Genomic DNA, 56,667 nt, shown 5'->3' with positions numbered 1-56,667 from the left:
AGGCGCGGGTCCATGGGTTGCAGCAGCGCGCGCACCGGGGCGACGACGGCGCGCAGCCCTCCTTCGGGCTTGCGCAGGCGGTCGAGGACCCGCAGGCGCTGACCAACGGTGGCGGGCTGGGGGGACAGGCGCTCGTGAGGCAGGGTCTCCCATGCCGGGAAGTGGGCGACCTGGCGCTGCCCGAGAAATGCGGCCAGGTCGTCGCCGGCGCCCTCGGCGTCGCGTTCGGTCGGGACCACCACCAGCAGCGGCCCGGCACGCTCGGCCAGCAGGGCGAGCGTGTAGGCGCGCAGCGGCGGCCCGACGTGCAGCTGTCCGGGATGCTCGAGGAGCTCGGCCAACTGGGTGCGTCCGGGCGCGAGGAGGGCGGCGAGCGCCGCCGGCCGGGTGTCGGACATGGTCGAGGCCATGGTGACGTGGGTGGGCCCCGGGGGCAAGACGCCCGCTCGCCCGCCACACCGGGTGCTGTGTCGTCCGGGTGGCGGAAACCGCGACCCGGACTACGCAGGCCGGCTCAGCTCGGTCCCAAGAGGGCTGGGAAAGCGGGGGAAGGCGACCGTGCCGTCGCACCACGCGGTGAGGGCGGCGGCCTCTGCGGCCACACGGTCGGCAGCGTCCGAGCCGACGTCCTCGAGCAGGCGGGTCACGACCTCGCCGTCGGGTCGCTGCCCCCAGCCGCCGACGACGCGACCCTCCACCCAGACCGTCGGGCCGGCGTTGCCGTTGCGGTCGAACAGCGGGCCGGCGTGGTCGCCGAGGTACCAGTCGCGCTCCTTCCACCCCATGACCGTGGGATCGAGCCCCGGCAGCAGCGCGACGCCGGCACTGGCAGGCGTGGGGGCGTCGACGTCGTCGGGCAGCACCCAGCCGGATGACTGGTGGTCGAGGTCGACTTCGACCGCGCCGATGGCCGCCAGGGCAGCCCGGGTGGCGCGCACGGTCCAACCCGTCCACCACTTCAGGTCGGTCAGGGTCGCCGGCCCGTGGGCGCCCAGCCACCAGCGGCTGAGGATCGCGGCGGCATCCGCAGAATCTGACCCGACGGTGGGATCGTCGGGCAGCCGGGCGTCGAACCATGACCCGGCATCCGACCACTGGTACTGGCTGGACCGCCACGTCCCGGCCGGGCGTGCCCGCACGACGTCACCGTCGATGGCCAGCAGTGGCAGCAGGCGCGACGCCAGAGAGACCTCGCTCGCCCACCGCCCCGATCCCACACGGACGCGCAGCGACAGCTCCTCGACCGCGGCCGTGAGCTCCCGGGTGTCACGGGCGACGCCGTCGGCCAGCACCGCCGCAGTGGCCTCCTCGACCGCGCGCAGCCAGGGCTGCGTGTCGTCCCCACCACGCGCCTGAGCGACCCAGGCTTCGAGCCTGCGTCGCTCCCCGCGCGCGATCTCCCGGCCGCACGCCGCCTGGAACACCGGGGCGCGGTCGGTGGGCACGACGAATAGCGTGCGGCGCATGGCGTGCAGGCGCCACAGTGAGCGCGCCTCGTAGAGCGCACGGTCGAGGTCGGCGACCGTGAACGCCGGCACGCGTGCCCACAGCGCGAGGTAGGGGGTCGCCGGGTCGCTGGAGTGCACCGCCACCAGGTCGCGCACGGCCGTGGCGACGTCGGTGGCGGTCCTGGCGAGGTGGTGGCGGGCGACGAGCCGCGCCCGGCGCTCGTCCCTGGTGACGTGCCGGCGGGCGCGCATCGTGCTGACGCTACACCGCCACCGCCCGTGCGTGTCGATGGCCTCGCCGCTGCGGGCGCCGCCGACTCTGCTGACCTGTCGCGGAGCTCGGGGATCCGGGGCTGCCCGCACGCCTGCTCACGGCCCCGATCTCGGAGACCTTCGGGTCCACCCCCGGGTTACCGGCCGGTAGATGGGGTCTCGGCGACATATCTGTCCCTCCCACCCCATCTACCGCCGGGTAACCTGCGTGCTGGCGCTGGGTTGGCGGATGCGGAAGCCGTCCGAGTTCCGCCGCACCTCCAGGGTTGCCACGTGTCGCCGCCGTCCTGCGGGAAGGTCGGCCGCGGACTTGTCCTTGAATGTTGGGGGGCTCGACCTGCGGATCGGGGGATGGGTGATCTGGGTCGTGCGTTGGCGTTGATGCTGTCAGCGCACCGCCGCTATCGGACGCTGCAGGCGTCGGGCCATCGCCGGTATGACCCGCGCGCCCGCTACCGCATGTACGAGCGGGCGGTAGCCGATGATGACCATCCGCGTGCTCGTCGCCGACGACCAGGACATCGTCCGGGCCGGCCTCACCATGATCCTCGACGCCCAGCCCGGCATCGCCGTCGTCGGTCAGGCCGCCGACGGCCGCCGCACCGGACCGAGGCCCGCGCAGCCCATCGAGCCCCTCACCGCCCGGGAGAAGGAGGTCCTGATCGCCAGCCTCATGCGCAAGCTCCACGCCAGGAACCGGGTCGAGATCGCGATGTGGGTATACGAAACCGGCCGCATCAAGACCTGATCACGCCCGAAGCCGCTCGCCGGGTCGACCCGCCGTCTGCGCCCGGTGCGCGCAGATGCTGCGGCAGTGGTCAGGATTCGGGATCGCCGAGCTGGTCACCGCGCAGCAGTCGGCGAACGTCCGAGGCGCGGTAGCGGCGGTGACCGCCGAGCGTGCGGATCGCCGGTAGCTTGCCCGCCTTCGCCCACCGGGTGACCGTCTTCGGGTCCACGCCGAACATCTTCGCGACCTCCGCAGGCGTGAGCAGCTCATCATCGTTGTCGTTCATCCGATTCCTCGTCCCTTCGAGCCAGCATGGCTGAGGCGTCGTGCCCTCGCTTTTTGTGCGAGATGCCCTATGCGTCGGCTGTTCGGGGCGCGGCCTGAAGTGCAACCGGGGTGTGCGGGCGGGTCAGCGCGCCGCGTGACGGGGTGGGCGGTGTGGCTCGGCCGTGGGCGCCACCGTGGCGCGACCGACCGGGGACAGTGCGACCGGGGTGTGCTTGACCGCCGCGATGCCGCTGACGGGGTCCAGCGCGTCACTGGTCAGCTCGTTGATCCCCGGCCAGTGGTAGGGCACGAACAGGGTGTCGGGCCGGAGTGCGGGGTTCGGGGCCCAGGCGAGCTCCGCCCGACCCTGGCGTGAGACCAGGCGGGCTCGCGAGCCCTCGACCAGGCCAGCCGTCACCGCGGCGTCGGGGTGCACCTCCACGACTGGTTCGGGCGCCCGGCGGTTCAGGTCGGCGATGCGCCGGGTCTGGTTGCCCGACAGGTACTGGTCGCGGTGGCGCCCGGTCGCCAGCACCAGCGGGTACGCGGCGTCGGGGACCACGACCGGGCCGACGGGCACCACCGGCGTGAAGCGCGCCCGTCCATCGGGGTGGGCGAAGCGGTCGAGGTGCAGCCGCGGGGTGCCCGCGGGTCGGCTGTGCGGCGCCGGCCAGAAGATGCCCCCACGGTCCCGGAGCGCCTGCCAGTCCAGCCCCGCGTAGTCGGCGGGGCCACCCTCGCTGACCCGGCACAGCTCCGCGAACACCTCCCGGCCCGCGTGGAAGTCGAACTGGCGGCGCACGCCGAAGCGGTGGGCGAGCCCGCGCAGCACGTCGAGGTCACCGCGCAGCGCCGGCGGCGCCACCGCCTGGTCGATGCGCACGACCCCGCCGTCGGTGGTCGTGACGGTGCCTTCGTCCTCGGCGAACGTCGAGCCGGGCAGGACGACACTGGCGTAGCGGCAGGTCTCGGAGAGGAACGGGTCGACCACCACGAGGTGGTCGAGCGCGTCCAGGCTCGCGCGCACCCCAGCGGAGTTCGGGCCGGACACGGCGGGATTGGTGGAGATCACCAGCGCGCCGGCGATCTCGCCCCGCCCCGCGGCGGCGAGGATCTCCATGTAGGTCAGGCCGCGTCCGGGCAGCGTTGCGGGGTCCACACCCCAGCGCTCGGCCACGACCCCCCGGTCGGCAGGGTCGTCGATGCGTCGGTAGCCCGGCAGCTGGTCGGCGCGCTGCCCGTGCTCGCGCGCACCTTGACCGTTGCGCTGCCCGGTCAGCGTGACGATCCCCGACCCGCGTCGGCCGGCGTGGCCCGCGGCCAGGGCCACGTTGATCCAGGCCAGGACGTTGTCGGTTCCGGTGACCTGCTGCTCGGCTCCGCGGGCGTGCAGCAGCAACGCCCGGCGGCTCTGGCCGAGCAGGCGCGCCAGCGCGGTGACGCTGGTACCGGCCACCCCGGTCACCATGGCGGTGCGTGCCAGGGTCCACGGCTCGGCCGCACGGCGCGCCGCGTCGTACCCGACGGTGCGCTCGGCCACGAACGCGGCGTCGACCAGGCCCAGCACGTCCAGCTCGCGCAGCAGCCCGGCAGCCAGCGCTGCGTCCGAGCCGGGACGCAGCGCCAGGTGGAGGTCGCCGGTGCGCACCAGCTTGCCCCCACGCGGGTCCACGACGGCGACCTGCGCGCCGCGGCGGCGCCGGCCGAGGACATGCACAGCCGCCCGTTCGGGTCGACGTGGGTATGCGCAGGGCCAGCCGGGCGAACTTGCCGGCCAGGTAGGCCTTCTCGTTGGTCAGGGACGCCCCGGTCAGGACCGCGTTGGCGGCGGCGCCGGCACGCTCGCGGATGCGCAGGAAGCCGTCGGCGGCGACGTCGAGCGCCTCGTCCCAGCCCACCTCCACGAAGCGCTCTGCCCGTCGCACCAACGGAGCTCGCAACCGGTCCGGGTGGTGGACCTGCTGCTCGCCGCGGTTGGGCGCACGTGTCCAGCGTGTGAACGCTTCGTCGCCCACCCCGTCGACGCAAACGTCTCCTGCCGGACACACCCACGTCGCCGTGCCGGCACACGCCGCGCGCATCGTGTGCCCGCCTCCCGCCCGAACCGCATCCGACGAGTGGAGACGCCCCCATGCGCCGTACCGCCGCCGCCACCAGCAGGCTCAGAGCGCTGTGCTCGTTCTCGGGCCGCTTCCGCATCCTGCACCTGACCTGGTTCGCGTTCTTCCTGTCCTTCGTCGTGTGGTTCAACTTCGCGCCGTTTGCCTCCACGATCGGGCGTGAGCTGGGACTGGACCGCGACCAGCTCATGACGCTGGCGCTGTGCAACGTGGCGCTGACGGTGCCGGCCCGCGTCCTGATCGGCATGGCGCTGGACCGGTGGGGCCCGCGCCGCGTGTACGCGGCGATCCTGATCTACGCGTTCCTGCCCTGCACCGTCTTCGCCCTGGCCACCACCTTCGAGCTCATGGTGGCTGCACGGCTCGCCCTGTCCGTCGTCGGGGCCGGCTTCGTGGTCGGCATCCGCATGGTCGCCGAGTGGTTCCCGCCCCGGGAGGTGGGCATGGCCGAGGGCATCTACGGGGGATGGGGCAACTTCGGGTCGGCTGCTGCAGCCTTCACGCTGCCGGCGGTCGCCGCGGTCCTCGGGGGCGCCGACGGGTGGCGGTGGTCCATCGGGCTCACCGGCCTGATGGCGCTGGCGTACGGGCTGTACTATCTGCGGGCGGTGCGCGACACCCCCGACGGCAGCGCCTACCTCACGCCGGCGCGTCAGGGCGCCCTGGAGGTGACCAGTCGCGCCGGGGTCATCGGTCTCGTCGCCCTGCAGGTGCCGATGGCCGGCGTGCTGGCGCTGCTCGCCTGGCGCTTGCGGTGGATCGGCCTGCTGAGCGACCCGGCGCTGTGGGCGGTCGTGGCCGTGCTCGCGCTCGCGTTGGTCGTGCAGGTCCGCGGCATCTGGCGCGTCAACCGTCCCGCGCTTGACGGCGCCTACGCCGACGACGACACGTACCCGTTTCGATCGGTGGCGGTCCTGTCGTTGGCGTACGCGGTCACGTTCGGCTCGGAGCTCGCCGTCGTGTCGATGCTGCCGACGTTCTTCGGGGAGACGTTCGGGCTCGGGGTGGTGGCGGCCGGCGCGACCGGGAGCGCGTTCGCGTTCATGAACCTCGGCTCCCGCCCCGCCGGCGGGTTGTGCAGCGACCTGCTGGGCAGCCGCCGTCGCACCCTGCTCGTGCTGCTGGTGTGCCTCGCCGCGGGTTACGGGATGGTCGCCACCATCGGCCCCGGGTGGCCGGTGGCCCTGGCGGTCGGTGCCGTGATGGCCTGCTCGTTCTTCGTCCAGGCCGGCGAAGGGGCGACCTACGCCATCGTACCCCTGGTCAAGAGGCGGGTCGGTGGCCAGATCTCGGGGCTGGTCGGGGCGTACGGCAACGTGGGCGCCCTGGCCTACCTCACGCTGCTGCTCTTCACCGGGCCGACGGTCTTCTTCTCGGTGATGGCGGTGTCCGCCCTGCTCGCCGCGGTCGCCTGCCGCTGGCTGCCCGAACCCTCGGACAGCTTCGGCGCCGAGCACCGTTCCACCGGTCGCGGCCCCGCGCGACCAAGGGTTCACGCTGTGGAAACACCCGTGTAGCGCGGTGCTCATCCCCCCCGGTGACCATGGTCCTCCCGTTGCACAACGCAAAGGAGTACCCACTGTGGATGGCGTGCGCGTCGGGATCACCGCCCAGCGCAAGGGCGGGGAGCTCGTGGATGCGCTCCGACGACGCGGGGCGCAGGTCACGCACGGGCCGACGCTCGACACGGTGCCCCCCGCGTCGGACCGTCGGCTGCACATCGAGACGGTGGCCATCCTGCGGGCCGAGCCCGCGTGGCTCGTGGCGTCCACAGGGGTGGGGATGCGCGCGTGGGGGGAAGCCGCCGAGGCCTCCGGCCTGGGTGGGGCGCTCCGCCTGCTGGTGGCGTCCACGCCCGCGGTCGCGCGCGGCCCCAAGGCGCTCGCGGGGCTGCGCAGCCTCGGCGGCGATGCGCAGTTCGTCTCCCCACAGGAGACCGACGCCGACGTCGCCGGGTGGCTGGCCGCCAGGACCACACCCGCGACCGCCGTCGCGGTGCAGGTGCACGGCGCGGACACCGGCGCCTCCTACGCCGCCCTGGTGGCGAACGGGGTCGACGTCATGACGGCCGCGGCCTACCGGTGCGTGCTGCCCGCCGACCCGGGTCCGGCGCACCGGCTCGTCCGCGCGGCGGTGGACGGCGAGCTCGACGTGGTCGTGGCGACCAGCTCGCCGGCCGTGGCGAACCTCTTCGCCATCGCCGAGCAGGCGGGGTTGCGACACGCCCTGGTCGACGCCCTGCACGGGCGTGTCGCCGTCGCGGCGGTGGGTCCGGTGACGGCACGGGCGTTCGAGGACGCGGGCGCGCCCGTGGCGGTCATGCCCACCCGCTACCGCACGGCAGACCTCATCCGCGCGCTCGAAGGCTGGGCCGGCCGCCGGATCCACGTCGGCGTCGGCGGCGGCGACGCCATCGAGCTGTGCCCGGCGACCGCGATCGCCCGGTCAGGCCCGCGCTCGGTCGCGCTCGGTGCGCTCGAGTTCGCCGTGCTGAGCGCGCTCGTCCGTCGTCCGCAGGTCGTGTGCTCCCCCGCGCACATCGCCCGCGAGGCGTGGGGGCACGCGCAGTCCGGCGACCCCGCCCAGGTCAAGCACCAGATCAGCCGGCTACGGCGCAAGCTCGGCCCCGCCGGCCGCTTCCTGGAGACCGTGCGCGGGGTCGGCTACCGCTACCGCCCACCCGGCACCGACGACAGGAGCGCCCCATGACCCGTCCCGACATCGCCGCCGCCAAACGTGCCGGGTTGCCAGTTGACCTCGACCGGCTCACCGCCGAGGGTGACGACTGGCTGTCCGCCGACGAGCGCTACGCCCTGAAGATGCACGGTGTCTGCGCCCAAGCTCAGCCCGGCGTGTTCATGGTGCGCGTGCGCATCCCCGGCGGCCGCCTGGATGCCGTCACCGCCCGCGGCGTGGCCGACATCGCCGACGGCTTCGGCCGCGGCTGGGTGCACCTGACCACCCGCCAGCAGATCGAGCTGCACCACGTCGAGGCCCGGCACGTGACCACGGTGCTGGGCGCGGTCACCGCCCTCGGCCTGACCACCGGATCCACGTGCGGCCACACGTTGCGCAACGTGATGGCCTGCCCGGACGCCGGGGTGAGCCTCGACGAGCCGTTCGACTGCCACCCGGACGCGCAGGCGGTGTCCGCCGCGATCCTCGCCCGTGCGCCCGGGCTGAACTGCCGTCTGCCCTCACGGGTGAACGTGGCCTTCGGCGGCTGTCCCGCGTGCCGCGACCACGCCCGCGTCAACGACATCGGGTTCGTCTCCACCGTCCGCGACGACGACGAACTCGGCTACGAGCTCTTCGCCGGTGGGAGCGCCGGCAAGGCGCCGTTCCTCGCGATCCCGCTCGCCGCCTTCGTGCCCCGCACCGAGGTCGTCGCCGCTGCCGAGGCCGTCATCGAGGTGTTCGCCACCCACGGCGACCTCGACCGCCCGGCGAAGGGGCGGATGAAGTTCCTCGTCCAGAAGCTGGGCGAGCAGGCCTTCGCCACCCTGTTCACGTCGGCCTTCGCCAAGGTGAAGGCCCGGCCCCGCCCCGCCCCTGTCCCCGTCGCCGCACCCGACCCCACGTCGGTCGCCGCGGTGCTGGCCTTGGGGCCGCCGGGCGGCTGGGGCAGCAGCGTGCGCCCCCAGCGCGTCCCAGGCCGCGCGCTGGTGACCGTGCCGGTGCCGCTGGGCGACCTGGACGGCGCCGACCTGCGACTGCTGGCGGCGCTGGCCGAGGCCCACGCCGACGCGACCCTGTACCTCACCCGCAACCAGAACGTCGGGTTGCGCGACGTCGCGCTGGCGCAGGTGCCGGCTGTCCGCGACGGCCTGGCGCCCAGCAACCTGGGCCTGGACGGCGCCGACCAAGCGGTTGACGTGCGGGCGTGCACCGGCGGACCGGTCTGCGCGCTGGCGATCACACCAGCCCAGACGCTCGGCGCGGCGCTGGCCGGCCACCCCGCCCTGGCGCGCAGCACGGGCCTGCGCGTGCACGTATCGGGGTGCCCGAACTCGTGCGCGCAGCACCAGATCGCCGACCTCGGCTTCTCCGGGGGCAAGGTGACGCTTAGCGGGACGACGATGCTCGGCTACCAGGTGTGGCTCGGCGGCGACGTGCCGGCCGGCGCCTTCGCCCGCATCGTGGGACGGGTCTCAGAACCCGACGTCCCGGCGGTCACCGAGGCGATCATTGGCATCTGGGAGGCGCTGCGCGACCGCGGGGAGACGCTGAGCCAGACGGTCAACCGGCTGGGGCTCGACGCCTTCAAGGCGCACATCGACGCGGTGTGCGCCGGGCGGTGGGCGCCGGGCCCGGAGCCCGAGGAGCCGGACCTGCGGGGGCTGCCGCTGGTGGGTGTCGCCTGATGGCCAGGCCCGTGGCGGTCGTCGAGGCCGCCGACCTGCCTCCCGGGGCCGTGCTGACCGTCACGGTCGGGGGCCGACCGGTGGTCGTCGCCAACCTCGCTGGGACGCTGGTGGCGGTGGACGGGGCGTGTTCGCACGCGGCCGGACCGCTCGGCGACGGGGAGCTGGTGGACGGCTGCCAGCTGCGGTGTCCCTGGCACGGCGCCACATTCGATCTGCGCACCGGCGCGGTCCGCAGCGGCCCTGCGCGCAAGGGGCTGCGCCGCTATGACGTCGCCGTGGAGGCAGGCACGGTCCTGCTCACCGGCATCGACCGATGACCTCGCGCCCCACTGGTCGATTCCCCGCTTGTGGCCGCACCGCCGCGCGCATACCTTCACGGACCCGCCACGGGGATCTCCGCCTCGATCAGCTCACCCTGGCTGCCGATCGGCAGGACAACCGTGCCGCCGAGCCCCACGTCCTCGAACACGAGCAGCAGCACGACGGTGGTGTCCGCCGCGACCTCGGTCATGCCGGTGACGCTGTGCAGAACCTGGGCGTCACCATCCGCGGTCCGATAGGTGGTCGTGGCCCCGCCGTCGGGAGCGTCGCCGGGGGCGGTCACCAGCGATCGGTCCTCGGCGTTGAGCCGCAGCGGCTGATCCCCGCTGCGCACCTCGAGGACGATCCCGAGCTGCGGTGACCACGCGGGCTTGCGGGCGCTGAGCAAGCTCACGGTGGCGTCGAACACCGACACGGTCGCCCCGTCGCCGCCGCTGAGGGTGTCGGCGACCGGGACCCGTCGCTCGGCGCCGGCCGGAAGGCTCTCGGAGAAGGAGCGCAACCGTCCGGTCTGCTCGTCGACCGCGAAGTCGGCGTGCCCGCGGGTCTGGTCGCGATCGGGTCCGTACGCGATCCTGACCATGTCCCCCACGACCTCCATCGTGCCGGGGCGGACCTCCGTCGGACGATCGGGGTCAGCGGCCCTGGCCATGGCCACGTTGGCGTGGTGTGCCGCGAACCGATGAGCCGGTGAGCCTTCCTGGGCGGCTTCGAGCATCTCGGGGTGGCGGTCCGGATCGTTGGAGGCGTACGCCTCGAAGTAGGCGGTCACGGTCTCCGACGACGCGAGATCGTCGCCGCAGCCACCGACCAGCGCGAGGGTGAGCAGCACGGCGATGGCGGGGCGGACCGCCCGCCGCCCGCTGCCAGGTCCCGCATCCATGAGGCCTCCGATCGACCGCCGCTCGGCGCCGGACGAGGTCGAGCCCACCCCGCACGAGCACGATACGCCTGCGCCGCCCGCCTGGCGAGGTCCGAGCGGGCCCGGCCTAGTATCACGAGCGGTGACAGCCGACGGGCTCGCCGGCACGGTGCCGACACGACCGATCGAGAGGGCACGGACGCGTGGCCGGAGGCATGACGCGATGGGGGCGTACCGGTTCCTGACGACCTGGCGCCTCGAGGCGCCGGTCGACGAGGTCTGGGCGGCACTGCACGACGCGGCGACCTACCCGCGGTGGTGGCCGGGGTTCGAGGACGTGGACGTCCTGCGGCCCGGGACTGCCGACGGGGTCGGCCGGCGGGTCCGCATCACGATGCGCGGGCGGTTGCCGTATCGCCTGCGGTTCGAGGTCGTCGGTCGCGCGGCGCACAAGCCCGACCGCGCCGTCCTGGACGCGACCGGCTCCCTGCAGGGCACGGGGCGCTGGGAGCTGCGCCACGACGACGGGGTGACGACGATGACCTACTCCTGGGAGGTCGCCACGACGACGGCGTGGATGAACGTGGTCGAGCCGTTCGCGCGTCCGGCGTTCATCGTCAACCACCACGCGGCCATGCGCCGGGGAGCGGAGGGCCTCGCCCGCCACCTCGGCAGTCGACTGCTCTCCGCGACGAGCGTCCCCGCCGCGCGGGGCCGGGACTGGGTGCCGCTCGCGGGCCTCCTGCTGGGGATGGCGGGCGTGGGCACACGGCTGCAGCAGCGGCTACGGCACCGGTGGTCCCGGGCGACCGTCAGCCGGCCAGCAGCAGCACCCAGAGCCCGTCGGCGAGGAGGGCCGCCAGAAGGCCGACGCCGCCCCACATGGCCATCCGGGGCCCGACTGCCATCGCGTCGGGGCTGAGGACCTCGAACCGGCGCCCCAGCACGGCGCCGAGGCCCGCCGTGAGGACCAGCTGCACGACGATGACCCAGTTCTCCGCAGTGTCCGCTATGGCTTCGACGACGAGGGCCGAGAGGGGTAGCAGCACCGACGCCACCCCGGCGAGCATCAAGAAGGTGCCCAGCCGGGCCCAATGGCGGGAGGCGGGTGGAGCGGTGGTGCCCATGAGCGGCATGGTAACCCGACTGGGGCGTCCTAGCTCGCGTCGCCGCCCGGCCACGTGTGCAGGCCGATCAGGCTGCGCAGGTACACCGAGACGTGGGCGGCGTCAAGAACCAGGCGGGCCGCGCGCTCGTCCGGTGGGCGCTCCAGGGCGGTGAGGGCGCGCGAGAGCTCGTAGACCATGGCGTCCACGGCCGCGGCCGCCTGCCGGCAGCTCGCCCCCATCGGCGAGTCGACGCCGACCGCCCCAGGGGTTCCGGCCACGCCCTTGCCGAGGCCCTCCACGAGCCGGGCCTGCAGCTCGTCGGCGGCTCCCAGCACGCTGGCGAGCGCGTCGAGGTGGGCGTCCAGGCAGCGGTTCGCGAGGTCGGGGGCAACCGCCCGGACGAGCCGGTGCAGGACGGTCCGGTACTCCTCGCCGCCCCGGGCGAGGCGCCAGTGCATCCCCCCGAGCAGGCTCGCCGGGTCGTTCCAGCACAGCTGGACGCTGTCGTCGGGCACCGCCTGGGTCATCGTCCCGGGCCCCCGGCGTGGTGGCGGTTCTGCGCGGTCTCGAGATCGCCGGTGACCAGGTCGCTGACGGCGTCGGCCGCCCGCTCGATCGCGATGTCCGCCTCGTCGCGCTCCCTGGTCGCGAACCGCCGCAGCACGTGGTCCGCGGCGCTCTGGCGACCGGGGGGGCGGCCCACGCCGATGCGCACCCGGAGGAAGTCCGGACCACCGACGCGCTGCTGGATGTCGGCCAGTCCCTTGTTGCCTGCGGTGCCGCCACCCTGCTTGAGCCGGATCGTGCCGAGCTCCAGGTCGATGTCGTCGTGGACGACGATCAACCGCTCGCGGGGGATCTTGTAGAAGGCCATGGCGGCCTGCACCGGGCCGCCCGAGGTGTTGTAGTAGCCGAAGGCGAGGCACAACGTCAGCGGGGTGCCACCCGCCTCGACGAAGGTGTCCGCGATCTGGGCCTTGACCTTGTGCGGCTTGAACGCCGCCCCGAGGCGGTCCGCGAGCAGACGCACCGTGTCCGCGCCGACGTTGTGCCGGGTGCCCCCGTACTCCGCCTGGGGATTGCCGAGACCGACCACCAGGAACCGGTCGTCGCTCACGGGGGGACCCGATCGGCGGAAACGGTCGAGCACTCCCCTTCGCGGCGCCATGCTGCTGCCCCCAGCAGGCAGGTCGGTGGGTTAGCCCTCGCCCGACGCGGAGTCGCCGGACTCCTCGGGGCTGTCGGCGGCTCCCTCGACGGCAGCCTCCGCACCCTCGACGGGCTCCAGCGGCGCACCCTCCTCGGGCTCCGGCACCTCGAGTGCCGGCACGACGACGGTGACCACCGTGCGCTCGGGGTCCTCGAGCGACACGACGCCCTCCGGCAGGGTCAGGTCCCCGACGCGCTTCACGTCGCCGATCTGCATGTCGCTGATGTCCAGGATGATGTGGTCGGGCACCTCCAGCGGCAGGACCTCCACCGGGATGGTGTACAGCTGCTGCTCGGCGACGCCGCCCTCGTCCTCGCCGGCTGCCTCGCCCTCGGTGATGACCGGCACGTCGACCTCGATGCGCACCAGGCGCGAGATCGTGACGAAGTCGGCGTGCAGCAGATGGCGCTTCACGGGGTGGCGCTGGAGCTCCCGGGCGATCACGAGCTGCTCGTCGTCGCCGACCTTGAGGTTGATGATCGCGTTGAGCCCGGCATCGGTGTGCAGTGCGTGGAAAAGCTCCAAGGCGTCGACCGAGATCGAGCGCGGTGCATCAAGGTCGGCACCGTAGGCGACCGCGGGCACCCGGCCCTCGCGGCGCAAGGCCCGGGCCTCACCCTTCCCCGAGCCCACCCGCGGGCGGGCGCTGAGGGCGACCTGGTCGGCCATGATCTGCACACTCCTGGTACCGAAGGAAAATTGGAAGATCGCGGCGCCGGCGCGCACGCGAACGCTCAGTGTAGCCCGGGCGCACGGGCCCCGACAACGCCGCTACTGGTTCTGGTCGTCGAACAGCTCGCTGACCGACTCGTCCTCGAAGATCGCCTTCATGGTGCTGGCCACGATCGGGGCGACGGAGACGACCTCGACCTTGTCGGGGGCGCGCTCGGGCAGGGGCAGGGTGTTGGTCAGCACCACCCGTTGGATCGTTGACCGCTCGAGGCGGTCACAGGCCGGTCCCGACAGCACCGGATGGGTGGCGCAGACGATCACGCGGGCTGCCCCGTGCTCCATCAGCGCCTCGGCGGCACCGCAGATCGTCCCCGCTGTGTCGATCATGTCGTCGACGAGGACGCAGGTCTTGCCCTCCACCTCGCCGACGACCGCGAGCGTCTTCGCCACGTTGTGGGACGTCCGGGTCTTGGCCAGGAACGCCATCTGCGCCTGGGGCAGGCGGGAGGCGAACTTCTCGGCCAGGCGGACCCGGCCGGCGTCCGGCGACGCGACCACCAGCTCGGTGTCGTCGTAGTGCTCGATCAACCAGCCCACGAGCAGCGGCAGCGCGGTGAGGCTGTCCAGGGGCGCGTCGAGGAAGCCCTGGATCTGCTGGGTGTGCAGGTCCACCGAGACGACCCGGTCCGCACCCGCCACCGTCAGCATGTCGGCCAGCAGCTTGGCGGTGATCGGCTCGCGGGAGCGGGTCTTCTTGTCCTGCCGGGCGTAGCCGTAGAAGGGGACCACCGCGGTGATGCGCTTGGCCGAGGCCCGCTTGGCGGCCTCGATCAGGATCAGCTGCTCCATGATGTTCTCGTTGACCGGCGCACAGTGCGTCTGGATCACGAACACGTCGGATCCGCGGACGTTCTCCCGGTAGCGGCAGTAGATCTCGCCGTTGGCGAACCGATGGATGTCGACATCACCGAGCCGCATGCCGAGGTGGTCGACGACCTCGTGCGCGAGCTCCGGGTGCCCCCGCCCGGAGAAGATCTGCATCCGCTTCTTGGTGACGATCTCCATGATCGCGCGACTCCTCTAGGAACGGTTGCGCTTGCGGTCGGCATACCCGGTGATCGTGCGCTGCTCACTGCGCTCGATGGCGAGCGCGCCGTCCGGGACGTCCTCGGTGATCACGGACCCGGCACCGGTGTACGCGCCGGCGCCAACCTCGACGGGGGCCACCAGCATGGTGTCGCTGCCGATGAAGGCACCGTCACCGATCACCGTAGCGTGCTTCCCGCCCCCGTCGTAGTTGACCGTGACCGTCGCGGCCCCCACATTCACGTCGCTGCCGATCGTGGCGTCGCCGATGTAGGACAGGTGCGGCACCTTGCTGCCCGCACCGATGACGGACTGCTTGACCTCGACGAAGGCACCGACCTTGGCGCGCTCCTCGAGGCGCGTCCCCGGGCGCAGGTAGGTGTAGGGCCCGACACTGGCCCCCGGACCGACCGAGGCTCGGACCAGGACGCTGTAGGTCACGGAGGCGCCGGCCTCGACCGAGGTGTCGACCAGGCGGGTGTCGGGCCCGATCTCCGCGCCGGCACCGATGGTGCACCGCCCCTCGAGGTGGGTGCCCGGTCGCAGCACCGTGTCGGGCTCCACCGTCGCGTCCGCGTCCACGTAGGTGGTCGCCGGGTCCACGACGGTCACCCCCGCCTCCATCAGCCGTTGCAGCACCCGGCCCCGCAGCACCGTGGCGGCGGCTGCCAGCTGCGCTCGGTCGTTCACCCCGGCCGCCAGCGCGGCCGGTGCGACCACCGCAGCGGCGGTCAGCGGTCCGACGACGTCGGTCAGATACTCCTCGTCCTGGGCGTTGTCGGTGGTGAGGTCGGCGAGCGCCGCCGCGAGTGGGTCGCGGGCGAACGCGTAGATGGAGGCGTTGACCTCGTCGACGGCACGCTGCGCCGCCGTGGCGTCGCGCTCCTCGACGATGCGGACCACCTGACCGGCGTCGTCGCGCAGGACGCGGCCGTACCCGGTCGGGTCGTCCAGGTGGACCGTGAGCATCGTGGCCTGGCGGGCGCCGTGCTGGTCCAGCAGGGCCTGAAGCGGTGCAGCCGTCAGCAGCGGAACGTCACCGGGCACGACGAGCACGGTGTCGACCCCGTCGAGCGCGCCGTCCTCCACGGCCTGGCGGACCGCGTGACCGGTCCCGCGCTGCTCGGCCTGCACGACGGTCCGCAGGCCGCCGAGCCCACTGGCGGCGGCCTCGGCGCGCACCTCGTCGGCCTGGTGGCCGACCACGACCACGACCCGGTCCAGGGCCAACGGGCGCAATGCCTCGAGCACCCAGCGCAGCATGCTGCGACCCGCGAGCTCGTGGAGCACCTTGGCCCGCTCCGACCGGAACCGGGTGCCCTTGCCCGCGGCGAGGACGACAGCGGCGCGTACGCCTGCCGTCATGCCCGGGGGGCGGGCTGGGAGGGAAGGGATCGAACCTTCAACTTCGACTCCAAAGGACGACGTGATGCCATTTCACCACCTCCCACTGTGCCCTGGCGGTGACCGGGTTCGCGGCTCTCGGCCAGCTGGGCGAGCCTCGGAGGTGAGGCTGACCCCAGGCTAGCCGATCACGGCACCCAACCCACGGCGACGCGTCGCCCGCCGGTCTTGGAACCGATGCTCAACGGGCCCGCCGGTCGGAGACGTCGGGGCCTCCCGCCGGCGAGGAGGCGACGGCGACACGGGCGAAGCGGGAGGCGACCTCCCCGGCGATCCGCCTGGCCGCGTCGGCGTCCGACCCGAGGGCCAGCAGCGTGGGACCGCTGCCCGAGAGCACCGCACCCAGCGCTCCGGCAGCGAGCAGCGCCGCCTTGTCCTCCACGAGCTCGGGGCGCAGCGCATAGGCCGCCGGCTCGAGGTCGTTGTGCAGGGCGGCCCCGAGGGCGACGTCGTCCTCGCTGCGCAGCGCCTGCAGCACCGCGTCGGGCTCGGACTCGCTGGGCCGGCAGTGCTGGTCCCACGAGCGGTACACGTCAGCGGTCCGCAACGGCTCCCGCGCCTGGCACACGACCCAGTGGAACGTGCCGCGACAGAGCACCCGTGCCAGCGAGGTGCCCCGCCCGGTGGCCAGCGCGGTGCCGCCGACGAGACAGAACGGCACGTCGCTGCCCACCTCCGCGGCGACCTCGCGCAGCTCCTCACCGGTGAAGTCACAACCCCAGAGCTGGTTGAGCGCGACGAGCGCCGCGGCGGCGTCCGCTGAACCCCCGGCCATGCCCCCCGCGATCGGGATCCCCTTGCGCAGATCGAGCACGGTCCGAGGCTCGTGGGGCCCGCCGTCGGACCCGCCGTCGGTGCCGTGGTCGCCCGCGCCGCGGTCGGGCACGGCTTGGGGGGACGCGACCGTGTCGGCCTCCAGGATGCCGCTGGCACGCCCCAGCGCGACGGCAGCGCGAGCGGCGAGGTTCTCCGAGGCGGCGGGGAGGCCGTCGACGACATCGTGGCGCAGCTCCACGCGCATCTTGCGTCGCCCGGCGGGGTGATGGCCCCGGCCCGGTGGTCCCACGACCCCGGCCTGCAGCTCGTCGAAGAGCGAGACCGTCTGCATGACGGTGACCAGGTCGTGGTACCCATCGGACAGGCGGCCGCGCACCGCCAGGAACAGGTTCAGCTTCGCGGGGACGCGGACCGACACGGACGGTCCGTCGGCGGTCATCTCCTGAGCCACGCGTGGCTTCCCTTGTCTGGGACCCCCGGTGGTCGGGGAGTCCACTGCGCGATGCTAGGGGCCCCGGTCGCTGATGAGCAAAGCACCTAGGAGAGCGCTGCAGCTAGCCGCAGCCAGGCCGGCAGGTCGAGCTCCTCGGCCCGCGCGCCCGCGTCCAGGCCCGCCCTGGTGAGCGCCGCCTCGACGTCCGCCGGCAGGTGCTCCGAGGACAGGGCGTTGCGCAGCCGCTTGCGGCGCTGCGAGAACCCGGCCTCGACCAGCCCGAAGAGGGTCGCGCGGTCCACCGGGTGCGCCCAGGGGTGCGGGAGGAGCCGGACCGTGACGCTGTCCACGTTGGGGACCGGGTAGAACGCGCCTCGACTGACCCGACCGACCACGCCGACGTCGGCCAGTGCCGCCATCTTCACGCTGACCGCCCCGTACTGGGCCTGCCCGACCGTGGCCGCCCAGCGCTCCCCGACCTCGCGCTGCACCATGACCAGCAGTCGGCTGAAGGCGTCCGAGCGCAGCGCCCGCATGGCCAAGGGCGTCGCGATGTTGTACGGCAGGTTCGCGACCAGCACGGCGGGCCCCCCGTCGACGAGCGCTGCGAGGTCGGCGGTCATCGCGTCGCCGTGCACGACCCTGACGTGCGGGTCGTCGCCCACGACGACACCGAGCGCGCGCACCAGACCGGGATCGATCTCGAGCGCGACCACCCGTGCGCCTGCCGCACGCAAAGCGCGGGTGAGGCTGCCGAGGCCTGGGCCGATCTCGCAGACCAGGTCGCCCGGCGCCACCCCGGCGTCGCGGACGACCTTGCGCACGGTGTTGGCGTCGACCACGAAGTTCTGGCCGCGAGCCTTGCGGGGGGCGAGGCCGTGCTCGTCGAGCAGGCACCGGATGTCACGGGGGGTGAGGAGCGGTCGGCTCCCGCCCTCACCAGGTGATGCGGACATCGAGGATGCCCGTCCCCGGCGCGCCGATCCGGGAGAATGCCGCCTGCGACAGGTCGATGATGCGGCCTTGGACGAACGGGCCGCGGTCGTTGATGCGCACGGTCACCGTCTTGCCGTTGGCCAGGTTGGTGACCCTGACGCGAGTCCCCATCGGCAGCGTGCGGTGCGCGGCCGTCAGGGCGGCGGGGTCGTAGGTCTCCCCGTTGGCCGTCGACCGGCCCGCGAAGTACGACGCGTACCTGGAGGCCTCGCCCTCCTGCGCGTTGCCCGTCGGGGCCGGGGCGGTCGCGGCCGCCGGGGCCACAGCCGGCGCTGGAGCGGGGGCCGGGGCCGGGGCGGACGGCGCCGGAGGCGATGGTGTCGGCGACCGGGGCCGGGCGGCGGTGCCGATCTCGACGACCGCGGGCTCGGGCTCGCGGACCACGCGCTCCGCCGTGCGGTTGCGGGTCTGGTCGACGCCGTCGATCCGCACGACCTCCTCGACCAGCTCCAGGACACCGTGCTGGCCGGCGCGCACCTCCCGGCGCTGCCCGCGCGGCAGGGCATCGGTTGGGCGCTCGTCGACCCCGAACTCGATGGTCTCCTGGCGCGCCTCCTCGGTGATGGTGACGCGTTGCACGGTGATGTGGGTGCCCGCTTCCGGTGCGCTCTCGGGGGCAGGCGTCACCTGGTCGTGCGGTCCGCGCTCCACGCCGAGCCCGTCGAGCACCGCGATCACCGAGGGGGCGTCGGTGATGACCTCATGATGGGCCCCGTCGACCGCGACGGTGACGGGCACGGGGGTGCGCACCTGCACGGTCATGCCGCTGGAGACCGGTGTGAGACGCGAGGGGCGCACCACGTCGGCGCTGCCCCGGCCCTCGCCGAGCTCCTCGAGCACCTCGTCGACGGTCAGGGCGGTCACGATGATGCGGCGCTCGGTGTCCCCGACGAGGAGCATGATCTCCCGGGCTCGCACGAGCTCGACCAGCATGCCGTCGGCCAGTTCCGTCTCGGCATCGGGGGTCAGCTGGTCATGCTCTCCGACCTCGACGTCGGCACGTTCCAGGAGTTGCCCCACCGTTGCCGCGTGGCTCGTCAGGTGCTGCACGTCCCCATCGATGACGAGCGCGACGTCCTTCTGCGCGAAGAGCAAACCGAAGCCGACGACGGCGACAAGCACGCCAAGGCCCGCACGGGCCAGAAAGGGGAGCATGCGCCTCAACCTAGCAAGGAGCGGGCCGAGACCCAAGCGGCCGTCGTCAGTGTGAGTCCGGGAGCGCGAAGAGCCGGCGGGCGTTGGCGCTCGTCAACCGCCCCATCTCGTCTGCCTCCAGGCCGTGCAGGTCGGCGAGCTGGGCGACGGTCAGCGTGACCCGAGCCGGCTCGTTCGGCCGGCCGCGGTACGGGTGGGGGGACAGGTAGGGAGAGTCGGTCTCCGTGACGAGCAGCTCCGGGGGAGCGGCGGAGGCCGCCTCCCGCAGCTGCGGCGCGTTCGTGAAGGTGACGTTGCCCGCGAACGAGATGAACCACCCCCGTTCTGCGCACCGCCGCACGAGCTTCTCGTCCCCGGAGAAGCAGTGGAAGACGGTGCGTTCGGGGGCGCGCTCGTCATCGAGGATCGCCACGACGTCGTCGTGGGCCTCCCGGTCGTGCACCACCAGCGCCTTGTCGAGCTCCTTCGCCAAACGGATGTGCTCCCGGAAGGACTCCTCCTGGCGCACCCTCGGCGAGTGGTCGCGGAAGTAGTCCAGGCCCGTCTCGCCGATCGCCACGACCCGGGGATGCTGGGCGATCACGTTGAGGCGGGCCAAGACATGGTCGGTGGCCTCGATGGCGCTGTGGGGGTGGATGCCGACTGCGGCGTAGACGCCGTCGTATGCCGACGCGGTGCGCACGCACTCGGCCGACGAGGCGAGGTCCACACCGACGGTCACCATGGTCGTGACCCCGGCCTCGCGAGCGCGGTCGACCACGTCGTCGACGGGCGCGCCGTCGATGAGCTCGAGGTGACAGTGGGTGTCGGTGTACACGACGGCGGTGACTCCGACTGGGGTCGTTGGATGGTGACATGGCAGCGCCCGCGGGACCCGCGGGCGTGAGCGCACACTAGCAGCGTTGCCCGCCATACGCGATGGGCATCAGTCGCCGTTCGGTGCCTACTACGGTAATAGTTGTAGGCGTCAGGACAGATATGTCCCGGAGCCGACAACGCCGCACGATGCCGCCCCCGAGCGTGACCTGGTTCGCGAGGGGGCCCGCATGGTGGTGCCCGGCGGGATAAGATCCCGCCGAGCAGCGGGTCAGCTGCGCGGAGCGCGGTCCTCGAGCTTGGGGAACAGCACCTCGCCGCGATCCACGTGCACGCCGGCGGGCAGCAGGCCCTCGGCGCCGGCGGCGGGCAGGCGCTGCTCGTCGAGGGACTCGGGCAGGCCGAGCTTGCCCCACAGGGTGGCGGCGGCACCCGGCATGACCGGGGAGACCAGCACGGCGATGGTGCGCAGCGCATCGACGCAGGTGTACAGGCAGCGCGCGAGGTCATCGCCCGAGCCCTGCTTGTGCAGCGCCCACGGGGCCCGCGTCTCCACGTAGCGGTTCACGCCGGACACGAACACCCACAGGTCCTCCAGGCCCCGCTTGAAGTCCAGGCGGTCGAACGCCGTGAGGCCCTCGACGGCGGTGGCGCGATCGGCGGCCAGTGCGGTCTCGGCGTCACCGGGAGCACCGAGCAGTTCGGGCACGACCCCGTCGCAGTAGGAGCCGACCATGTTCAGAACGCGGTTGGCGAGGTTGCCGAGGTCGTTGGCCAGGTCGGTGGTGTAGCGGGCCTCCATCGACTCCCACGAGAACGTGCCGTCCTGCCCGAAGGAGATCTCGCGCAGGAAGTAGTAGCGGTAGCAGTCCACGCCGAAGTGCGCGACCAGCTCATCGGGGCTGATGCCCGTGGCGTTGGACTTGCCCATCTTCTCCCCGCCCACCAGCAGGAAGCCGTGGGCGTAGACCTGGCGCGGCACGGGCACGTCGGCAGCCATCAGCATCGCCGGCCAGTACACGGCGTGGAAGCGCAGGATGTCCTTGCCGATCAGGTGCACGTCGGCGGGCCAGCGACGGGCGAAGGCCTCGTCGTCGGCGCCGTAGCCGGCCGCGGTGATGTAGTTCAGCAGCGCGTCGAACCACACATAGAACACGTGTCCCGGCTCCCAGGGCACCGGCACGCCCCACTCGAACGCCGAGCGCGACGCGGAGATGTCCTCCAGGCCCGACTCGACGAAGGTGCGGACCTCGTTCAGCCGCACGGCGGGCTGCACGAACTCCGGGTGCTCCTCGTAGAGCCGCAGCAGCGCCGGCGCGTACTTCGACAGCCGGAAGAACCAGTTCTCCTGCTCGAGCCACTCCACCGGCAGGCGGTGGATGGGGCACAGGGCCCCCTCCAGGAGCTCGGCGGCGGCGAAGTAGCCCTCGCAGCGCACGCAGTAGGGCCCCGAGTACGTGGCGGTGTAGAGGTCGCCCTGGTCGTGCAGCCGCTGCATGAACTCCTGCACCCGGGCCTGGTGGCGCTCCTCGGTGGTGCGGATGAAGTCGTCGTTCGAGATGGCGAGCTGGTCGAGCATCTCGTGCCAGCGGGGCACGATGGCGTCGACGTGCTCCTGGGGGGACATGCCCCGGTCGACCGCGGCGGTCGCGACCTTCTGGCCATGCTCGTCGGTGCCGGTGAGAAAGTGCACCCGGTCACCGTTGAGACGCCGCCACCGCGCGAGCACGTCGGCTGCCACCGTCGTGTACGCGTGCCCGATGTGCGGCACGTCGTTCACGTAGTAGATCGGGGTCGTCAGGTAGAACGTGTCCTTGGAAGCCATGCGGTGGATGCTACGGGTCCGGAGCATCGAGGACCGCCTGGTAGACCACCCGGCGTGGGACGCCCCCGGCCCCGGCGACCCGGTTGATGGCCGCCTTCTTGTCCTCGCCGGTCGCGATCAGGGTCCGCACGCGCTCCGCCAGCGTGGCGGCGTCGACCTCCGTCGCCGCCGGCGGGGGGGCGCCGCCCACGACCAGGGTGAGCTCGCCCCGCACGCCGGCGGCGCCCCCCCCCCCCGCGCCCCCCCCGGCCCGGTCGGCCAGCTCGCCCAGCGTGCCGCGCCACACCTCCTCGTAGCGCTTGGTGAGCTCGCGGGCCAGGGCCGCCGGACGCGCACCGAAGGCCTCGGCCATCGCGGCGAGGTCCGCGGCCGCGCGGTGCGGGGTGACGTAGAACACGAGCGTGCGGGGATCCTCGGACAGCGCCGCCAACGCGGAGGCGCGTGCGCCCGCCTTGCGCGGCAGGAACCCCTCGAAGCAGAAGCGGTCGGTGGGCAGCCCCGACACGACCAGGGCCTGCAGCACCGCCGCGGGGCCGGGCACCGACTCCACCACCAGCCCCCGCTCCACCGCCCCCTGCACCAGCCGGTAGCCCGGGTCGGCGATCCCGGGGGTCCCGGCGTCGGTGACGAGCGCGACCGTCCGCCCGGCGGCGACCCGGTCGAGCAGCTCGGGGGTGCGGGCGACCTCGTTGTGCTCGTGGTAGCTGACCATGGGCGTGCCCACACCGGCATGGTCGAGGATGACCCGGCTGCGGCGGGTGTCCTCGGCGGCGACGACGTCGGCGGTCCGCAGGGCCTCCACGGCCCGCGGCGACAGGTCGCCGAGGTTGCCGATGGGCGTGCCGACCAGCACGAGGCGCCCGCCCGCCGGTCGTGTCCCGTGCCCCTCACCCATCGGCCTGCCACCTCCCTACACTGCGCACCATGTCGACTGCTCCCGGCCCACCAGCGCACGCGGTGGACGGTGGGTCACCCACGACGCCGGGCCGACGGCGTCGCCGGGCCGTGGCGCTGCTGGTGCCGATCCTGCTCCTCGCGGTCGCGGGCACCCCGCGGTTGTACCGCCTCGGGGAGCCGCCCGACATCTACTTCGACGAGACCTACTACGTGACCGATGCCCGGTCCCTGCTCGACGTCGGCACCGAGGAGGAGTTCGCGGTCCACCCGCCCCTCGGCAAGTGGATCATCGCAGCCGGCATCGCCACCGTCGGGGACGACCCCGCCGGGTGGCGGGTGACGGCGGCGCTGGCGGGCACCCTGACCGTGCTCGTGACCTACCTCGCCGGCCTGCGCCTGTTCCGCCGCCGCGGCGTGGCGGCGCTGGCCGCGCTGCTGGTCGCGGTCGACGGCCTGGCGTTCACCATGAGCCGGATCACGATGCTCGACGCGTTCCTCGCCCTGTTCGTCGTCGTCGGGTTCTGGCTGCTGCTGGTCGACCGCGATCGGCAGTGGGCCAGCGTGGCCGAGCCGGCGACCGACCCGCGGCTGCCGCGTGTGCGCCACCCGTACCGCTGGCTGGCCGGCGTCGCGTTCGGGTTGGCGTTGGCGACCAAGCTGTCGGCGGTCCTCGCGATCGGCGCCGGGGGCCTGTTCGTGATCGGCAGCGAGCTGGCGTGGCGCCGGCGGGTGACCGGGTCCCCGTGGGCGCGGGTCTGGGCCCCTGCGCTGGGCACGGTGGGGGCCCTGCTCGCGGTGCCGGTGGTCCTCTACGTCGTCAGCTACGCCGGCTGGTTCGCGAACTACCCCGACACCCGCGTCGGGCGCGAGGCCTGCCCGGTGGCGCAAGCCTGCGAGGCGAGCACCGGGGACATCCTGGGCGCCTGGGTCGACGAGCAGCGCCAGATCCTTGGGTTCCACCAGGACCTGGAGGCGCCCCACCCCTACCGGTCGCCGGCGAGCCAGTGGCTGCTGCTGCGCCGGCCCGTCGCCTACCACTACGAGTCGTGCGGGGCGGGCGACCAGGACTGCGCCATCCCCGCAGGGACCGTCGCGCACGTCGTGGGCCTCGGCAACCCCGTGGTCTGGTGGCTCGCGCTGCTGGCCTACCCCGCGCTGCTGTGGTCCGGGGTCCGCCACCGTGACTGGCGGGCGTGGGCGCTGCTGGCGTTCCTCGCCGGGCAGTACGTGCCGTGGCTGGTCGCCCAGCGCCCCCTGTTCCTGTTCTACCTGACACCCTTCGTGCCGTTCATGGCGCTCGGCCTGGCCTGGTCCGCCGCACGCCTGGGCGAACGGCGGTGGCTCGGGTGGGCCCCGTGGGCACTGGCCGCCGCCGCGGTGGCGGCCTTCGCGTTCTTCTACCCGGTCTACGCGGCCTACCCGCTCGACCCGGATGCGTGGGACCTGCGCATGCTGCTGGACACCTGGGTCTGAGACGTGAACCTGGTTACCGGCCGGTAGATTGGGTCTCAGCGACATATCTGTCCCTCCCACCCCATCTACCGCCGGGTAACCTGCGTGCAAGCGCTGGGTTGGCGGCGCACCGGTCACTCCCGGTCGGCGTCGCGCTCCCGGTGCTCGGCGAAGTACACGGCGGCTTCCGCCCGGCGGGACACCTGGAGCTTGGTGAGGACCGTGGACACGTAGTTCTTGACGGTCTTCTCGGCAAGGTGGATGCGCTCGCCGATCTGCCGGTTGGTCAGGCCCTCCGCGATCATCTCGACGATCCGCAGCTCGGTGGGGGTCAGACGCGCCAGCCGCGGGTCCTCGTCGCCGCGGGGGTTGCGCACGCGTTCTAGGACCCGGGTCGTGACCGCAGGATCGAGCAGCGACTCGCCGGCGCCGACGCGACGGATCCCATCGACGAGGTCGCTGCCACGGATCTGCTTCAGGATGTAGCCGGCGGCACCGGCCATGATCGAGTCGAACAGGGCCTGGTCGTCGGAGAAGCTGGTGAGCATGAGCACCGCGATCTCGGGATGCTCGGCGCGGATGTCCCGGCACGCCAACACGCCGGAGCGGTCGGGCAGGCGCACGTCCATCACCACCACGTCGGGGGCGTAGCTGCGGGCCCGCAGGACGGCCTCGTCGGCGCTCGCGGCCTCGGCGACGACCGTCAGGTCCTCGTGGGACTCGATCAAAGCCCGGATGCCCGTGCGGACCACCTCGTGGTCGTCGACCAGCATCACCCGGATCACCGCAAGCCCTTTCCGTTGCGTGGTCGTGTCGTCGGGCCGACGCGTCGCAGGGCGGCCCGCACGGGAGAGCCTAGCGCCCACCGGGCCGGTCGAGGTGCTGCCGAAGGACCCTGGCCGGGGTGGCCGAAGGTCCCTTCCGCACCGGGTCCGGCGGCCTTCTCGCGCCCGAGCGCGGCGCGGGATTCTGGGACGCATGGCGGGCAGGCCACGGGCCATGCCCGACGACGAAGGGGTGGACATGAGCGGTGTCAGCGGATTCGCCAGGGTGTGGGCAGCGATCGCCGGGGTGCTGACGCTGGTGCTCACCGTCACGGTCTGGCTGCTGTTCACCGGCGGCTATGCGGACTCCGCGAGTCCGCCGGCGGAAGGGGACGCGCCGGCGGCCCTGGCGGTCACCCTCACGGAGTTCGCCATCGAGCCTGAGACGCTGACCGCCCCCGCGGGCGTCCCGCTGGTCGTGGAGGTCACCAACGAGGGAGGGGTGCCCCACGACTTCGCGATCGACGGGGTGGGGGAGACGCCCCTGCTGCAGTCCGGGGAGACCGCGACGCTGGAGACCGGGCCGCTTGCGGCCGGGGACTACGCGGTCCTGTGCACCGTCGCCGGCCACGAGGGCGCGGGGATGCACGCCACGCTCACCGTGGCCGACGACGGGGACCCAGGCAGCCCCGAGGCGCACGAGGCGCACGGCGCGACCGCCGAGGAGATGACCGCCGAGGAGATGGCCGCCAAGCACGACGACCTGTCGGCCTTTCCGGCCGACACCGAGGGCCGCGGCAACCAGCCGCTGGAGCCCGAGGTGGACGACGACGGCACGCTGGTGTTCGACCTGACCGCCGAGGAGATCGAGTGGGAGACCGAGCCCGGCGTCACGAAGGCCGGCATGGCGTTCAACGGCCAGGTCCCCGGACCGCGCCTCGACATCGACCTCGGCGACGACGTGCGCATCGTGCTGCACAACGAGATGACGGTGCCGACCTCCCTGCACCTGCACGGGCTGGTCCTGCCCAACGAGATGGACGGGGTGCCCGGCCTCACCCAGGACTCGGTCCTGCCCGGCGACTCGTTCACCTACGAGTTCACCGCCCGCAACGCCGGCTCGCACATGTACCACTCGCACTTCGACTCGGCCCGCCAGGTGCCATCCGGGTTGCTCGGCGCCTTGATCGTCCACGACCCCGACGACCCCGAGGTCGATGTCGACTACGTGATGATCCTGAACGACGGGCCCCTCGGGTACACCCTGAACGGCAAGGGCTTCCCGGCCACGGAGCCGGTGGTGGTCGAGCGGGGCCAACGGGTGCGGGTGCGCTACATGAACGAGGGACTCGAGATCCACCCGATGCACCTGCACGGCATGCCCCAGCGCGTCGTCGCCAAGGACGGCTATCCGCTCGACGCGCCGTACACCGCCGACAACATCCTCGTGTCACCCGGGGACCGGGTGGACGTCATCGTGGACGCGACCGAGCCCGGCAGCTGGGCCTGGCACTGCCACATCCTGACCCACGCCGAAGGCCCCGACGGGATGTTCGGGATGGTCACCGCATTGATCGTCGAGGAGTGACGTGCGACGCACGCTGCTGCCCGCCGTCGTCGCGAGCGCGGTCTACGCGCTCGCGGCGATCGTGTGGGTCGGCGTCGGTGACGCGCTGCCCGGCGGGCGGTGGGCTGCCGTGCACCTGTTCACCCTGGGGGTGGTCTCCAACCTGGTCGTCGCCCTCACCCACCACTTCGCCCAGACGGTCCTGCACACACCCGCACGATCCGCCCGCCACGGTCGCTTCCTGCTGCTCAACGCCGGTGTGGTGCTCCTCGTTGCTGGGCTTCCCACCGGTCTGACCGGGGTGTTCCTCGCCGGCGCGGTGGCGCTCACCGCCGCGGTGTGCTGGCTGTACGTCGATCTGCGCCGGGCCCGGCGGCAGGCGCTCGCCGCGCGGTTCGCCTTCGTCGTCCGCGGCTACGAACGGGCCTGCGGGGCGTTCCTCCACGGCGCGCTGCTCGGCGGGCTCCTGGGCGCGGGCGTGCTCTCCGGTGCCTGGTACGGCGCGGGGCGCATCGCGCACCTGCACGTCAACGTCCTCGGCTGGGGCGGGTTGACGCTGCTCGCGACGGTGGTGTTCTTTGGGCCCACCGTGATGCGCACGAGGATCGAGGAGGGCGCGGACGATGCCGCCGTGCCCGCCCTGCGCCATGCGGCGACGGGGCTCACCGTCGCCACGGTGGCGCTGCTGCTGACCGGCGTCGGCGGAGCCGGCGCCCTGGCGGCGCAGCTGCTCGCCGCCGGCGGCCTGGCGGTGTATGCGGCCGGCGCGACCGTGGTGTGCCTGGGTGTGCTGCGCGCCGGGAAGCGGTCGCATCCGTCCGCGCACGCCCGGCTGCTGCAGGCCGCCTGCGGGTGGCTCGTGCTGGCCGTGTGGGCCGACGTGCTCGTGGTCGCCACCGGACAACTGTCCATGCTCGACGCGCTCGGGGTCCTCCTGCTGCTCGGCGTGCTGGGCCAGGCGATCCTCGGTGCGCTCGGCTACCTCGCCCCGATGGTGCGCGGGACGGACCCGGCGTCGCGCACCGCGATCCGCCGGCGTCTGGAGACGTTCGGGCGGCTGCGCCCGCTGGCCCTGAACCTCGGAGTGGCGCTGATCGTGGTTGCTGCGATGCTCGGGGCGTCGGGTGGCATGCTCGGCGCCGTGGCCGCTCGCAGCGGCTGGCTGCTCGTGGTGGCCGTGGTCGGCTCCCAGGCGGTGCTCACGGCCCGGTCACAGCCGGCTCGCCGCGCAACGGTGGCGACGCCCACCACGAGAGAGGACCAAGCGTGAAGGTCGGGGTGTTCAGCACCAAAGCGTACGACCGGCAGTACCTTGACCGGGCCAACGGGGACCACGGGCACGACCTGGTGTTCCTGGAGCCCCGCCTGACCGTGGAGACCGCACCCCTGGCGTCCGGCTTCGACGCCGTGTGCGCCTTCGTCAACGACGATCTCGGGGCGGAGGTCCTGGCCGCCCTCGCCGAGCAGTCCGTCCGGCTCGTCGCGCTGCGCTCCGCCGGGTTCAACCACGTGGACCTCGCCCGCGCCGCCGAGCTGGGCACCACGGTGGCACGGGTCCCGGCGTACTCGCCCCACGCGGTCGCGGAGCACACCGTCGCGCTGATCCTCACGCTCAACCGCAAGATCCATCGGGCGCACGCCCGGGTGCGGGAGGGCAACTTCTCCCTCGTCGGCCTGCTCGGCTTCGACCTGTGCGGCAAGACGGTGGGCATCGTCGGGACCGGGGCCATCGGCCGGGTCTTCGCCCGCATCATGGCCGGGTTCGGCTGCCGGCTGCTCGCCTTCGACCCCTCCCCCAGCGACGAGTGCCTGGCGGTCGGCGTCCAGTATGTGCCCCAGCCGCAGCTGCTGGCCGAGGCCGACATCGTCTCGCTGCACTGTCCGCTGACCCCCGAGACCCATCACCTCATCGACGCCGACGCCCTGGGGCTGATGCGCGACGGCGCCATGCTGATCAACACCAGCCGGGGCGCACTGGTCGACACCGGCGCGGTCGTCGACGGCCTGAAGTCCGGCAAGCTCGGCGCCCTCGGCCTGGACGTGTACGAGGAGGAGGAGGCGCTGTTCTTCCAGGACCTGTCCGACCGGGTGATCACCGACGACGTGTTCGCCCGGCTGCAGACCTTCCCCAACGTGGTCATCACCGGCCACCAGGCGTTCTTCACGGCCGAGGCGCTCGCGCACATCGCCGAGACCACCCTGGGCAACATCAGCGCGTTCGAACGTGGCGACGGCGGGCTGCACGTGGTGACGGCCGAGCGGCTCAACTAGCTCCCGGAACCCGGCTGGCGCAGGAGGGTATCCATGGCCGTCGACGCGCTGCTGGCCGGCACGCCGGTCGTGCTGATCCTGGTGCTCATGGTCGCGCTGCGCTGGTCGGCTGCACGCGCCGGGCTGGCCGGGGTCGCGGCGACCGCGGTGGTCGCCCTCGCGGCGTTCGGATTCGGACGGGGTGTTGACGGCCAGCTGGCTGCCGGCACCGCATTCGGCGGCGTCGTCGCCGAGTCGGCCTTCACCGCCGCAACGATCCTCTGGATCATCGTGCCGGCGCTGGCCATCCACCACCTGCAGAACGCGACCGGCGCCACCGAGGTGCTGCGCCTCGCGCTCGGTCGCCTCACCGCCGACCCGCGGTTGCTGGCCGTGCTCATCGCCTGGTTCTTCGCCCTGTTCGTCGAGGGCGCCGCCGGGTTCGGGGCGTCCGTCGCGCTGGCCGCGCCGTTCCTGGTCAGCTCCGGGTTCCCCCGGGTCGACGCGGTGGCGATCCCCATGGTCGGCCACGCCATCGGGGTGTCGTTCGGCGCGGTGGGCACACCGATCATCCCGCAGGTCGCCGCCACGGGGCTGTCCGGCCTCGAGCTGTCGCGTGCCACGGGCATCTACCACGTCCTGCTCGGCGGGCTGTTGCTGACGGTCGTCCTGCTCCTGGTTCGACGGGCCCTGCCCGCGGCGGGCCAGGAGCACGGGCGCCTCTGGCCGTGGGGGGTCCTCGCCGGGGCGTCGTTCCTCCTGCCCTACCACCTGCTCTCCCGCCACGTCGGTCCGGAGCTGCCGACGCTCGGCGGCGCCCTGGCGGGCGGTGCGGTGTTCGCCGGCGCGCTGCTCGTCGCACGCCGGACCGCCGCGCGGACCACCGCCGGATCCGCCACCCCGACCGGCGCGGCCCTGGAGACGGAGGGCGGCCCGCCAACCGGCGGGGCGCGCGCCGCCGCCCGCGCCGCCGCGCCCTACCTGGTGCTGGTCGCGGCCGTGCTCACGACCCGGCTCGTGCCCGTCGTCCGCGACACGCTGACCGCCGTCACCCTCGACTGGGAGCTCGGCGGGCGCTTCACCGGCAGCATCGCGCCCTTGTACCACCCCGGGACGATGCTCGTCGTGGGTTTCGCCATCGGGGCCTTGCTGCAGGGCACGTCGGCTGGGGCGGTGTGGAGGGCGGTGCGGACCACGGTCGGCCGGCTGGGGCCCGTCGCGGTCGCCCTGGTGGCGATGCTCGCGATCTCCCGGCTCATGGTCCATGCGGGCATGACGGACAGCCTCGCGGTGGCGGCCACCGCCGCTGCGGGCGGGGGCTGGCCCCTGGTGGCGCCGCTGGTGGGGGCGCTCGGCACCTTCGTGACCGGCTCGGCGACGGCCTCGAACATCCTGTTCACCGACTTCCAGGTCGCCACCGCGGAGTCGCTGGCCCTGCCCGTGCCCGCCATGGCCGGGGCGCAGGGTGCGGGCGCCGCGATCGGCAACATCGTCTGCCCCCACAACATCGTGGCGGCCGGCGCAACGGTCGGCCTCAGCGGCCAGGAGGGCGACGTGCTGCGCCGAACCGCATGGATCGCGCTCGCCTACGCACTGGCGGCCGGGGTGCTCGCCTGGTGGTTCGCCTAGACGCGGGGGCCCACGGCCCACAGCGGCCGTCCGGGCCTGCCTCGCTGCTAGGATGACCCGGCGCGTGTGGGACGCGTTGAACGGCGTGGTCGAGCAAGGCGAGGGGCGAGCTCCCTCACCTGGCGCCCGAGTCCGCGGACCGGAGGGTGCGGCATGGTCGGACGGGAGGAGCAGCGCCCGGAGAAGGCCACGAGTGCCATCCCGCTGACGCCGGAGGCCACGGACCTGCCGCGACGGGTGCAGATGCTCAGTCGGGTGGCGGTCTTCCAGCTGCTGTCGCCGCTGTCGCAGACCGACGTCGCCGAGCTCCTGCGACCCATCGAGGTGACCGCCGGTCGGGTCGTGGTGCGGGAGGGCGACACCGGTGACGCCCTCTACCTGATCGAGCAGGGCACCGTGCTGGTCGAGCCCGAAGCCGGCGAGCAGCGGGAGCCCATCGCCCGGCTGGGCCCCGGGGAGTTCTTCGGGGAGATGGCCCTCGTGAACGACCAGCCGCGCAGCGCCACCGTGCGGGCGGAGACCGCCGCGCGCCTGTGGGCCATCGGTGCCACGGACGTCCAGCGTCTCCTCGAACGCGAGCCGGGGTTGGCGCGCGGCCTGCGTCAGACGGCGGCACTACGCGCCAGCTCCAGCGAGCAGGGGAAGCCCGCGGAGGGCCCCCGCAACCTGGCCTCCGATGTGGCCGAACGCGACGAGCTGCGCATCGGCCGCCATCCCGACAACGACCTCGTGCTCGACGCGCCGGCCGTCTCCGCCCAGCATGCGGTCGTCCGTCAGTTCGGGGACGGCTACCAGCTGTCGGACCTCGGCAGCGCCCACGGGACGTTCGTGAACGGCGCACCCGTGCGCGTGGCCGAGCTCAAGGACGGTGACCAGATCCGGCTGGCGGACCAGCGCCTCGTCTTCGACGTCCGCGGGCTCAAGCGAGGCGATCAGCGCCGTGAGACCCCTTCGCCGGAGCCGGCTGGCCCCGAGCCGGTCGTCCCGAAGCGGGACCCCGACGAGCCGTCGCGGCTCGTGCGCTGGATGGCCCGCCGCTCGGGGATCGTCATCGCGCTGGCGTTGGCGGCCACCGCCCTGCTCGCCGTCCCGTTCCTCGCGCTGCCCCCGGACGGCTTCGCGTCGCAGGAGCCCGCCGGGGAGGTGTTCACGGCCCGCGATTTCGTCAACGAGCGGTTCGCGTCGCCCACGTTCCTCATCCCATTCGTGGTGGAGGCCCGTGACGGCGACCTGCTGCGCGCCGAACCCCTTGCGGAACTGCTCGCCAACGGCCAGGCCCTGCGCGACGATCCCGACATCGGCCCCAAGCTGTGGTCCTTCTTCGATCCGCAGGCCGACATGGAGGTGGACGGCCTCCACACGATCGCCGACATGGTGGACGCCGAGCTCCGGCAGACCGGCATCGGCGGCTTGGCCGCAGCCAACGACGCGGACGTCCGGTCGGCGGCAAGCCGGCTGATCGAGGACGCGGGGATCGCCGAGCTGGGGCTGTCGGCACAGTCGACGCGCGACCCGGACACCGGCGACTGGCTGGTGCCGGCCACCAGCTTCGTCGTGCTCGCCGACGACGACGCCGTCGGGGGGCCGCCGGCCGGGGCCACGATCGGCGTGGACGACACGACCAAGGAGGAGTTCGCCCGCGACGTCGTCGAGGTGCTCGAAGGCGGCGAGGCCCACAGCCGCACGTGGGGCATCGCGATCGACGTGAACCTCACCAGCGCGGAGCAGGGGCAGGCAGCCGGGCCCTTCATCGGCTTCGCGATCCTCGGCGTCCTGTTCATCGTGGGGTTGACCTACCGGTCCTACTGGCCGGTCGCCATCGTCGGCGGCGGGCTCGCGACGCTGATCGTCTGGCTGAACGGCCTGTCCAATCTGCTCGGCATGGAGGCCGACCAGATCCTCAGCACCATCGTGCCGATCGCGATGATCTCGTTCGGGGTGGACTTCGCCTTCCATGCGTTCGGCCGCTACAAGGAGGTGCGGGCAGCCGGCACGACCCCGAGGGTGGGGCTGCTCCTGGGCATGAGCGGGGTGATGGGTGCACTGGTCCTCGCGCTCAGCTCCGACGCGGCGGCCTTCCTCGCCAACGTGTCGTCGGGGATCCAGTCGATCGTGCAGTTCGGCATCGCCGCATCGCTCGGGCTGCTCTCCGCGTTCCTGGTCCTCGGCATCGTGGCCCCGGTCGTGCTCATGCGCGTCGAGGAGCGTGTCGGGCCGGCACCGCGGTCTCCGCGCCGGCGGCTGCTGGCCGTCGTCGGGTCGGTGCTGGCATCCGGGGCCGCGATGGGGTCGGTCGTGCTGAGCGCCTTCGTCCTGCCCGCCGCGGGTGTCGCCCTGCTGGGCCTGTACATCGTGGCCTTCCTGGTCGCCCCCTGCGTCATCGCGGGTCGCGCGGCCGCATCGCCGCAGCCGGTGACCGCCGACGGTGCGGTCACCGAGCCGGCGACGTCCGAGCCGCGCGCCAGCGACCCCGGGCGTTTGGCCACCACGCTCGGTGGCGTCGTCGCCGGCCTGGCACGCTACCGGGTGGCGCTGCTGCCGGTCGTGTTGGGCATCACGGTGGGATGTGCCTTCTTCGCGGTGCAGGTCCCGGCCGAGTTCGACGTCAACGACTTCTTCACGCCGGACAGCGACTTCGTCGTGGGGCTGGACAAGATCGACGAGCACTTCGCCGGGTCCGTCGGGGAGCCGGGGATCGTGTATCTCGAGGGCGACCTCACCGATCCTCGCGCGCTCACGGCCGTGCAGGAGTTCGTCGATGCGATCCACGCCGCCGACAGCCCGGCCCTGGCCCGCGACGACGACGGCAGGGTGCAGCTCGAGGACGGCGTCCTCGGCGTCGTCCGGGATGTCGCCGAGGCCCCTGCCGCCGCCGCGGCCGTCGCCGCATCGGCTGGTGTGGAGCTGACCGACGACGACGGGGATGGCCTTCCCGACACCGCCGAGCAGCTGGCGGCCGTCTACACGACCGTGCTCGAGGCCGGTGTGGCCGCCGACGAGGCGCGGCTGGCACGGACCCCCGACGCCGTCGGGGAGGTGCTGTACCAGTCGCCGGATGGGGAGACGCAGGCAAGCAGGGTCGACTTCCCGATCACGGGTACCCGCGGGCAGGAGGGCGTCGAGGCGGCCCGGACCCAGCTCGAGCCGCTCGTGGCCGACCTGGAGGATCGCCTGCAGGCCATCGACCCCGCCGCGACAGCGGTGCTGACCGGTGCGCCGTTCGCGCGGCAGGCCAGCCTCGACGCCATCGCCCGGGCGTTGCAGATCTCCCTGCCGATCGCGATCGTGCTCTGTTTGCTCGTCGCCGCGATCTTCATGCGCAGCCTGCGCTACGCGGTCGTGAGCATCGTGCCGATCCTGCTCGTCGTCGCGTGGCTATACGCGTTCATGTACGCGTTCGGGTTCACGATCAACCTCGTCACCGCGACCATCGGGGCCATCTCCATCGGCATCGGCATCGACTTCGCCATCCACATCACCATGCGCTACCGGGAGGAGATCGCCCAGTTCTCCACCCGCGAGGCGGCGCTGCGGGCGACCGGGGCCAGCACCGGCCTGGCGCTCGGGGCGTCGGCGCTCTCGAGCATGCTCGGCTTCGGCATCCTCGCCCTCGCGCCCATGCCCCTTTTTGCCTCGTATGGCCTGCTCACGGCGGTGATGATCTTCTTGGCGCTGGCAGCCTCGCTGCTGGTCCTGCCATCCCTGCTGGCGCTGGTGAGCCGTGATCCCGTTGCCCCGGGCTGACGCACGGATAGGAACGGATCAGACCTGTGCCTGACGGCTCCGAGGCGCTACGATCCGACCTGCACGCGGGGCAAGCCTGTCGGGGAACTCAGGGCGGTTCCTGTCCGCAAACGGAGGTCCGCCATCAGGGTCGTTTGATGGAGGTTGAGCATGGTCGGGCAGGAACACAAACCACCATTCCACGCCACGACTTCCATCCCGACCAGGGCGGCGGCAAGCGACAGCCGTCGCATCGACATGCTGAGCAGGATCGGCATCTTCCAGCTGCTGTCCCCCCTGTCGCTGCCCGACGTCGCGAAGCTGCTGCGGCCCGTTGACGTCGCGGCAGGAGACGTCGTGGTCCGCGAGGGTGACGCCGGCGACGCGGCCTACCTGATCGAGCTCGGGACGCTCCTGGTCCAGGCCGGCTCCGGCGATCCACCGAAGACGATCGCTCGCTTGGGGCCCCGGGAGTTCTTCGGCGAGATGTCCCTGACCAGCGGCCAGCCCCGCAGCGCCACGGTGCGTGCGGAGACTGCTGCTCGGCTGTGGATGATCGGCGCGAACGACTTCCGGCAGCTGCTGGAGCAGCAACCTGCGCTCGCGGAAGCCGTCCAGCAGGCGGCCGAGCTTCGGAGCCGCACCTCGCAGGAGTACGCGATCGAGCACCTGAACCTCGCGGCCATGCTCGCGGATCGCCAGGAGCTGCGGATCGGGCGCCATCCTGACAACGACGTCGTGCTGGACTCCACCGTCGTGTCGGCCCGTCACGCGGTGGTGCGCCGCTTCGGCGACAGCTACGAGCTGGCCGACCTCGGCAGCGCGAACGGCACCTTCCTGAACGGCGCGGAGGTCCGACGTGCCGAGCTCAAGGACGGGGACCAGATCTGGTTGGCGGACCAGCGTCTGCTGTTCGACCGGCGCGAGCTGCAACGGGTCACGGAACCACGCGGGATCCGCATCGACGCGTCCGGGCTGCGCAAGGTGGTCACGAAGGGCAAGAACCTCCTCCAGAATGTCTCGCTGACGGTGCTGCCCGGCGAGCTCGTGGCGATCGTCGGTGGCAGCGGGGCGGGAAAGAGCACCCTCATGGACGCCCTCTCGGGCGTGCGCCCCGCCACCGGCGGGCAGGTGCTGTACAACGGCGGCGACTACTACGCGCAGCGGGCCCTGTACCGCACGACGCTCGGGTACGTGCCGCAGGACGACATCATCCACACCGAGCTACCCCTGCGGGTCACGCTGGACTTCGCCGCGCGTCTGCGCCTGCCGGGCGACACCACGCCCGAGGAGCGGGGCAAAGCCGTCGACCGGGCTCTGGAAGAGCTCTCGCTGACCGAGCAGGCCGGTCTTCGCGTCGACAAGCTGAGCGGCGGGCAGCGCAAGCGGGCCAGCATCGGGGTGGAGCTGTTGACCCGACCCCGGGTCTTCTACCTCGACGAGCCCACTTCAGGTCTGGACCCCGCCACCGACGCCTCGATGATGACGCTGATGCGCGACCTGGCACGAGCGGGCAGCACCGTGCTCCTCACCACGCACGCGACGAGCAACGTCGGCCTGTGCGACAAGATCGTGTTCCTCGCAGGCGGCGGCCACCTGGCATTCGCCGGTCCCCCCAAGCGGGCGTTGGAGTACTTCGGCGTGGAGGTCTTCGACGAGATCTACGTGAAGCTGGAGAACGAGGGCACGCCGGAGGAGTGGGCGGCGCGCTTCCGGGAATCCCCCGAGTACCGTGCGATGAAGGCCGACCAACAGCGACCGGCCGATTCGACGCCCGCGCAGGCCGCGGCGGGGGCCTCGATCGCGCGGCCCGCTCGCGGCTTGGGCTTGTGGGTCCGCCAGTTCGCCGTGCTGAGCCGTCGCACCGCCGAGCTGTACGTGCGCAACCCACCCCGGATGATCCCGCTCTTCGCCCAGCCGGTGATCTTCGCCGCCCTGCTGATCGCGCTGTTCCGCACGGACCTCTTCGAACCGGGGCCCAACAACCCCACGTCGGCGTTCCAGCTGCTCTTCTTCCTGTCGATGACCGCCTTCCTCTTCGGCCTGCTGTACGGCGTGCAGGAGATCGTGAAGGAGTTCGCCATCTTCCGACGAGAGCGGCTGGTGAATCTCGCCGTCTTCCCCTACCTCTTGTCGAAGACCACGTTCCTCGCGCCCGTGCTCGCCCTGGCGGTCACGGTCATGGTGGCGATGATGTGGGTGACCGACCGCCTGCCCGACGAGGGCTTGAACGTGTACGCCCCCCTGATGATCACGCTCTTCGTCATCGCCCTGGTCGGACTGGCCTTCTCGCTGTTTACGTCGGCCATCGCGCCCACGTCGCAGGTGGCGACCGACCTGCTGTCGGCGTGGATCCTGCCGCAGGTGCTGCTGTCGGGAGCGATCGTCGCGGTGTCCGAGATGAACACCGTCGGTCGCGAGCTCTCCAATATCATCGCACTGCGGTGGGGGTTCGAGGCTCTCGGCAGGGCAGCCAACCTCCTCGACCTCTTCGAGGAGTCCCAGAACCCCGTGGGAGCGGCGTTGGCGCTGCAGTACAGCGACAGCTTCTCCCGCGCCATCTGGCAGAACTGGCTCATCATGGGTGCCTTCATCGTGGCCTTCACCGCCATCACCTGGCTGGTGCTGCGGCGCCGTACGGCCATCTGAGGTGCTGCGATAGGGTACGAGCACGACGCTCCTGGAGGGGGACGCCATGACCGATCCGGAGGATGCCGCACCCGAGGTCTCGCCCAAGGCGCTGGCATACCTGGAGTCCCAGCAGACCTTGACCCTGGCCACGGCATCGTCGGGCGGTCTGCCGCACGCCGCGACGCTGCTGTACGCGAGCGACGGGTTGACGCTGTACGTGTGGACCCGGCCGGACTCCGTCACCGCCCAGCACATCGACCAGAACCCGGCCGTGTCCTTCACGGTCGACCAGTACACCGCTGACTGGACGCAGACCAAGGGCATCCAGGGCGAGGGCGAGGCCCGCCAGATCCTCGACGCCGCGCAGATCGAGCACGCCGTGCAGCGGTTCGGCGTGAAGTTCCCCGAGGTGGCGGGGACCGAGAACAGCCACATCGCGTTCTTCCGCATCGCGCCCACCCGGGTGCAGTTCATCGACAACACGAGCGCGGCGCCGGAGAACGCGAGGGGTCTCGGGTCGGTGTTCCAGCGCACCGAGGTCTTCAACGTCCTCCGGGACCTGCCGCCGGCCGAGATCGCCGGCCTCCAGGCCCGGCTGCAGACCGTGCAGGTGGAGTCCGGGGAGGTCATCGTCCGGCAGGGGGGGCCGGCCGACAAGTTCTTCATCATCGTCGAAGGCGAGGTCGAGGTCGTCCGCGAGAACGGCGGTTCGCAACAGACGGTGGCCACCCTCGGGCCGGGGCAGTTCTTCGGCGAGGTGGCGATCCTGCGCGACATCCCCCGCACCGCCACGGTTCGGGCAGTGGCCCCAACGACGCTCTTGGCGATGCCGCGGGAGGCATTCCGGTCGCTGGTCGCCCAGTCGCTGTCCACCACGCAAAACCTCGACGACGTCATCCAGCGCCGCCTCGGGGAGCTCGGCGGGGGGCCGTCGCACGCTGGGGCAGATGCCTGATGCAGAGGCTGCAGCAGCTGGCCGTGGAGCCCTTCGGCGTCAAGGAGTTCCGGGCGGTCATGGGGGCCTTCGCAACCGGCGTGACGGTCATCACCACGCAGGGTCAGGACGAGCCGTACGGGATGACCGCCAATGCCTTCTCGTCGCTGTCCCTCGACCCGCCCCTCATCCTCGTGTGCGTCATCAGCGGCACGCAGGGCAGCGAGGCTCTCGAGCGCAATGGGGTGTTCGCGGTCAACATCCTGACCGCCGAGCAGGAGGTCCTGTCCAACTACTTCGCGTCTCGTGATCGCCCCAGGGGCACCGCCGCCTTCCGCGGGATCCCCCACCGCGAGGTGGTCACAGGCTCGCCGGTCATCGATGGGGTGGCCGCGTTCATGGACTGCAGGGTGGCGGACCAGCATCCGGGCGGAGACCATGAGATCTTCGTCGGTGAGGTGCTCGCCATCGGCGCCGATGCGGATGCGCCCCGGCCCTTGATCTTCCACCGGGGCCGGTACGGGTACCTGCGGGACTAGGGCGTGGGCAGGACTCCCCACCGGCGGTCATCCGGCTGCAGGACCCTGTCCCGCGCTGCCCGGACCGTCCGTGGCCGCAAGGCGGGCTCGGAGCTTGTCCTCGACCTGGCCCGCCAGGACCGGGTTGCCCTCGAGCAGCCGCTGGAACGAGCTCGCCGGCAGCACGAGGATCTCAGCGTCCTGCACAGCCGCGACGCTGTGCGACCGCGTGGTCTCCAGGAGGAGGGACTGCTCACCGAAGTAGTCTCCCGGGCCGATCTGGGCAACCTCCGGCCCACCGGGCTCGTCGGCGACGATCACCCGCCCGGACAGGACGACGTACAGGCCATCGGATGTGGCGCCCTTGCGGAAGACCACCGCACCAGCCGGGAAGAAGAGGTTCACCGATGCCCCGACGACCTCGAGGAGAGCGGCATCCGACAGCCCCGCGAACTCCCGGACCTGACGGAGCGCCTTGACCAGACTGTGCGTGATACGACGCACCACGGCCTCCACCTCCCTCTCGGTGCGAGAATACGGGATCATCCGGGGTGCATGCCCCACACCGACGGAGCGCGCGGGCAGGGCCACATGGCAGTGACCGACCATCCACTGCGCATAGCTCAGCTTGGCGATATCCACTGCGGCACCCCGACGTTCGAAGCCTCCCTGTTGGAGCAGGCCGTGGAGCGGATCAACGCCCTGCGCCCAGACGCCGTCGCCGTGGTGGGTGACCTCACGGCCGCCGGCTACGGCGAGGAGTTCGCGGAGGCCGCCGGATGGATCGGTCGCTTGGAGGCGCCGGTCGTCGTCGTGCCCGGCAACCACGACGCGCGCAACCTCGGCAACGTGCACTTCGAACGGCACTTCGGCGCGCGGTTCAGCGCCCTGCGGCTGCCGCTGTCGCCGGAGCGAGCGGAGCGCATCCGGGCCGGCGGCCTCACGGTCGTCGCCGTGGACTCGTCCCAGGCCGACGTCAACCAGGGAGAGGTCGGCGCCCCGCATTACGACTGGATACGCGACCAGTTCCATCACGCCGACGACCTCAAGGTGTTCGTCCTGCACCACCATCTGGTGTCGATCCCCGGCACCGGGCGTGAGCGCAACACGATCGCCGATGCCGGCGAGCTGCTGGAGCTGCTCACGGACCTCGGCGTCGACCTCGTCCTGTCCGGCCACAAGCACGTCCCGTTCTTCTGGGCGCTCAACGGGCTCCTGGTGTGCAACTCCGGGACGGCGGCGACCCGCCGGCTGCGCGGGCTGACCCCACCGTCGTGGAACGAGATCCAGGTGGACGCGTCGACGATCAAGGTGTTCATGCACTACGAGACCGGGCATCGCAGCCTGTCGGTGATCCGCAGCCGCACCACCCGGGAGCTGATCCGCGAGGCGTTCTACCTCACGGAGGCGTTCCGCGTGTCCAATCCGGTCGCCTGACGCCGGGTGCGGGAGAGGAGCCCACAATGATCGAGCCGGTGCGGATCGCCCACCTGGGCAGCATCCACTGCGGCGAGCCGACGTTCCGCCCCCGGCTGCTGGCCGACGTCGTCGCCCAGGTCAACAGCAGTGAACCCGACGTCGTGCTCGTCGCCGGCGACCTCACGGCCAGCGGCTACGCATGGGAGTACGAGGAGGCGGTCTCCTGGCTGGCACAGCTGACGGCCCCCACGGTGGTGGTCCCGGGCAACCACGATTCACGCAACGTCGGCTACGTCCACTTCCTCCGCCACTTCGGTGGCCGCTTCCTGCGCCGGCGGCTGGAGCTCGAACCGCTGCGGAGCGAGCGCCTCCGCCTGTCCGGCATCACCGTGGTGGGGCTCGACTCCTCGCAACCTGACCTCGAGGAGGGCCATATCGGCCGTGAGTGGTACGTGTGGATCCGCGAGCAGTTCGACCGGCCCGACGATCTCAAGATCCTGCTCCTGCACCATCACGTCCTGCCCATCCCCGGCTCGGGTCGTGAGATGAGCGTCGTCAACGACGCCGGGGACGTGCTCACCCTGATCAGCGACCTCGAGGTGGACATCGTCCTCACCGGCCACCGCCACGTCCCCTTCTTCTGGTCGCTCGGGGGGACGCTGGTGGCCAACTGCTCGACTGCGGCGACGGCGCGGCTCCGCGGTCTCGTGCCCCCGTCCTGGAACGAGCTGCGGGTCGACGCGTCGACCGTGAAGGCGATCATGCGCTATCCCGACGGGCGGGCGGAGCTGACGGCCCTGCACAGCCGCAGCACGAGGGAGCAGATCCGGGAGGCACTGTTCGTCACCGACGAGTTCTTCGCACTCAACCACCTCGACGCCGCCGTCGAGGGCTGAGCGATGATCACCCCTCGTCCTCGACGGGTTTGGCGTAGCGGTCGAGCCAGATCGCCTCGATGCCGGGGAGGCGCTCCAGTGCCTCGGCCAGCGAGATGCCGCCGTCGTCGAACAGTCCGTCGGCCTCCCACGCGCCGGGATCGAGGCCCACGGCCAGCGGCTGAATGCGCGTGTCCGGGTCGATGTGCTGGTCGGGCAACAGCTCCAGCGCCTTGTGGAAGAGCGCCACCACCAGGCACAGCACCACGTCGAAGCCCTCGGCGAGGCGACCCGCCAGCGCATCGTCGTCGTCCAGCGGCGTGGCCATGTCGACCTGCCGGTCGTGCAACGGCAGGAAGTCGGCCACGGGGACGAGCGCGTCCCGCCAGCGACGCGGCTCCAGCTCGTGCCACTCCCGGAAGAACCGTTGGACGCGTGCCATCAGCGCGGCGACGTCGACCTCGGGGATGTTGGCGGGGAGCCACTCGAGGTCGTCCCACTTGTCGTGAAGGAAGTACTGGCACATCACCGACCAGTACAGCAGCGTGTCGAAGGTCAGCTTGGCGACCATGACCTGGGTGTTGCCGTAGAGGGCGTACTGGTCGGCGTAGAGGTTCAGGGTTCAGGTAACCCCGCCTCACCGGTCAGACACCACCGGTCGGGCGAGTACATCTGACCGGTGCCGTACGCGACGTCCTCGACCGTGAGGAAATCCATGACCTCGTCGCGGCGGCTGTCCAGCGTCGCGGCCAACTGCGGCTCGTGCTCACCCAACCAGTCCACGAACGCCTCCAGCGACGCGATCCGCCCGAACGGGTGGAACCGCGGGTCCGCGCACACCCCGATGCTGATCGGCCCCGACGCCAGCTGGATCAACCACACCCAGTACCCCTGCCCGGCCAGATGGTTGGTCGCGAAGCGGCGCGCCCTGCAGCAGGCTGACCCGATGCCCGTCGGCCGAGAGCTCGACGTCCTCGACCCGGCAACCGCGCAGCACCACGCTGCCTTCCGCCCGGTTGCGGTCCCACAACGTGTTCTCCAACAGGCCCCGGTCAAGCTGGTAGGTCGCAATCTGCGGGTGCAACGGCGTGCTGAACTCGACACGCTCGGCGATGTCCAGGTTGCCCCCCGCAGAGAAGAAGAAGCGCAACCCGTTCTTGCGGACCTGCGCCTCCCGCAGATACTCACCCAAGCCCAACACGTTCGCGAAGTAGTGCGCCCCGACCTCCGACGTCGACTCACCGACCTTGAACGCCGCCGACCTCGGCCGATACGCCCGACGCTCGGCGACCACCACCGACAGCCCAGGCGCAGCCCGCCGCAGCTGCAACGCAAGGCTCAAACCCGCCAGCCCACCACCCAACACGACCACATCGGCGACCTCGTCGGCCACATCCACCAGACGCGCCGAGTCCTCGGCCGCCCCACCACTCCCCCCCGATGGCATGTCTTCCTCCTCCCCGTCCGCCGGAGGTACCAGAGCCCGGACTGCCGGTCGACGGCGACCGGGACAACCTCGGTCGACGGCGACCGGCGGTCAGCCGAGCAGCTGAAGGATCTGCTCGCCGGCCCCGGGGCCTGACGCGCTGCCCAGCACCTTGCCGCCCTCGTCCACGAGCACCGCGACCGCCGCCTTGTCGACGTCGCCCACGTCGAAGCCGGCCGTGACCGAGCCGTCGTAGTCCGGCAGCATGACCACGACCTTGGACGCATCCGCGGGAAAGGCCTTCCCCTGCTGCGCGTAGTCGGCCTTCGCCATCTCGACGGCCTCGGCGTAGCCCTTCTTCAGCTGCGACTTGGCGACACGATGCATCACCCGCGGGAGGCTGCTGACGTCGACGATCAGCAGGACCGGCAACTCCTCGGCGTCGTAGCGCTGGCGGATCGCCTGGGTCGCCTGCTTCGCCTGGTCAGCGCTGTTGCGCGCCGCGAACATCACCACCTTCTTCCCCGGGTGGTCGCTCAGGCTCACCGTATGACCTTCGAGGTGGCCGATCGTGAAGTCTGGCGCCTGTTGCACAGCCATGTGCCCCACCTTTCCCTCGCCCCAGGGCCGCCCATCACCGTGCGACAGTCCCCCGGCCCCAACCACCGGAACCTACACCCGGCCGCGACGCCCGTCTACGGGCTGCGACGGAACGGATGGGCCTTGACCCTCATGAGGCGGAGGGGGAACATGGCCGCCGGGCCTTTGAGCGAAAGCGGGCAGCATGGGCAGGGTGCACATCATCGGCACGGGGGGTTACCAGCCCGGTGACCCGATCGACAACGACCAGATCGAGCGGTTGGTCGGGTCGCTCTCCCCCGACGTGCAGGAGGGCATCTCGATCCAGCAGCGGTACTGGATGATCGACCCCGAGACCGGCGAGCACCACGAGAGCAACACCGACATGGCCTACAAGGCGACGGTCAGGGCCTTGGAGACCGCCGGGGTCGAAGCGGGTCAGCTCGGCCTGATGATCCAGTCCACCGGGACCCCCGAGTACCACCTGCCCGCGTGTGTGAACCTGCTGCAGGAGCGGCTCGGTCTCGAGCGCTGCGCCACCATGGAGCTGCGGTCCGGGGGCGCGGGCGGTGTCCAGGGGCTCGACATCGCGCGGATGATGCTGGAGCGCGGTGACCACGAGTTCGCCCTCGTCGTGGGCAGCGAGGCGATCTCGCCGGTCATGGCTCCGGTGTTCGTGGGCAAGGACCCGAACAAGATCCGCATGCGTGACCGGCTGCCCCTGTACATGTTCGGGGACGGGGCCGGAGCCTTCGTGCTACAGGCCACCGACAGCGACCAGGGCGGGATCATCGGCTCGGCGCAGTGCGCCATCGGTGGCACCAGGAAGGCGGGGATCCACTCGATCGGTGGCGGCACGCACGCGCCGATCCACGAGCAGCTGAGCAGGAAGCGCCTGGTCGACCTCCAGGTCGACGTGGTCGGCGCCGGCGACTTCACCCCGCAGATGGTGGTGGATTCGCTCGCGGACACCCTCGGCCGCAGCGGCATCGCCGCCGAGAGCGTCGACTGGTGCCTGATCCCCGAGGGCAACGTCGGGTGGATGCTCGACTCGCTTGCCGAGCACGGTCTGCTGACCGACGAGTGGAAGGCGATGGAGGGCAAGATCTTCGACAACCTCGCCATGACCGGGGCTTGCGGCTCCGCGGCGGTGCCGCTGTTCCTCGACCACGCGTGGCGCAGGGGCATGATCCAACCCGAACAGCGGGTGGTGCTCATCGGTGTGGAGGCGACCAAGTGGATCTACGCAGGCGTCGTCGTCGACTGGACCGCCGCCACCCCCGCATGAGCTAGCGCCGGCGCCGCCGGGCCAGGCGGTCCTTGCAGCGGATCCCGAAGGCCAGCGCACCGGCCACCGGGCGGGGCATCTGCCCCTTGGGCATGAGCCCGAGCTGTTGGGCCAGCCCCATCCTGTCCGCCTCCTGCCAGCCCTCCACGATGCGTCCGTCCTTCATGCGGACCATGCTGATGGCGTGCAGCGTGGCGACACGGTCGGTCGGCGGGATGCCGTTGAAGGGCCCCGCCTGGGTTGCCGTCGCGCTCCAACGCACGACGACCATGTCGCCTTCGGCGACGACCTCGTGGATGTCCATGGTCATGTCGGGCATCCCGGTGCGGACCCGCTCCATGGCGACGCGCACGCCCTCCCGGCCGGGTGGCAGCTCGCCCTCCCGGACCTGGTCGTGGAAGACCGCGTCCTCGGCGACGACCTCCTCCGCGACCGTCCAGTCGCCCCGGTTCCAGGCCTCTTCGAGGTAGCGGCGGATGACCGCCTTGTTCTCCTCAGGTGTCGGCACGTTCGCCTCCTCGTTCGGTCAGCATCGCCGGGTGCCCCCGCAGGTCGCGCTTCAGGGCCCCGACCGTCCCTCCCCGCCGGCCTGCGGCCACGAAGGCCTCGTTCAGCTTGGGGCCCAACGGCCAGTCCCACGAGGAGGCGGCGCCGACCAGCCGCGACATCCGCACCAGCGGTGTGGTGACCCAGCGCCGCAGGTCCTCGTAGGTGCGCAGCCCGGCGAGCACGGGCTTGTCGGACAGGTGGGCGGCCAGGGTGACCGCGTCCGTCAGGGACGTGCCGGCGCCCTGGCCGAGGTCGAAGGTCATGGCGTGCGCGGCGTCGCCGAGCAACGTGACCCTGCCGCGACCCCAGCGGCGCAGCGGCGGCCGGTCGAGCGTGTCACGCCGGTGGATGGCCTTCGGGGGGGTCGCCGCCAGGAGCGCGGCGGCTGTCGGGTCCCACCCGCGGAAGAACGAGGTCAGCTCGTCGTAGTCGCCGTAGCGGTCACCTGCCGGTCCCGGCGGGGCGTTGCGGACGCACCACCAGCACACCCGCCCGTCACCGATGTGGAAGAACGCGAACCGGGCGCCGTCGCCGTGCAGGACGCGGAACACCCCTGGAGGCGCGCCGCCGTCGCCGTCCGCGATCGCCGACCAGTGGGCGTACCCGGGATGTCGGGCCGGCTCGAGACCGTGCAGGTGGGCGCGCACGGACGAGTCGAGCCCGTCGGAGCCGACGAGGACGTCGCCGCTCTCCCGGCGTCCGTCGGTGAACGTGGCGGTCACCGTGACCGAGTCCTGCACCACATCCCGGAAGGTCGCGCCGAGGTGCAGCGCGTCCTTGTCGAGCGCGTCGGTGAGCACACCGAGGAGGTCGGCCCGGCGGACCGCCACCGGCATCACCCCGAGCGACTGTCCGTGCTCGCCGACGTCGGCGGCGCTCAGCACGCGGGCGTTCGCGCCGCACATCTCGAAGCGCGTGACCGGGTGCCCGCGCGCATGGACCTTGTCCGCGAGACCGAGCTGGGACAACGACATCACGCCCGCGAACCACAGGACGTAGCAACCGCCGACATGGGTCCGGGCAAGATCAGGGGACCGTTCGAACACCTGCGCGTCGAGCCCGGCCTGCCGCAGCGCCACCCCTGCCGCGGTCCCGCCGATGCCGCCGCCGATGATCAGCACGCGCTTTGCGCTGGTTGTCATGTCACCTCACCACCCCTTTCCGGACGAGCGCCCGGCACTGCCTCCATGTCCGTGACACCCTTGCGGTCTTCCTCGAAGCCCGTGCACTCGGCTGCCAGGCGCAGCACGTCCTCGACCGACCGGGCAGCTTCGAACACGACGGCGTCCAGCCCTGCCTGCCGGAGGGCGATGACAGCGACCACACCGCCGAGGCCGCCGCCGACGACGAGCACCCTGGTCCCTGCCATGGAGCCCCCTCCCGCCGGCACCCGACGCCGACCGCCCTTCTCGCGCCTTGGAGTCTAACCCGCCGGCACCGTCAGCGGACGACGGCGGCCACCGCGACCAGGACGAGCGCGGCCAGGTCGCAGACGACCCGCACGGCGTGCAGCCGCAGCCACCGTGCACGCCAGCCGTACCACTCGTCCGCCGGCGTGGTCTCATCAGCCCCGAGCTGGCTGGTGTTGAGCGGCATGAGACCGGCGAAGGTCACGATGAGCATCGCGACCAGCGCCGCGCCGGCGAGGAGCAGCAGCACGGATGGGGTGCCGTCGAGGACCAACGCCGTGACGAACGTCACGGCGATCGTGATCGGCATCAGCACGGGCATGACCCGCCCGAAGCGCGCGACGACCGCTTGGGCGGCGGGCCGCCCGGACGCGTAGGGAACCCGGTCCAGGGCGGGGTGGATGACCACGAGCGTCCCGATCTCGTTGCCGGCCACCACCCCGACGAGCACGATCGTCGCCACCAGTGCGATCTCGACGAGCATCACCGCGACCCCTCGAGGACGACCTCGATGCCGACCCGGCCCGCGGCCACGCCGCGCGCGACCTCCGCGTCGCTCACCCGCCCGCCCTCCCGGGCCAGATGCGCCGGTTTGGCATAGGAGGGGATCGCGTCGAGCAGTCGGCGGATGATGGCCGCGGCCTCCTCGGGGTCGGTGATCGCCGTCGCCGTGCCCGCGACGGTGCGACCCCGCAAGCGCAGGCGCACCGGGGCACCCCCGGCCACGTTGCGCCACCACGGCGAGTCGGTCGACAGCAGGACACGGTCGCCGTCGCGGACGTAGGCGATCGGCGTGGCGTAGCGGCGACCGCTCTTGCGGCCGGTGAACTCGATGATCGCATAGCGACCGCTCATGATCGGGTGCAGGGGCGAGCGCAGGATGAGCGAGGGAAAGACGTTCCTGACACGGTCCGCTGCGCTGGGCATGGCTGCTCCCGCGACTCGATTCGGTTGACGTCGCTACCGGGTCGCCTCGGGTCGGTCCCCCGACGAGCGGCGCCGGGCCAGCCGGTCGCGGAGGCGGATACCGGCCACCATGGCCCGGGCCAGCGGACGGGGCATCCGCCCGGGCATGAGACCGAGCTGGCGCGCCACGCCCATCTGGTCGAGCTCCGCCCAGCCCTCGGCGATGCGCCCGTCCTCCATGCGCACGACGACGAGGCCGTTCACCGTCCCCGAACGGTAGGTCGGGGGGAATCCCTGGAACTCACCGCGGTGCACGGCGTCGGACGTGAAGCGGAACACGACCCGGTCGCCCTCCGCGATGACGTCGTGGATCTCCATCGTCATGTCCGGCCCGAATGCCTTCTGGAACCGGCGCATGTTCTCCTGCGCGGCGGCCCTGCCGGGCGGGAAGCTGCCCTCCCGGACGAGGTCGTGGAAGACCGCGTCGGGGGCGACGAACTCGTCGAACCTCGAGGGGTCGTTCTTGTTCCAGACCTCCTCGATGTAGCGCAGGACGATCTGCTTGTGCTCGTCGGCGGTGGTCACGTTGGGCGCTCCTTCCTACCCGACCAGGTCGGGGAGGTCGGTGGGACGGAAGGTCGGGACCGCGTCGTGGGCAAGCCCCCGGTGTGCCGCCACCATCCGGGCTGTCATGACCCCCGACAGCAGGACGCGGAAGGAGCTCGGACCCTCCTCGGTCCAGTGCCCCGACAGGTAGAGCCCGTCGATGGGGGTGTCGTGGTGGAGGCGCTTGCTGCCCACCTGCTGGGGCGTCACCGCCCAGCCGTAGATTGCGCCGCGGTGGTTCAGGGTGCGCCGCTGGAGCGTCTCCGGCGTCGCGGACTCGGCGAAGGTGATGTGCCCGCAGACCCCCGGGTAGAGACGGTCGAGATCGGCCATCACCGACTCGCTGAAGCGATCCTTCTCCTGGTCCCAGGGACGCTCGAGCTCGTAGGGGGCGAGGGCGGTGAGGATGAGCAGGTGCTCGCCGGGCGGCGCCAGGGAGGGGTCCACGATCGTGGGGACGTTCACCCACATCCCACCCGGCTCGCCGGCAAGGATGTCGCGGTAGGTGTCGTCGTGGTCCCAGTGGCGGTAGACGAAGGTCTCGTGCACCGCGCCGGCGGCGGCCAGGTCCATGTCGGTGGCGGCGTAGAGCACGTAGGCCGACAGGGCGGGCTCGAAGCGCTGGAGACGCCTGACGAACCGCGCCGGCAGGTGCTCGGGACCGACCAGCTGCTCGAACGTGAGCCGTGCGTCGGCGTTGGAGATGACGACGGGGGCACGCAGCTGCCGGCCGTCAGCCAGCCGCACACCGCGCGCCTGGCCCCCCTCCACGACGATGCTGGTCACCTCGGTGCCGACGGCGAGCTCCCCGCCGTCGCGGGCGAGTGCCTCGACGAGCGCGTCCGCCACGCGCTGGAAGCTACCGCGGCTGTAGTAGGAGCCCCCGTCGACCACCACGCTGGTGACCTGGGAGAAGACGAAGAACGACAGGCGTGACGGCGGCAGCCCCAGGTACGGCCACATCGCCGAGCACACCGCCTTGGCGCGGGGATCCTGCAGGCACTCGTCGAGGACGTCGGCGACGGTGGCGTTGCGGTAACGGAAGAACGTCGGGAAGTCCCGGACCATGTCGTCGAGATTGCGCAGGGAGACCTGCATGGCCAGGTGCGTGGCGTCCTGGAAGAAGCGGGCGTGCAGATCGTAGAGCGCCCGGATCCCATCCGCCTCGTGGGGGAAGCGGCTGACGTGCGCGTCGATGATCGCGTCGTGACCGGAGGGGACCGTCAGCTCGAAGTCCGGGAAGGCCGTCCGGTAGAGGTCGGGAAGACGGACGAGGTCGCAGCGCTCCCGCACCTCGAGGTGGCGCAGCAGCAGGTCGACGCTGCGTCCCTCCTTGCCCTCCACGAGGACGTGGATGGCCGGGTCGAAGACCCGCCCGTCGCGGCGGAACGTATGCGCGTACCCACCCGGCCCGTCCTGGCGCTCGACGACGAGCACGTGCTGCCCGGCCTTGGCCAGGAGCGCGGCGGCCGACAGCCCGCCGAGCCCCGCGCCCACGACGATGACGTCGTAGGTGTCTGCGGTGGGATCCGTGGTCGTCACCGCCGAGGTCTATCCACCGGCGGGGCCGAGCACCACCGCGAAGTGCGTGCCGCCGAGCGAGCTCGAGTTGACCACGACGGGATTCACACGGTCCCCGCGCCGGAACGCCTCCAGGGCCAGAGCCGCGCACAGGCTGCCGCCGGCGCCCATCGGCTCCCCGAGCCGCCGCTTGACCTCGACGACCTCGGCCCCGTCGCCGAACACCCGCCGGATGGCGCCGGCCTCCGGCTCGTCGGCCTCCGCCAACCCGGCGGCGCTCGCGTACACCGCCTCGATCCGGTCGGCCTCCAGCCCGGCCTGCTCCAACGCCAGGCGCATCGCCCGCTCCATGCCGTTTCCCTCAGGGTCCCACCGTCCGATGCCGAGACCGTCGGAGGCGATCCCGTAGCCGAGGATCTCCCCGTAGGGGATGTGTCCCCGGGCCGCCGCGGCGCCATGGCGCTCGCACACCAGCGCCACGCCGGCCTCCGCCAGCGGGAAGCCCTTCCCGCTGCCGTCGCCCAGCACCCCGAGCCCCCGGTAGGCGGCGATGACCGTGTCGGTCAGCGCATCTGCCCCGAGCGCGATCAGCACGTCCGCATGGTCTGCGGCCGCGAGGTCGTAGGCACAGACAAGCGAGGACGAGCCTGCCGCATGGCCGGCCGTGACGGTGGTCGTCGGACCCACCACCCCGACCTTGATGGCGACCTGTCCCGCCGCGGCGTTGTACACGGTGTTGGGGAAGATCGCGGGGTTGGCCGCTCGCGGCCCCTCGGCGAACAGCGGAGCGGAGAAGTCCTCCATCGACTCCATCGGGCCGACACCGGTGCCGAGGATCACACCGACACGCTCGCGGTTGCCCTCCTCGATCTCGATGCCCGCGTCGGTGAGGGCCGAGCGGGCGGCGATGATCGAGAAGACCCCGAGCCGATCGACGCGCTTGCGCTCGCGGGGGGTGAGGAAGTCACCCGGCCGCACGTCGACCCGGCCGAGTGGGACGCCGTCCTCGGACACGGTGAGGTCACGGCCGCCGGCCGCCGCCTCGTACAGCGCCTCGAGCGTCGTCCCGGCCGCAGTCAGGGCCCCGATCCCGGTCACCACCACCCGATCAGGCGGCGGGACGGCGTGGGCGGCAACGGCGGCCCCGGGCGCTCTGAACACGACGGAGCAGTTGGCGCCGCCGAAGGCGAAGTTGTTCGACACCGCCACGTCGATGGTCATGGCCCGGTTCACGTTCGGCACGTAGTCGAGGTCGCAGTCCGGGTCCGCCTCGGTGAAGTTGGCGGTCGGCGGGGCGAGCTGCTCCTCGATCGCCCGGACCGTCACGATGCCCTCCACCGCCCCCGCGGCGCCGAGGAGGTGCCCGACCATGGACTTGGTGCTGCTCACCGCGACCCGCCGGGCGTCCTCCTCGCCGAGCCCCACCTTGGTCGCCCTGGTCTCCGCAGGGTCGTTCTTCGACGTACCGGTGCCGTGGCTGTTCACGTAGTCCACGTCGGCCGTGGAGACGCCCGCGGCGCGCAGCGCGCCCTGGATGGCCCGTGCCGCCCCGAAGCCCTCCGGATGCGGTGCCGTCGCGTGGTAGCCGTCCGCCGACAGGCTGTAGCCCGCGACCTCAGCCAGCATGGGGGCGCCGAGCCGCTCGGCGATGTCGTCGCGGACGAGCACCAGCATGCCGCTGCCCTCACCGAGTGACAGGCCCTGGCGGTCCTTCGAGTACGGCGCGGCCGGCTCGGGCGAGAGCGACTCGAGCGAGTTGAACCCGGCCAGGAGGACGTCTGAGAGTCCGTCGGTGCCCCCGGTCACGACGGCGTCGGCCTGACCGCGGCGGATGAGCTCGGCGCCGTAGCCGATGGCGTTCGCCCCGGCGGCGCAGGCGGTGTCCACCGACAGGACGGGGCCCCGCAACCCGTACGCCCCGGCGATCGCCTCGGCGATGGCTTGCGGCGGCACGAGCAGCACGAGCCTCGGGTCGGGTTCCCGGTTGTTCATGCGCTGGCGGAACCAGTGGGCGCCGCTCAGGAGCCCCGCGTTGCAGGTGCCGACGACCACCCCCCAGCGCTCAGGGGCAACGGCGTCGAAGTCGATGCCCGCGGCGTCGAATGCCTCCTCGGCCGCGGTGAGCGCGAAGTCGTAGGCACGGTCGGAGAAGCCACCCGGCCTGAGGTAGTCGTGCTTGGGCGTGGGGACCTCGGCGACCTCGCCCGCGATCCGCGTACGGTAGCCGTCCATGGGCAGGTGGTTGACGGGACGGATCGCCACCCGCCCGTTCTTGACCCCATCCCAGAACGACGCCTGCGTCGCGCCCTGGGACGTGACGGCCCCGAGGCCCGCGACCATCACCCGAACCGGGTGGGAAGTCTCTGTCGCCATCGGATCTCCTCCTGTCTGTGGTTGTCACACCGCCCGCAAGGCGAGCGCGACGTTCTGGCCCTCGAGGCCGCGCGCGAGCGCGAGGGCGCCGTTGACCGGGGTCTCGCGCGCCGACCCGGGGACCCAGTCGAGGTCGCAGTGGCGGTCCGGGTCCGTGAGGTTGAGCGTCGGCGGCACCACACCGTGGCGGACCGCCAGCGCCGCCACGGCGACGTTGAGTGCGCCGGCCGCCGCGACGAGGTGGCCGGTGGCCGGCTTGATGCTGCTCGCCATCACGTCGTCTGCGGCCGCACCGAGGGCCGTGCGCAGGGCGAGCGTCTCGCTCGGGTCGCCCAGCCGGGTCGCGGCCCCGTGCGTGGCCACGTAGTCGATCGCGCCGAGGTCGTCGCCGGCGTCGCGCAGGGCGGCACGGACCGCGTTGACCAGACCACGGCCTTCGGGATTGGGGGTCAGCAGGCCTTCCGCGTCGTTGCCCCCGCCGAAGCCCACGACCTTGGCGTACACGTTGGCGTCGCGGGCCTTGGCCTGCTCGGCGGTCTCCAGCACGACGACGGCCGCTCCCTCGCCGAGCACCGAGCCGCTGCGGTCGCGGTCGTAGGGCCGGAAGGCCTCGGCGCCGAGGTCGTTGCGGGTGGAAAGCACCCCGAGCCCGTCCATCTTGGCCATCGACCACCAGGAGACCGCTTCGTCGAACCCCCCGGCGACGGCGACGTCCGCCTCGCCGCGGCGGACGGCGCGGAAGGCCCGCCCGATCGCGGTCATCCCCGAGTCCGCGGTGCCGTGGAAGTAGGCGTTGGCGCCCTTCATCCCGAACGCCTCCGAGACGTAGAACAGCGCCCCTGCCTGCAGGCCCTCGACGTAGAACAACGGGTGGAACTGCTTGACACCGTCGGTTGCCAGCCGGGCCATCGTCGCCACGCCGTCGGGGCCGCGTGAGGCGAGGATCGCGTCGGCGACCTTCATCGGGTTGGAGATCTCCTTGTTGCCACCGAGGAAGGCCGCCGTGCGCAAGGGGTCGATGGTGGTCAGGTCGGCCCCCGCGTCCGCGACGGCGAGCTTGGCGGCGGCGGTGGCGAACTGCTCGTTGCGGGTCATGAGCCGCAGCGAACGCCGCTCGGCGAACGCCGTGGGGTCGAAGTCGGAAATCTCGGCACCGATGCGCGTGTGCAGGGTCGACGCGTCGAACCCTTCGAGCGGCCCGATCCCGCTGCGCCCCTCCACGAGACCGCTCCACGTCGCCTCCGCGCCGACGCCGAGGGCGGTGAGCACGCCGACGCCCGTGACGACGACGTCTCTCACCGAGCACCCCCTTCGGCGTGCTCCGCCCGGGCCATCCGCAGCCGGCCGACCGTCGTGACGGGTTTGCCGTCGACGCTGGCGGTCGCCGTGCAGGTCGCCGTGGACGCCGTGGCGTCCTTGACCTCGATGGACAGGGCGAGCTGGTCACCGGGTTGCACGAAGTGGCGGAAGCGCACGCGCTCGGCCTGGGCGAGACGCCACCACCCGTCCCCCTCGTCGAGCACCTTCGCGGCGAGCAGGCCCATGCTGCCGAGAATCAGCACGCCGGGCAGGACCGGGAAGCGGGGGAAATGGGTGTCGAAGATAATCAGGCTGTTCGGCACGTTGCGGATGGCGCTGCCGCGCTTCCCGCGCTCGAGGCTCAGGACGCGGTCGAGGACGACCAGGGGCGCAGGCACGGGACTCAACCTTCCACGTCGTCGGGGTCGGACCGGCGGACGACCAGCGCCGCGTTGGTGCCGCCGAAGGCGAAGGCGTTGACGAGCGCCGCGTCGACGCGCATCGGCCTGGCCGTGTTCGGGACGTAGTCGAGGTCCAGCTTCGGGTCGGGCGTCTCCAGGTTGATCGTCGGGGGGACGACGTGTTCGCGCACCGCGCCCATCGTCGCCAGGAGCCCGAGACCGCCGGCCCCAGACGTGAGGTGGCCCGCCATCGACTTCGTGGAGCTGATCGCCAGGTCGTACGCGTGCGGCCCGAAGACCGTCTTGATCGCGACGGTCTCGCAGAGGTCGTTGCCCGCGGTTCCCGTGCCGTGACCGGCGATGTAGTGGATGTCGGTGGCGTCGAGACCCGACTCCCGCAGGGCCGCGGCCATGGCGGCGTCCGGTCCCTTGCCGTCCGACGGCGCGTCGGTGATCCGGTAGGCGTTCATGCTGCTGCCGTATCCGGCGAGCTCGGCGAGGATGGGTGCGCCCCGCCCGCGGGCGCCGTCGAGGTCCTCGAGCACGACCATGACGGACCCCTCGCCGATCACGAAGCCGGCCCGGTCGGCGCTGAAGGGCCGTGACGCGCGCTCCGGCTCGTCCTCATACTCGGTCGTCAGGGCCCCCAGGAGGGCGAAGCCCAACACGTCCATCCACGTCGTCAGGGCGTCGTACCCACCGGTGACGACCATGCTCGCGTCGCCCTCCTGGACCAGGCGGAAGCCCTCGCCGATCGCGTGCACCGCGCCGGCGCAGGCCGTGCTGATGTTCACCATCGGACCCTGGCAGTCACCGTAGCGGCTGATGGCCAGGGCGCCCACGTTCTGGTCGCGCAGCAAGACGCTGGACGGCGACTGTCTCGGGACCCGCCGTCCCTCGGTGCGGGCGTACTCCTCGAGGATGTCGCTGACCTCTTGCAGCTCCGGTCGGCCCACGCTGCTGGCGACCGACACGCCGCGGCTCGCGGGCGGGTAGGCGTCGGCGAGCCCGGCGGAGTCGAGCGCCTCGGCGGCGGCCGCCAGGCCGAACGACGCCGAGCGGGACAGGTGGCGTCGCATGCTCTCGTCGGCGTAGCTCGGGTCCAGCTCGAAGTCGGTCACGGTCCCGGCGATGCGCACGGGGAAGCCCTCGGGGTCGAACGTGCTGATCCGGGTGACGCCGCTGCGACCCTCGATCAGCCCCGCCCAGGTCGTCTTGGCGTCGTTGCCGAGCGGCGTGACCGCACCGATCCCGGTGATCGCCACCCGCTTCATGTCGCCACCACGTCGCGCAGGAGCGTGTCGCGCAGGCGGTTGGTGTCCTCGATGCCCTGGAGGTCCTCGGCGTCGATCAGCGCGCACATGATGTCGCGGGCCTCCATCACCGCGGTGTCCCCGACGGTGGCCGTCCCCGAGAGAACCGCCATCTCGTCGGTCATGGACTCGACCGTGCCGACGAGGTCGATCACATCTCCGGGTTCCACGTCGGCGAGGAAGGACACCGACGCGACGGAGAGCAACGCGGCGCGCTTGCGCGTGTCGGTGGAGATCATGATCAGCCAGGTCCCCGCCTGGCACAGCGCCTCGAGCACGAGCGGCGGGGGCATGATCGGGCCCGCCGGCGAGTCCTCCCAGTACGACTCGCTCACCGACGTCACCTTGCGTGCCCGCACGACGGTCGACGGCTCGTAGCTGTCGATCCGGTCGATGAGATGAAAGCGCATCCTCTTGCCTCCCGATTCAGCGCGGGTAGACCGCGATGGCGTGGGCGACGGCGAGATCGCCGGTGTGCGCCACGGAGACGTCCACGGACGCGAGCCCGCCGCGTCGTGCCGCCGCCGCCACCGCCCCGCCCAGGCGCACCCTGGGTCGGCCACCCGGTTCGCTCGTGATCTCCACGTCGGTCCAGTTCATCCTCGGGCCGAGGCCGGTGCCGAAGGCCTTCAGCACCGCCTCCTTCGCGGCGAAGCGCCCGGCCAACCGTTGGACCCGCCGACGACCGCCGAGGCCTTCGAGCTCGCGATCGGTGAACACCCGTTGCGTGACGGCGGGCTGCTCGCTCAGCAAGCGCTCGACCCGACCGATGCTGACGATGTCGATGCCGACCCGAATGGTCGGACTGGCCTGCTCGCCCTCAGCCGGCGGAGGTTTCGGCACGGGCCGCGACCATGTCCACCAGGTTCTGGACCGTGAACAGGTTGATGACGTCCTCGGCCTTGAGGTTGCCCGACAGCTCGTCGGTGTCGATCTGCGGCATGGCGGTCTTCAGCTGGGCCAGACCGCGATCGTTGATGATCTCGTTCTCGTCGGAGAACTCCTCGTCGGGGATGCCGCCCTGGAGGTGGTCGGCCAGGTCCGAGGCCTGGATCTTCACACCGAGGGACCGTTCGAGCCGGAACAGGATGTCGAGCAGGTCGATCGACTCGGCGCCGAGCTCGTCCATCAGGGTGGCGTCCAGTGTCACCTCGTCGTCCTCGAGGGCGAGCGCCTCGGCCACGGCCGTCTGCACCTCGCTGCTGATCTTGTCTTTCGTCAACTGCGTCATTTCTCGGATCCTTTCCTGTAGCGGAGCTCCTGCGGAGGAACCTAGTCCGGCCGGCCGAGGCCCAGCACCGCCTGTGCGCCACCGTCGACGGGGACCAGGGTGCCGGTCATGTAGCTCGAGTCGGGTCCGGCGAGGAAGGTCGCGACGTTGGCGATCTCCTCGACCTTGCCGAGCGCGCGCATCGGCAGCTGCTTCTTGATGCCCTTGCCGCCGTCACGCTCGACGAGGCCGGCGACGAGGTCCGTGGGGGCGAAGCCGGGCAGGACCGCGTTCACGCGGATGCCGAAGCGCGCGAGCTCGAGGGAGGCGCACCGGGTGAAAGCGTTGACCGCGGCTTTGGAGGCGGCGTAGTTCGACTCGCCGGTCCATCCGCGTTCGCCCATGACCGAGGAGATGTTGACGATGACGCCGTCTCGCTGCGCCATGAAGTGGGACATGACGGCCTTCGTGCAGTTGAACACGCCGCCGAAGTTGACCTTCATGACGTCGAGCCAGTCCTCGGGCTCCATGTTGAAGATCAGCGCGTCGCGAGCGATTCCCGCGTTGTTCACGAGCACGTGCAACCCGCCGAGCCCGCCGATGGTCTCCTCGACGATGCGGCCGGCCGCCTCGTAGTCGGCCACGTCGCCGCCGACCGCGATCGCCTTGCCTCCGCCATCCTCGATCTCGCGCACGACCTCGTCGGCCTCGGATTGACGGGAGCGGTAGTTGACCGCCACCGCCGCACCCTCCGCCGCGAGCGCCGACGCGATGGCCCGCCCGATCCCACGCGATGCCCCGGTGACCAGGGCGACCCGACCTGACAGCTTCATGCTCCGACCCCTCGCCCGAGCGCCGGACCGGCGGTGGCACGCTGCCAAGCCGCCCCGGTCGCTCGCTCGCCTCCCGACCCTGCCCGCCGCACACCTCGGTCCCTTGGAACAGAGCCCGCGGACGCCACCGTGGTGGGCACCGCGACGTTGCAAGGAGCAGCATCATACAACTCCACACCAGTGTCAGGGGGGGAATTCTGCCGGCGGCCGAGCTCAGCCCCCAGGCGCCCACGTCGCGCAGCGGTAGCGCCCGTACCAGGCATCTCGTCGGAACCGGCAAGCGGTCACGGTGGAGCCCCGGGTTATGATGCACGCGTCGGAGCAAGCGGTGGAGGTGAGGCGGGCCTGATGAGCGACACCCGGCTGACTCGTGAATCGCCCGAGCCCGCGAGGGCGATTCTCTGCTGTGCCGGGTGTGGGGGGG

56 protein-coding genes and 1 tRNA gene (1 of these 57 only partly in view) are annotated in these 56,667 nt (G+C 72.0%); 18 read left to right on the top strand and 39 right to left on the bottom strand.

Features of this window, described 5'->3' with window-relative positions; genetic code table 11:
- Positions 1–398, bottom strand: the 5' end (the start) of a protein-coding gene (gene mfd / locus WD250_05840; protein ID MEX2619722.1) for a transcription-repair coupling factor. It extends 3,061 nt beyond the left edge of the window; the window shows 398 of its 3,459 coding nt (coding positions 1–398); the start codon lies at positions 396–398; its stop codon lies off the left edge, out of view.
- A 102-nt stretch (positions 399–500) separates the two neighbouring features.
- Complete coding sequence (locus tag WD250_05835; GenBank protein ID MEX2619721.1) at positions 501–1,700, bottom strand: winged helix DNA-binding domain-containing protein; 1,200 nt, start codon at positions 1,698–1,700, stop codon at positions 501–503.
- Between the two features lie 502 nt (positions 1,701–2,202).
- Between WD250_05835 and WD250_05830 the strand changes: the two genes are divergently transcribed.
- On the top strand, positions 2,203–2,469 hold the full coding sequence (locus WD250_05830) for a hypothetical protein (GenBank protein ID MEX2619720.1): 267 nt from the start codon (positions 2,203–2,205) through the stop codon (positions 2,467–2,469).
- Positions 2,470–2,539: 70 nt separating this feature from the next.
- Here WD250_05830 and WD250_05825 read toward each other — a convergent pair whose 3' ends face one another.
- Both WD250_05825 and WD250_05820 read right to left on the bottom strand, forming a co-directional pair.
- The gene (locus WD250_05825; GenBank protein ID MEX2619719.1) at positions 2,540–2,737 is read right to left on the bottom strand and encodes a BldC family transcriptional regulator; all 198 of its coding nucleotides are present in this window, start codon (positions 2,735–2,737) and stop codon (positions 2,540–2,542) included.
- Between the two features lie 123 nt (positions 2,738–2,860).
- Positions 2,861–4,435, bottom strand: a complete 1,575-nt coding sequence (locus tag WD250_05820) for a molybdopterin dinucleotide binding domain-containing protein (GenBank protein ID MEX2619718.1) — start codon at positions 4,433–4,435, stop codon at positions 2,861–2,863.
- 414 nt (positions 4,436–4,849) lie between these two features.
- Here WD250_05820 and WD250_05815 point away from each other — a divergent pair, with 414 nt between their 5' ends.
- The 4 genes from WD250_05815 to WD250_05800 all read left to right on the top strand — a co-directional run bounded on the left by WD250_05815 (position 4,850) and on the right by WD250_05800 (position 9,522).
- On the top strand, positions 4,850–6,355 hold the full coding sequence (locus WD250_05815; GenBank protein ID MEX2619717.1) for a NarK family nitrate/nitrite MFS transporter: 1,506 nt from the start codon (positions 4,850–4,852) through the stop codon (positions 6,353–6,355).
- 64 nt (positions 6,356–6,419) lie between these two features.
- Positions 6,420–7,547, top strand: coding sequence for a uroporphyrinogen-III synthase (locus WD250_05810; GenBank protein MEX2619716.1), 1,128 nt, complete (start codon positions 6,420–6,422; stop codon positions 7,545–7,547).
- Positions 7,544–9,202, top strand: a complete 1,659-nt coding sequence (locus WD250_05805) for a nitrite/sulfite reductase (protein MEX2619715.1) — start codon at positions 7,544–7,546, stop codon at positions 9,200–9,202. Before WD250_05810 ends, WD250_05805 begins: the two co-directional genes overlap by 4 nt.
- Positions 9,202–9,522 (top strand): Rieske 2Fe-2S domain-containing protein, encoded by a 321-nt coding sequence (locus tag WD250_05800; GenBank protein MEX2619714.1) that lies wholly within the window; start codon positions 9,202–9,204, stop codon positions 9,520–9,522. The genes WD250_05805 and WD250_05800 overlap by 1 nt, the downstream gene beginning before the upstream one ends.
- A 56-nt stretch (positions 9,523–9,578) precedes the next feature.
- Here WD250_05800 and WD250_05795 read toward each other — a convergent pair whose 3' ends face one another.
- Positions 9,579–10,409, bottom strand: coding sequence for a hypothetical protein (locus tag WD250_05795; protein ID MEX2619713.1), 831 nt, complete (start codon positions 10,407–10,409; stop codon positions 9,579–9,581).
- Between the two features lie 202 nt (positions 10,410–10,611).
- On the opposite strand from WD250_05795, the gene WD250_05790 reads away from it, so the two are divergent.
- Positions 10,612–11,310, top strand: a complete 699-nt coding sequence (locus WD250_05790) for an SRPBCC family protein (GenBank protein ID MEX2619712.1) — start codon at positions 10,612–10,614, stop codon at positions 11,308–11,310.
- On the opposite strand, the gene WD250_05785 is transcribed toward WD250_05790, so the two are convergent.
- From WD250_05785 to rsmI, 13 genes are all read right to left on the bottom strand, one after another.
- The gene (locus WD250_05785) at positions 11,201–11,515 is read right to left on the bottom strand and encodes a hypothetical protein (GenBank protein MEX2619711.1); all 315 of its coding nucleotides are present in this window, start codon (positions 11,513–11,515) and stop codon (positions 11,201–11,203) included. The two genes, WD250_05790 and WD250_05785, sit on opposite strands and share 110 nt — an antisense overlap.
- Positions 11,516–11,544: 29 nt before the next feature.
- Entirely contained in the window at positions 11,545–12,012 is a 468-nt protein-coding gene (locus tag WD250_05780; GenBank protein MEX2619710.1) for a hypothetical protein, read from the bottom strand.
- An 8-nt stretch (positions 12,013–12,020) separates the two neighbouring features.
- Positions 12,021–12,614, bottom strand: coding sequence for an aminoacyl-tRNA hydrolase (pth, locus tag WD250_05775; protein ID MEX2619709.1), 594 nt, complete (start codon positions 12,612–12,614; stop codon positions 12,021–12,023).
- 81 nt (positions 12,615–12,695) lie between these two features.
- The gene (locus WD250_05770) at positions 12,696–13,433 is read right to left on the bottom strand and encodes a 50S ribosomal protein L25 (GenBank protein MEX2619708.1); all 738 of its coding nucleotides are present in this window, start codon (positions 13,431–13,433) and stop codon (positions 12,696–12,698) included.
- A 45-nt stretch (positions 13,434–13,478) separates the two neighbouring features.
- A complete protein-coding gene (locus tag WD250_05765; GenBank protein ID MEX2619707.1) occupies positions 13,479–14,444 on the bottom strand; it encodes a ribose-phosphate diphosphokinase in 966 nt (321 codons plus the stop codon).
- Positions 14,445–14,459: 15 nt separating this feature from the next.
- Positions 14,460–15,830 carry a bifunctional UDP-N-acetylglucosamine diphosphorylase/glucosamine-1-phosphate N-acetyltransferase GlmU gene (gene glmU / locus WD250_05760; protein ID MEX2619706.1) on the bottom strand — a complete coding sequence of 457 codons (1,371 nt, stop codon included), beginning with the start codon at positions 15,828–15,830 and terminating at the stop codon, positions 14,460–14,462.
- A gap of 14 nt (positions 15,831–15,844) precedes the next feature.
- Positions 15,845–15,915: transfer RNA gene (locus tag WD250_05755), tRNA-Gln, on the bottom strand.
- 135 nt (positions 15,916–16,050) lie between these two features.
- Positions 16,051–17,085, bottom strand: coding sequence for a 4-(cytidine 5'-diphospho)-2-C-methyl-D-erythritol kinase (locus WD250_05750; protein MEX2619705.1), 1,035 nt, complete (start codon positions 17,083–17,085; stop codon positions 16,051–16,053).
- A 98-nt stretch (positions 17,086–17,183) separates the two neighbouring features.
- On the bottom strand, positions 17,184–18,035 hold the full coding sequence (rsmA, locus tag WD250_05745; protein ID MEX2619704.1) for a 16S rRNA (adenine(1518)-N(6)/adenine(1519)-N(6))-dimethyltransferase RsmA: 852 nt from the start codon (positions 18,033–18,035) through the stop codon (positions 17,184–17,186).
- The gene (locus tag WD250_05740) at positions 18,016–19,230 is read right to left on the bottom strand and encodes a septal ring lytic transglycosylase RlpA family protein (GenBank protein ID MEX2619703.1); all 1,215 of its coding nucleotides are present in this window, start codon (positions 19,228–19,230) and stop codon (positions 18,016–18,018) included. Before WD250_05740 ends, rsmA begins: the two co-directional genes overlap by 20 nt.
- Before the next feature lie 46 nt (positions 19,231–19,276).
- Complete coding sequence (locus WD250_05735) at positions 19,277–20,047, bottom strand: TatD family hydrolase (GenBank protein ID MEX2619702.1); 771 nt, start codon at positions 20,045–20,047, stop codon at positions 19,277–19,279.
- Between the two features lie 270 nt (positions 20,048–20,317).
- A complete protein-coding gene (metG, locus tag WD250_05730; GenBank protein MEX2619701.1) occupies positions 20,318–21,871 on the bottom strand; it encodes a methionine--tRNA ligase in 1,554 nt (517 codons plus the stop codon).
- A 10-nt stretch (positions 21,872–21,881) separates the two neighbouring features.
- A complete protein-coding gene (gene rsmI, locus WD250_05725) occupies positions 21,882–22,766 on the bottom strand; it encodes a 16S rRNA (cytidine(1402)-2'-O)-methyltransferase (protein MEX2619700.1) in 885 nt (294 codons plus the stop codon).
- Between the two features lie 122 nt (positions 22,767–22,888).
- On the opposite strand from rsmI, the gene WD250_05720 reads away from it, so the two are divergent.
- Positions 22,889–24,241: a phospholipid carrier-dependent glycosyltransferase gene (locus tag WD250_05720; GenBank protein MEX2619699.1), complete on the top strand. Its 1,353-nt coding sequence runs from the start codon at positions 22,889–22,891 to the stop codon at positions 24,239–24,241.
- 113 nt (positions 24,242–24,354) lie between these two features.
- Here WD250_05720 and WD250_05715 read toward each other — a convergent pair whose 3' ends face one another.
- Entirely contained in the window at positions 24,355–25,005 is a 651-nt protein-coding gene (locus WD250_05715) for a response regulator transcription factor (GenBank protein MEX2619698.1), read from the bottom strand.
- Between the two features lie 214 nt (positions 25,006–25,219).
- Between WD250_05715 and WD250_05710 the strand changes: the two genes are divergently transcribed.
- The 8 genes from WD250_05710 to WD250_05675 all read left to right on the top strand — a co-directional run bounded on the left by WD250_05710 (position 25,220) and on the right by WD250_05675 (position 38,257).
- Positions 25,220–26,572 (top strand): multicopper oxidase domain-containing protein, encoded by a 1,353-nt coding sequence (locus WD250_05710; GenBank protein ID MEX2619697.1) that lies wholly within the window; start codon positions 25,220–25,222, stop codon positions 26,570–26,572.
- A gap of 1 nt (position 26,573) precedes the next feature.
- On the top strand, positions 26,574–27,821 hold the full coding sequence (locus tag WD250_05705; protein MEX2619696.1) for a hypothetical protein: 1,248 nt from the start codon (positions 26,574–26,576) through the stop codon (positions 27,819–27,821).
- On the top strand, positions 27,818–28,822 hold the full coding sequence (locus WD250_05700; protein MEX2619695.1) for a 2-hydroxyacid dehydrogenase: 1,005 nt from the start codon (positions 27,818–27,820) through the stop codon (positions 28,820–28,822). The genes WD250_05705 and WD250_05700 overlap by 4 nt, the downstream gene beginning before the upstream one ends.
- Positions 28,823–28,855: 33 nt before the next feature.
- Positions 28,856–30,430: an L-lactate permease gene (locus WD250_05695; GenBank protein ID MEX2619694.1), complete on the top strand. Its 1,575-nt coding sequence runs from the start codon at positions 28,856–28,858 to the stop codon at positions 30,428–30,430.
- Positions 30,431–30,583: 153 nt separating this feature from the next.
- On the top strand, positions 30,584–34,174 hold the full coding sequence (locus tag WD250_05690; GenBank protein ID MEX2619693.1) for an MMPL family transporter: 3,591 nt from the start codon (positions 30,584–30,586) through the stop codon (positions 34,172–34,174).
- Positions 34,175–34,411: 237 nt separating this feature from the next.
- Entirely contained in the window at positions 34,412–36,802 is a 2,391-nt protein-coding gene (locus tag WD250_05685) for an ATP-binding cassette domain-containing protein (GenBank protein MEX2619692.1), read from the top strand.
- Between the two features lie 46 nt (positions 36,803–36,848).
- Positions 36,849–37,739 (top strand): cyclic nucleotide-binding domain-containing protein, encoded by an 891-nt coding sequence (locus tag WD250_05680; protein ID MEX2619691.1) that lies wholly within the window; start codon positions 36,849–36,851, stop codon positions 37,737–37,739.
- On the top strand, positions 37,739–38,257 hold the full coding sequence (locus WD250_05675) for a flavin reductase family protein (GenBank protein ID MEX2619690.1): 519 nt from the start codon (positions 37,739–37,741) through the stop codon (positions 38,255–38,257). Before WD250_05680 ends, WD250_05675 begins: the two co-directional genes overlap by 1 nt.
- A 27-nt stretch (positions 38,258–38,284) precedes the next feature.
- On the opposite strand, the gene WD250_05670 is transcribed toward WD250_05675, so the two are convergent.
- Entirely contained in the window at positions 38,285–38,743 is a 459-nt protein-coding gene (locus tag WD250_05670) for a cyclic nucleotide-binding domain-containing protein (protein MEX2619689.1), read from the bottom strand.
- Positions 38,744–38,827: 84 nt separating this feature from the next.
- Between WD250_05670 and WD250_05665 the strand changes: the two genes are divergently transcribed.
- Positions 38,828–39,673 (top strand): metallophosphoesterase, encoded by an 846-nt coding sequence (locus tag WD250_05665; protein ID MEX2619688.1) that lies wholly within the window; start codon positions 38,828–38,830, stop codon positions 39,671–39,673.
- A 26-nt stretch (positions 39,674–39,699) separates the two neighbouring features.
- Entirely contained in the window at positions 39,700–40,551 is an 852-nt protein-coding gene (locus WD250_05660; GenBank protein MEX2619687.1) for a metallophosphoesterase, read from the top strand.
- A gap of 7 nt (positions 40,552–40,558) precedes the next feature.
- Here the strand turns inward: WD250_05660 and WD250_05655 are convergent, their stop codons facing one another.
- The 4 genes from WD250_05655 to WD250_05640 all read right to left on the bottom strand — a co-directional run bounded on the left by WD250_05655 (position 40,559) and on the right by WD250_05640 (position 42,556).
- Positions 40,559–41,101, bottom strand: coding sequence for a hypothetical protein (locus WD250_05655; protein MEX2619686.1), 543 nt, complete (start codon positions 41,099–41,101; stop codon positions 40,559–40,561).
- A gap of 44 nt (positions 41,102–41,145) precedes the next feature.
- Positions 41,146–41,313, bottom strand: a complete 168-nt coding sequence (locus tag WD250_05650) for a hypothetical protein (GenBank protein MEX2619685.1) — start codon at positions 41,311–41,313, stop codon at positions 41,146–41,148.
- On the bottom strand, positions 41,297–41,977 hold the full coding sequence (locus WD250_05645) for an NAD(P)-binding protein (protein MEX2619684.1): 681 nt from the start codon (positions 41,975–41,977) through the stop codon (positions 41,297–41,299). The genes WD250_05650 and WD250_05645 overlap by 17 nt, the downstream gene beginning before the upstream one ends.
- Before the next feature lie 90 nt (positions 41,978–42,067).
- Positions 42,068–42,556, bottom strand: coding sequence for a hypothetical protein (locus WD250_05640; GenBank protein ID MEX2619683.1), 489 nt, complete (start codon positions 42,554–42,556; stop codon positions 42,068–42,070).
- 184 nt (positions 42,557–42,740) lie between these two features.
- Here WD250_05640 and WD250_05635 point away from each other — a divergent pair, with 184 nt between their 5' ends.
- Positions 42,741–43,823 carry a 3-oxoacyl-ACP synthase III family protein gene (locus WD250_05635; GenBank protein MEX2619682.1) on the top strand — a complete coding sequence of 361 codons (1,083 nt, stop codon included), beginning with the start codon at positions 42,741–42,743 and terminating at the stop codon, positions 43,821–43,823.
- Between the two features lies 1 nt (position 43,824).
- Here the strand turns inward: WD250_05635 and WD250_05630 are convergent, their stop codons facing one another.
- From WD250_05630 to WD250_05560, 15 genes are all read right to left on the bottom strand, one after another.
- Positions 43,825–44,331 (bottom strand): ester cyclase, encoded by a 507-nt coding sequence (locus WD250_05630; protein MEX2619681.1) that lies wholly within the window; start codon positions 44,329–44,331, stop codon positions 43,825–43,827.
- Positions 44,318–45,514, bottom strand: a complete 1,197-nt coding sequence (locus tag WD250_05625; protein MEX2619680.1) for an NAD(P)/FAD-dependent oxidoreductase — start codon at positions 45,512–45,514, stop codon at positions 44,318–44,320. Before WD250_05625 ends, WD250_05630 begins: the two co-directional genes overlap by 14 nt.
- Entirely contained in the window at positions 45,511–45,726 is a 216-nt protein-coding gene (locus WD250_05620; GenBank protein MEX2619679.1) for a hypothetical protein, read from the bottom strand. The genes WD250_05625 and WD250_05620 overlap by 4 nt, the downstream gene beginning before the upstream one ends.
- 86 nt (positions 45,727–45,812) lie before the next feature.
- On the bottom strand, positions 45,813–46,265 hold the full coding sequence (locus WD250_05615) for an anthrone oxygenase family protein (protein MEX2619678.1): 453 nt from the start codon (positions 46,263–46,265) through the stop codon (positions 45,813–45,815).
- Positions 46,265–46,708 carry a nitroreductase/quinone reductase family protein gene (locus WD250_05610; GenBank protein ID MEX2619677.1) on the bottom strand — a complete coding sequence of 148 codons (444 nt, stop codon included), beginning with the start codon at positions 46,706–46,708 and terminating at the stop codon, positions 46,265–46,267. Before WD250_05610 ends, WD250_05615 begins: the two co-directional genes overlap by 1 nt.
- 33 nt (positions 46,709–46,741) lie before the next feature.
- Positions 46,742–47,272, bottom strand: coding sequence for an ester cyclase (locus tag WD250_05605; GenBank protein ID MEX2619676.1), 531 nt, complete (start codon positions 47,270–47,272; stop codon positions 46,742–46,744).
- A 15-nt stretch (positions 47,273–47,287) separates the two neighbouring features.
- Positions 47,288–48,835, bottom strand: coding sequence for an NAD(P)/FAD-dependent oxidoreductase (locus WD250_05600; GenBank protein MEX2619675.1), 1,548 nt, complete (start codon positions 48,833–48,835; stop codon positions 47,288–47,290).
- Between the two features lie 9 nt (positions 48,836–48,844).
- Positions 48,845–51,187, bottom strand: coding sequence for a beta-ketoacyl-[acyl-carrier-protein] synthase family protein (locus WD250_05595; protein ID MEX2619674.1), 2,343 nt, complete (start codon positions 51,185–51,187; stop codon positions 48,845–48,847).
- A 24-nt stretch (positions 51,188–51,211) separates the two neighbouring features.
- Entirely contained in the window at positions 51,212–52,486 is a 1,275-nt protein-coding gene (locus WD250_05590) for a beta-ketoacyl-[acyl-carrier-protein] synthase family protein (GenBank protein ID MEX2619673.1), read from the bottom strand.
- Positions 52,483–52,884, bottom strand: a complete 402-nt coding sequence (locus WD250_05585; protein ID MEX2619672.1) for a hypothetical protein — start codon at positions 52,882–52,884, stop codon at positions 52,483–52,485. Before WD250_05585 ends, WD250_05590 begins: the two co-directional genes overlap by 4 nt.
- A 5-nt stretch (positions 52,885–52,889) precedes the next feature.
- A complete protein-coding gene (locus WD250_05580; GenBank protein ID MEX2619671.1) occupies positions 52,890–54,161 on the bottom strand; it encodes a beta-ketoacyl-[acyl-carrier-protein] synthase family protein in 1,272 nt (423 codons plus the stop codon).
- The gene (locus tag WD250_05575; GenBank protein ID MEX2619670.1) at positions 54,158–54,610 is read right to left on the bottom strand and encodes a hypothetical protein; all 453 of its coding nucleotides are present in this window, start codon (positions 54,608–54,610) and stop codon (positions 54,158–54,160) included. Before WD250_05575 ends, WD250_05580 begins: the two co-directional genes overlap by 4 nt.
- A 16-nt stretch (positions 54,611–54,626) precedes the next feature.
- Positions 54,627–55,043 carry a holo-ACP synthase gene (acpS, locus tag WD250_05570; GenBank protein MEX2619669.1) on the bottom strand — a complete coding sequence of 139 codons (417 nt, stop codon included), beginning with the start codon at positions 55,041–55,043 and terminating at the stop codon, positions 54,627–54,629.
- On the bottom strand, positions 55,021–55,431 hold the full coding sequence (locus WD250_05565; GenBank protein MEX2619668.1) for a phosphopantetheine-binding protein: 411 nt from the start codon (positions 55,429–55,431) through the stop codon (positions 55,021–55,023). The genes acpS and WD250_05565 overlap by 23 nt, the downstream gene beginning before the upstream one ends.
- Positions 55,432–55,472: 41 nt before the next feature.
- On the bottom strand, positions 55,473–56,243 hold the full coding sequence (locus WD250_05560) for a 3-oxoacyl-ACP reductase family protein (protein MEX2619667.1): 771 nt from the start codon (positions 56,241–56,243) through the stop codon (positions 55,473–55,475).
- Positions 56,244–56,667: the final 424 nt, after the last annotated feature.

This window comes from Egibacteraceae bacterium (genome assembly GCA_040905805.1).
Lineage (GTDB): Bacteria > Actinomycetota > Nitriliruptoria > Euzebyales > Egibacteraceae > DATLGH01.
This window is presented reverse-complemented; position numbering and strand designations above follow the sequence as displayed.

Bases quoted from the DNA above. Each gene is read 5' to 3' on its own strand.
- WD250_05665 (MEX2619688.1), top strand. From the start codon at position 38,828: ATGGCAGTGACCGACCATCCACTGCGCATAGCTCAGCTTGGCGATATC.
- WD250_05635 (MEX2619682.1), top strand. From the start codon at position 42,741: ATGGGCAGGGTGCACATCATCGGCACGGGGGGTTACCAGCCCGGTGAC.
- rsmA (MEX2619704.1), bottom strand. From the start codon at position 18,035: ATGTCCGCATCACCTGGTGAGGGCGGGAGCCGACCGCTCCTCACCCCC.
- metG (MEX2619701.1), bottom strand. From the start codon at position 21,871: ATGGCTTCCAAGGACACGTTCTACCTGACGACCCCGATCTACTACGTG.
- WD250_05690 (MEX2619693.1), top strand. From the start codon at position 30,584: ATGGTCGGACGGGAGGAGCAGCGCCCGGAGAAGGCCACGAGTGCCATC.
- WD250_05645 (MEX2619684.1), bottom strand. From the start codon at position 41,977: ATGCCATCGGGGGGGAGTGGTGGGGCGGCCGAGGACTCGGCGCGTCTG.
- WD250_05580 (MEX2619671.1), bottom strand. From the start codon at position 54,161: ATGAAGCGGGTGGCGATCACCGGGATCGGTGCGGTCACGCCGCTCGGC.
- WD250_05835 (MEX2619721.1), bottom strand. From the start codon at position 1,700: ATGCGCGCCCGCCGGCACGTCACCAGGGACGAGCGCCGGGCGCGGCTC.
- WD250_05625 (MEX2619680.1), bottom strand. From the start codon at position 45,514: ATGACAACCAGCGCAAAGCGCGTGCTGATCATCGGCGGCGGCATCGGC.
- WD250_05595 (MEX2619674.1), bottom strand. From the start codon at position 51,187: ATGGCGACAGAGACTTCCCACCCGGTTCGGGTGATGGTCGCGGGCCTC.
- WD250_05660 (MEX2619687.1), top strand. From the start codon at position 39,700: ATGATCGAGCCGGTGCGGATCGCCCACCTGGGCAGCATCCACTGCGGC.
- WD250_05565 (MEX2619668.1), bottom strand. From the start codon at position 55,431: ATGACGCAGTTGACGAAAGACAAGATCAGCAGCGAGGTGCAGACGGCC.
- WD250_05785 (MEX2619711.1), bottom strand. From the start codon at position 11,515: ATGGGCACCACCGCTCCACCCGCCTCCCGCCATTGGGCCCGGCTGGGC.
- WD250_05800 (MEX2619714.1), top strand. From the start codon at position 9,202: ATGGCCAGGCCCGTGGCGGTCGTCGAGGCCGCCGACCTGCCTCCCGGG.
- WD250_05560 (MEX2619667.1), bottom strand. From the start codon at position 56,243: ATGAAGCTGTCAGGTCGGGTCGCCCTGGTCACCGGGGCATCGCGTGGG.
- WD250_05610 (MEX2619677.1), bottom strand. From the start codon at position 46,708: ATGCCCAGCGCAGCGGACCGTGTCAGGAACGTCTTTCCCTCGCTCATC.
- rsmI (MEX2619700.1), bottom strand. From the start codon at position 22,766: ATGGGTGAGGGGCACGGGACACGACCGGCGGGCGGGCGCCTCGTGCTG.
- WD250_05790 (MEX2619712.1), top strand. From the start codon at position 10,612: ATGGGGGCGTACCGGTTCCTGACGACCTGGCGCCTCGAGGCGCCGGTC.
- WD250_05575 (MEX2619670.1), bottom strand. From the start codon at position 54,610: ATGCGCTTTCATCTCATCGACCGGATCGACAGCTACGAGCCGTCGACC.
- WD250_05655 (MEX2619686.1), bottom strand. From the start codon at position 41,101: ATGGTCGCCAAGCTGACCTTCGACACGCTGCTGTACTGGTCGGTGATG.
- WD250_05695 (MEX2619694.1), top strand. From the start codon at position 28,856: ATGGCCGTCGACGCGCTGCTGGCCGGCACGCCGGTCGTGCTGATCCTG.
- WD250_05805 (MEX2619715.1), top strand. From the start codon at position 7,544: ATGACCCGTCCCGACATCGCCGCCGCCAAACGTGCCGGGTTGCCAGTT.
- WD250_05750 (MEX2619705.1), bottom strand. From the start codon at position 17,085: ATGACCGCCGACGGACCGTCCGTGTCGGTCCGCGTCCCCGCGAAGCTG.
- WD250_05680 (MEX2619691.1), top strand. From the start codon at position 36,849: ATGACCGATCCGGAGGATGCCGCACCCGAGGTCTCGCCCAAGGCGCTG.
- WD250_05815 (MEX2619717.1), top strand. From the start codon at position 4,850: ATGCGCCGTACCGCCGCCGCCACCAGCAGGCTCAGAGCGCTGTGCTCG.
- WD250_05795 (MEX2619713.1), bottom strand. From the start codon at position 10,409: ATGGATGCGGGACCTGGCAGCGGGCGGCGGGCGGTCCGCCCCGCCATC.
- WD250_05740 (MEX2619703.1), bottom strand. From the start codon at position 19,230: ATGCTCCCCTTTCTGGCCCGTGCGGGCCTTGGCGTGCTTGTCGCCGTC.
- WD250_05640 (MEX2619683.1), bottom strand. From the start codon at position 42,556: ATGGCTGTGCAACAGGCGCCAGACTTCACGATCGGCCACCTCGAAGGT.
- WD250_05675 (MEX2619690.1), top strand. From the start codon at position 37,739: ATGCAGAGGCTGCAGCAGCTGGCCGTGGAGCCCTTCGGCGTCAAGGAG.
- WD250_05830 (MEX2619720.1), top strand. From the start codon at position 2,203: ATGATGACCATCCGCGTGCTCGTCGCCGACGACCAGGACATCGTCCGG.
- WD250_05825 (MEX2619719.1), bottom strand. From the start codon at position 2,737: ATGAACGACAACGATGATGAGCTGCTCACGCCTGCGGAGGTCGCGAAG.
- WD250_05685 (MEX2619692.1), top strand. From the start codon at position 34,412: ATGCTGAGCAGGATCGGCATCTTCCAGCTGCTGTCCCCCCTGTCGCTG.
- WD250_05765 (MEX2619707.1), bottom strand. From the start codon at position 14,444: ATGGAGATCGTCACCAAGAAGCGGATGCAGATCTTCTCCGGGCGGGGG.
- glmU (MEX2619706.1), bottom strand. From the start codon at position 15,830: ATGACGGCAGGCGTACGCGCCGCTGTCGTCCTCGCCGCGGGCAAGGGC.
- WD250_05615 (MEX2619678.1), bottom strand. From the start codon at position 46,265: ATGCTCGTCGAGATCGCACTGGTGGCGACGATCGTGCTCGTCGGGGTG.
- WD250_05710 (MEX2619697.1), top strand. From the start codon at position 25,220: ATGCCCGACGACGAAGGGGTGGACATGAGCGGTGTCAGCGGATTCGCC.